This window comes from Mariniluteicoccus endophyticus (genome assembly GCF_054780035.1).
The window spans coordinates 1-56,628 of record NZ_BAAGXC010000035.1 but is presented as its reverse complement, the minus strand read 5'-3'; the positions used below and the strand labels follow the sequence as shown (position 1 = coordinate 56,628).

Genomic DNA, 56,628 nt, shown 5'->3' with positions numbered 1-56,628 from the left:
GGGACGCCTTCTGGTCGGGCGGCATCTCGAACCCGCTGGAGGTCATCGAACAAATCACCTACCTGCTGTTCCTGCGCCGGCTCGACGCGCAGCAGACGGCCGCAGAGCGCCAGGCCAACATCACGCGGACCCCGATCCAGAACCCCCGGTTCCTGCCGGGTCAGGAGCACCTCCGGTGGAGTGATTTCAAGGATCTGCCGGCGAAGGAGATGCTGGAGCGCGTACGCGACGAGGTCTTCCCGTGGCTGCGCGCGCTCGGGCAGTCGCCCTCCGGTGACGACTCGACCTACTCCGAGCACATGCGGGACGCCCGGTTCACAATCCAGAAGCAAGAGCTGCTCAGCAAGGTCGTCGACATGGTCAACGACCTTCCGATGGACGACCGCGACACCAACGGCGACCTGTACGAGTACCTGCTGTCGAAGATCGCCTCGTCCGGTGTGAACGGCCAGTTCCGTACGCCACGCCACATCATCGAGCTAATGGTCTCCCTCATGAATCCGGGCCCCGAGGACCGAATCTGCGATCCCGCCTGTGGCACCGCGGGCTTCCTCGTGGCGGCGTCGGAGTCCATCCGCGAGCGGTTCCCGCTGGAACGCATGTCGCCCACCCAGCGCCAGCACTTCCACGGCTCGATGTTCCATGGCTACGACTTCGACTCAACGATGCTGCGGATCGGCAGCATGAACATGCTGCTCCACGGCATCGAGCGGCCCGACATCCGCTACCGCGACTCCCTGTCGGACGGTGCGGTGGGTGACTCCGCGTCGTACTCGCTCATTCTCGCGAACCCGCCGTTCGCTGGTTCGCTGGACTTTGAGACCACGTCGCAGGACCTGCTGCGCGTCGTGAAGACGAAGAAGACCGAGTTGCTGTTCCTGGCGCTGTTCATCCGGTTGTTGCAGATGGGTGGTCGCGCCGCGGTGATCGTCCCCGACGGCGTCCTCTTCGGGTCCACCAAGGCCCACAAGGAGCTGCGGAAGTCGCTCGTCGAGGACCACAAGCTCGACGCGATCGTGAAGCTGCCGTCCGGCGTGTTCAAGCCGTACGCCGGGGTGTCCACCGCCATTCTGTTCTTCACCAAGACCGGCGTCGGCGGGACGGATCACGTGTGGTTCTACGATGTACGCGCCGATGGTTTCTCCCTCGACGACAAGCGGAATCCCATCGAGGCCAACGATCTGCCGGACGTCCTCGAGCGCTGGAAGGAGCGGAACGGCACCGAGCGCCAGCGCGCCCGCACCGACCAGTCGTTCTGCGTGCCGAAGTCCGAGATCGTCGATCAGAACTATGACCTGTCCATCAACCGGTATCAGGAGATCCAGTACGCCGAGGAGGAGCATCGCCCGCCGCTGGAGATCATCACCGAGATCGAGGCGATGGAGGCCGAGATCCAGCAGGGCCTCGCGGAACTCAAGGGGCTTCTTTCGTGAGCCAAGTTCCACTGCACCAAGTATTGAGCTTTGCCGGGACGCCAGAGAAATTCACGCGACCAGACAACGAAACTCTGGTGACGCTTCGCCTCCGGTGCGGCGGCGCAGTTCGCCGACAGATCAAGGAAGGCAAGGCCCCGGCTCCCTTCACCGGATACCGCATCCGTCAAGGCCAGTTCATCTACTCCCGGATCGACGCGCGCAACGGAGCATTTGCCCTTGTCCCTGAAGAACTCGATGGCGCAGTCGTCTCCAAGGACTTCCCGGTCTTCGATGTCAGTAAAGATCTGGAGCCCGCCTACCTCCTGCACTTCCTGAAGTCGGGCCGACTCCAACAGGCCATTCGAATTAAGAGCCTCGGGGCAACCAATCGCCAGCGAATCAGCGAGGAGTCACTGCTGGGTTTCCGCATTCCCCTCCCCTGCGACATCGGCGAACAGCGCCGCATCGCCGCGATCCTCGACAAGGTGGATGCCTTGCAATCCACCCGTAGCGCCGTTCTGGATAACTGGGCGAGTCTGCGGGAGAGCGAGTTTGATCACCAGTTCAACGACTCCGGCCGTTACGGCCAGATCGCGCTGGGGGAGGTGGCCACACTCGCCTCGGGTAAGAGTCTGGCGGCGGACCACGCTGTTGCGGATTCCCCATATCGAGTGATCAAGATCAGCGCTGTCACCACGGGAGTGTTCAAGCCTGACGAATCCAAACCGCTTCCGCCGGACTACGTTCCTCCAGCCAGCCATCTCATCAAGGACGGCGACCTGCTGATGAGCCGTGCCAACACGGCCTCACTCGTGGGCGCGTCAGCGCTCGTGAGCAAACCTCCCGCGAACCTGGCGCTGCCGGACAAGGTCTGGCGATTCGTATGGCGGTCCCCGGACAGCGTGCCGGTTTTCTACCACGCGCTTTTGGGATCAGCGCCGGTTCGCCGAGCTCTCACCCGCATGGCTGGCGGCACCGGAGGTTCCATGAAGAACATCAGTCAGGAGAACCTGCTAGGCCTCATGATCCCTGACGTTCCCTACAGCGAACAACGCGAGTTTGCGGCCAAAGCGGAAGCGATCGACCGCCAAAGGGAAACAGCAGAGCTGAATGCGCGAGCACTCGCCGACCTCACAGGCAGTCTTCGGGCACGGGCCTTCAGTGACGGGCTGCGCTCATGACCGACAACCGAGGCGCCCAGCGGCCGACGGCCAACGTATACATCGACGGATTCAACCTCTACCGCCGGCTCCTCGAAGACCACCCGGAAGCCAAGTGGCTGGATCTTGAAGTCCTGTCCGAACGCCTGCTCCCCGAGTATCGGATCAATCGCGTTCGTTACTTCACGGCCCATATCAAGGCTCTTCCGGGCGCAGATGCCCAGTCCCCGCAGCGCCAGCAGGCCTATCTTCGTGCGCTCGCGACGTTGCCGCGGACGACCATCCATCTGGGGAACTTTCGCATCGACCGCCGGTTGATGCAGTGCCATCCGACCGAGTGGCTGCCGGATGGCACCCCGAAGACGGTCAAGGTGAAGAAGATCGAAGAGAAGGGTTCTGATGTCGCTCTCGCCAGCTACCTCCTGCTGGACGCCCACCGAGACGACGCGCATCTTTACGCGGTCCTTACCAATGACTCCGATCTGGTGACACCGCTGCACATGGTGCGCCATGACTTGAACCGGGACACCGCCCTCATCTCCCCCATGGAACCCAAGAGAGCCAGCAACCAGCTCAAGCAGACCCAGCCGACCATCCGGCGACAGGTCACCCTCGCGGACACAGTCGCTTGCCAGCTGCCCGACGAGGTTCAGGACGCCAAAGGCACGATCCGCAGGCCCTTAGCCTGGAAAAATTCCGAGGGCCCCGCCGATGACGAGGCCCTCTAACCGGCAGCCGAGGCCAACCGGGGGTGTGTCTACACAATACACAGCGGCACGATGACAACGCACATCAGCCCTGGGTGATCCGTGGCTGACTTTCCACAGATTTCACGCCCTCGCACTTCTACGGCCCCGCCATCCCTAGAGTGACCTGCAGAGCCCGCAACCCCAGGAGCGACTGCCATGTCGAACTTCGCCTTCCTCGCCCCCACTGGATGGACGGACATCCAGGATGCCTGCATGAGCGCGGAAGCACTGATGCATACGGATCCGCGCAGTGCCTGCATGAACAGCCGCGTGGCGGTGGAACTCCTGGTCAATCATCTCTACGACGTACGCAACCTCCGACGACGCGGAACCAGACTCGCCGACCTCGAGTCCGGCTCCCAGTTCCGCCAGCTGGTCGGCGCCGCTCTCCGCCCCAAGTTCAAGCTCGTCCGGCTCAACGGGAACAAGGCCGCCCACGGCGACGCGGTCACGCCCGCGATGGCCGAGTCGTCCCTCCGGGAGCTTCACCACATCATGGTCTGGGCGGCCCGTCACCAGTCCACGGTGCCGGACGAGATCCCCACCCAGGTAACCTTCGACCCCCAGCGCGTGGGACAGGTCGCCCTGCTCAACCGCGCCCAGGTCCAGGCGCTGCTGGACCGCCAACACGCCGCGTACCAGGAACACCTCGACCAGACCTCCGCCGAACGTGACCGCGAGCTGGAAGAGCTCCGCGCCCAGATCGAGGCGGCACAGGCGGCTGCGACCCAGCCGGACACCCACGACTACGACGAGGCGCGCACGCGTACCGACCTCATCGACGCACTCCTGGCCGAGTCCGGCTGGCAGCTCGACCAGCCGCGCGACCGCGAGTTCGAGGTCAGCGGAATGCCGAACCAGCAGGGAGTCGGCTACGTCGACTACGTCCTGTGGGGTGACGACGGACGTCCGCTCGCGGTGGTCGAGGCCAAACGCACCAGCCGCAGCGCCCACGAGGGCCAGCAGCAGGCCAAGCTGTACGCCGACTGCCTCGAGGACCAGTTCCAGCAACGGCCGGTGATCTTCTACACCAACGGGTACGAGACCTGGATCTGGGACGACGCGCTGGGCTACCCGCCGCGCGAGGTGATGGGCTTCCCCACCCGCGACGAGCTCAGCACATGGGTACGCCGACGCCAGAACCGCCGGCAGCTGGAAACCCAGACCATCAGCAACAGGATCGTCAACCGGGGCTACCAGCAGGAGGCCATCAAGCGGATCGGCGAGGCGTTCGAGAACCACCGGCGCGGCGCCCTGCTCGTCATGGCGACCGGCACCGGCAAGACCCGCACCGCCATCGCGCTCGTCGACCTGCTCATGAAGGCGGGTTGGGTGACGCGTACCCTCTTTCTCGCCGACCGCACCGCGCTCGCCAAGCAGGCCTTCCGGAGCTTCCAGACGTTCCTCAACGAGCCGGTGGTCAACCTCCTCGAGGACCGCACGGCCACCGGTCGCGTCTACGTGTCGACCTACCAGACGATGATGAACCTCATCGAGGAACCCGCGGACGGCCGGCGCTTCAGCCCGGGCCACTTCGACCTCGTCATCATCGACGAGGCCCACCGTTCCGTGTACGCCAAGTACGGCGCGATCTTCCGCTACTTCGACTCCCTGCTGGTCGGCCAGACCGCCACCCCAAAGAACGAAGTCGACCGCAACACCTACCGCCTCTTCGGGCTCGAGGACGGCATGCCGACCGATGCGTACGACCTCGAGGAGGCCGTACGCGAAGGCCACCTCGTGCCGCCGCGGGGCGTTGCGACCGGGACGCTGTTCCTGCGGGACGGCATCCGCTACGAGGACCTGCCCGAGGAGGAGCGCGACGCCTGGGACGAGATCGAATGGGGTGAGGACGGGCCGCCCGACGCCATCTCGTCGGAGGAGATCAACCGCTCGCTGTTCAACACCGACACCGTCGACAAGGTCCTCGGCACCCTCATGGAGGAGGGCTACAAGGTCGCCGGCGGTGACCGCATCGGCAAGACCATCATCTTCGCCAAGAACATGCGGCACGCCGAGTTCATCGAACAGCGGTTCAACGCCAACTGGCCCGAGTACGGCGGCACGTTCGCCCGACGGATCGTCCACGGCGAGTCGTACGCGGCGTCCCTCATCGACGAGTTCAGCCAGCCGGATCACGAGCCGCACATCGCGATCAGCGTGGACATGCTCGACACGGGCATCGACATTCCCGAGGTCGTCAACCTCGTCTTCTTCAAGCTGGTGCGCTCGAAGTCGAAATTCTGGCAGATGATCGGTCGCGGCACGCGCCTGTGCCCTGACCTGTTCGGCCCGGGAGAGCACAAGCAGGACTTCCTCGTGTTCGACTTCTGCGGGAACCTCGACTACTTCAGCCAGAACCTGCCCGGGTCGACCGGCTCGGTGCAGCGGTCGCTGGGCCAGCGCCTGTTCGAGACCCGCGTGGAACTCGTACGCCAGCTCGACCGCGCCGAAGACTTCGCTGGGCGCGACGAGCTCCGCCGGGACACCGCGGAGACCCTGCGTACCTTCGTCACCGGCATGAATCCCGACAACATCCTGGTACGCCCCCACCGAGCCGCGACCGAAACGTTCTCCGACCCGTCGGCCTGGGAGGACCTCACCGATGAGCGGGTCGAAGAGGCCTTGGCTCTGGCCGGGCTGCCCTCCCAGGAGCAGGACGTCGACGAGGGGGCCAAGCGCTTCGACCTGCTGATGCTCGGGCGCATCCTCGCCCAGGTGACCGGCGACGTCGACACCGCCGAACGGATCCGCGTCACCGTGCAGCGAACGGTCGAGAAGCTGCTGTCCCTGATGACCATCCCCGCGGTCCAGGACCAGGCGGAGCTCATCGGGGCCGTCGCGGGCGACGAGTGGTGGGTGGACGTGATGGTGCCGATGGTGGAGGCTGCTCGACGAAAGCTGCGGGGACTGATCGGGTTCATCGAACGGTCGAGCAGCAACCCCGTCTACACCGACTTCGAGGACACGTTGATCCGGTCGCGAGACGTCGACCTGCCCGGGGTCACCTCAGGAATCGACCTCGAACGGTTCCGCGCGCGAGCCACAGAGCACCTTCGTGCTCACGACGACAACATGGCCCTGCAGCGCCTGCGACGCAACAAGCCGCTGACCGACGAGGACCTGGAGACACTCGAGCAGCTCCTCATCGCGTCGGGCGGACAGCGCGCCGACATCGTCTGGTGTGCCGAGAGGCAGGGCGGTCTGGGCGTGTTCGTCCGCTCGCTCGTGGGCCTCGACCATGCCGCGGTCACCGAGGCGTTCGCCGACTTTCTGGACGAGAACCGCTACACCGCGGATCAGATCCGCTTCGTTCGGACGATCATCGAGGAGCTCACCGCGAACGGTGTGATGGGTCCGGATCGCCTCTTCGACTCCCCGTACAACGACCGGCGCATCCCGTTCGAGGATGCCGAACTCATCACGCTCACCGGTCGCCTTCGCGAGTTCGAGGAGACCGCAGCAGGGACCAAGGACACCGCCTGACCCTCACGCGTGACTGCGATCGACCTGACTGGGCATATCGCGCCATCGTCGGACGATGGGAGTTGCCCTACAGCTCAGGATCCCAGGCGCCCGACGACGGGCATCTTCTCCAGGTAGGCCCGTGCGTGCCCCGACTTCACGAACTTCTCGGTCGCGTCCGTGCCTGCCTCCACGCCGTGGTGCCGTCCCCTGGCCCACTTCGGGAACACCGACATGTCGTAGACGACGCCGTCGACGGCCAGCCAGCACCTCTGCCCGTCCTCGCACCGTGCGGCGGCGAGCTCCGCGGGCGTCACGGAGACGGTGTCGATCTTCTGCCTCTCCTCTGCGGTGAAGGCCACCTCGAGCTTGCCACGGTTGCCGACCTCCGGGCTCGGCGGATTCAGTAGGGCGAACGCCGTGGCGCCCAGGACGAGCACCACCACGACTCCGAGCACGATCATCCACATCTTCTTCACGACTCCCTCTCACATGAGACACCATGTCTCACATCTGTGTGAAACACTATGTCTCATGACGTCGCGAGAGCAATCGGGGGAAACCCCGAACCCCACCGGAGGACGAACCCGTCCGGGCGACGCCGCCGCACGGATGCTCGACGTCGCCGTCGCCCAGATCGAGGCCGAGGGCATGAGCGTGGGGCTCGACGGCATCCGGATGGAACGCGTCATCGAGGCTGCGGGGGTGTCCCGCGCGACGGCGTACCGGCGCTGGCCGACCCGCGACGCCTTCCTCACCGACGTGCTCGTCGAGACCGTCCGACGTACGTCGCTCATCCCCGAGGCCGGGGACGACCTGGCCCGCCTCGTGGCCCTGGTCTCCGAGCACCACGACGCCCTCACCACCCCGCAGGGCCGACGCGACCTCGTCGTCGAGGGACTGCGCGTGAGCGTCGACATGGACGTGCACCGCATCATGGAGTCGCCGCGCTGGCGGACGTTCCTCTCGCTGTCGGCGACCTATCCCTCGCTGCCCCACGGCGAGGTCCGCGAGGCCGTCGGCCGCGCCCTGGCCGCCACCGAGGACGACTTCTCCCGCCGCCGTGCCGAGGTGTACGCGAACCTGGCCACGCTCATCGGCTACCGCCTCGTGCCGCCGCTGAAGGGCGAGGAGGGGTTCCGCGTGCTGGGTGGGGCCGCCGGCGCAGTCATGCGCGGCATCATCACCCGCGCCAACCCCGACCCAGGCTGGCTCGACCGACGGACCGGGGCGGCGCTGTTCGGCGCGAGCCGCGCGACCGCCTGGTCGGAACCGGAGCGGTACGCCGTCGCCATGCTCCTCGCCCACCTCGAACCCGACCCCGACCTGGTGTGGGACGCCGCGACGGTCGCCGCACTGCTGGAGCGCTTCGAGACGCAGATCGCCGAGATGTACGCCACCGCCGCCAGCGAGTGAGCCCGATCGTCCTCACGTGCGTGCGACACGCCCAACGTTGGGCGTGTCGTGGCCACTCGAGGACGATCGATGTCACGGGGGTCGTGTGAGAATGCGCCCCATGGACAACAGCGACGGCTGGATCCGCGTCCGCGGCGCACGGCTGCACAACCTGCGCGACGTCGACATCGACATCCCCCGCGACCGGCTGGTCGCCTTCACCGGCATCTCCGGGTCGGGCAAGTCGTCGCTGGCGTTCGGCACGATCCACGCCGAGGCCCAGCGTCGCTATTTCGAGTCGGTCGCGCCCTTCGCGCGGCGGCTGATCCACCAGGCGGCCGACCCCCGCGTACGCGAGGTCACGGGCCTGCCCCCCGCCGTCGCGCTGGAGCAGCGGCAGGCCGGCACCGGCGCGCGCTCCTCCCTGGGGACCGTCACCACGTGCGCCAACACGCTGCGCATGCTGTTCTCCCGCTGCGGCACCTATCCCGAGGGCCTGGGCCGGCTCGACTCCGACCACTTCTCCACCAACACCGCCGTGGGGGCGTGCTCGGCGTGCGGCGGGCTGGGCCGCGTGCACCGGCCGACCGAGGCGTCGATGGTGCCCGACCCGAGCCTGTCGATCGCCGAGCGTGCGATCGCGTCCTGGCCGGGTGCGTGGCTCGGCAAGAACTACCGGGACATCCTCGCCACGCTCGGCTACGACATCCACCGCCCGTGGCGCGAGCTCCCGGAGGCCGATCGCGACTGGATCCTGTTCACCGACGAGGAACCGGTCGTGACCGTCCACGCCGAGCGCGAGGCCGGGCGCATCCAGCGCCCCTACCAGGGCAAGTACGCCTCGGCCGCCCGCCACCTGATGAGGACGCTGGCCGAGTCGAAGTCCGAGACCCAGCGCCGGCGCGCGCTCAGGTTCGTCGAGACCACTGACTGCGAGCGCTGCGGTGGCCGACGCCTCAACCCGGACGCGCTGTCGGTGACGTGGCGCGGACGGGCGTTCGACGAGGCGGCCGCGCTCCCGCTCGCGGGGCTGCTGGAGCTACTCGTCCCGGCGGACGACGCGGGCGACGACGCGACCGCCCAGGCCGAGGAGTTGCTCGTCGGAGACCTGCGCGGACGGATCGAGGCGCTGGTAGAGCTCGGGCTCGGCCACCTGTCGCTCGACCGACCCGCGTCGACGCTGTCGACCGGCGAGCTGCAGCGCGCCCGGCTCGGCACCCAGCTCCGCTCAGGCCTGTTCGGCGTGGTCTACGTGCTGGACGAGCCGTCGGCGGGGCTCCACCCGAAGGACTCCGAGGCACTGATGCGACTGCTGCGCCGACTCGTCGCCTCGGGCAACTCGGTGCTGATCGTCGAGCACGACATGCACCTGGTGCAGCAGTGCGACCACGTCGTCGACGTCGGCCCGGGTGCCGGCACCGGCGGCGGGCGCGTCCTCCACTGCGGTCCCGTCGCCGGGCTCGCGGAGGCGGCCGGGTCGGTCACCGCGCGCTACCTCGACGACCCCGTCCACGCCGCCGAGATCCGGACGTCGGCGCCGCGTACGCCCACCGGCACGCTCACCGTCGAGGGCGTCACGCTGCACAACCTGCGCGACGTCGACCTGGAGGTCCCGCTCGGCCTGCTGAGCGTGCTCACCGGCGTGTCCGGGTCCGGGAAGTCGTCGGTGCTGACCGCGCTCGCCCAGGCGCTCGGTGCCGACCCCGACGACACCGACGACGGCGAGCCCGAGGACCTCGCCACACCGCGCGCGACCTGGCGTACCGTCAGCGCGCCGAAGGACCTGCGCCTGGTCGTGATCACCCAGAAGCCCATCGGGCGTACGCCGCGGTCGAACCTCGCCACCTACACGGGGCTGTTCGACCACGTGCGCAAGCTGTACGCGGCCACGCCCGCCGCGAAGGAGCGCGGCTTCGGCGTGGGCCGGTTCTCGTTCAATGTGGCCGAGGGGCGCTGCGCGACGTGCCAGGGCGAGGGCGCGGTCGCCGTGGAGCTGATGTTCATGCCGGGCACGTGGTCGACGTGCCCCGACTGCGACGGCGCTCGCTACGACGCCGAGACGCTCGAGGTGACGTGGCAGGGCCTCACGATCGCGGACGTGCTCGCGCTCACCGTCGACGAGGCGCTGCCGGTGTTCGCCGACGAGGCCCCCGTACACCGCGCCCTCGAGGCGCTCACCGCGCTGGGGCTGGGTTACCTGACGCTGGGCCAGCCTGCCACCGAGCTGTCCGGCGGCGAGGCGCAGCGCATCAAGCTCGCCTCGGAGCTGCAGCGCGCACGGCGCGGCCAGACGCTCTACCTCCTGGACGAACCAACGACCGGGCTCCACCCGGCCGACACCCACCGCCTGCTCAACCAGCTCCACGCGCTCGTCGACCAGGGCGCGACCGTACTGGTGGCCGAGCACGACGCGGCCGCGGCGGCGACCGCCGACCACGTCATCGAGATGGGACCCGGCGGCGGCGACGACGGCGGACGGGTCGTCGGTGCGGGGCCGGTGAGGTCCTGAGGTTCAGCGGCGCGGCTCGGTGGCCAGCGCCCACAGGTCGGCCTCGTTCTGGGCCTTCGAGGTCTGGCGCACCATCAAGGTCACGACGAGCCCGACGGTGGCACCGGCGATCAGCAGAACCCTGTTCATGGCGAACAGGCTACGTGAGTGCCCCGGAACCGTCTACGCTTCGCCCCATGGACGCAACACGTGGAACCGCCGCAATCCTCGCCCTCGCCGTGGGTGTGGCGCTGTCCGCGTGCGGCAAGGCCCCCGCGCCCACCCCCACCGGGACGCCGGCCCCCTCCAACGCAGCGCCCGCCCCCAGCGACGGCTCCGCCGTCGACCCGACCGACCCGCCCACCTCGCCGCCCGAGGGTGACGAGTTCACCTTCGACCAGGCCGCGCGCTACGACGACGGGGTCACCGTGGAGATCGGCACCATCAAGGGCAGCCAGGTCACCCCTACCCAGTCGGGCGCCGAGGGCACCGCAGGACACGTCGTCCTCGCCGAGATCGTGGTCATCAACAAGTCGGCCCAGCCGTTCGTGACCGACAAGATGGTCGTCCACGGCTACTACTCGGGCGTGGGCGCGCCGAAGATCGTCGACACGTCGGGCGCCGTGGGCGACTCGTTCAAGGGAACCGTCGCACCCGGGGCGTCGGCCAAGGCCACCATGGGCTTCGCGATGCCCGCCGACCAGCTCGACCACGTCACGATCATGGTCGACGGCGGAGACGACTCCCACGGACCCCTTCAGTTCACCGGCCAGATCGCGAAGAACTGAGCTCGTCGTCGCGTACAGCCGCCATCAGGTAGGCCGCCATCCCATAGCTGGCGTTCGCCATGCGCGGCGTGAGCCGGTAGCCGGTGCGCGGCAGCAGCGGCACGGGGATCGTCGGACCCGACAGCTCCGGCAGCTCCAGTCCCCGCCTGCCCGGGCGCAGCGCGCCGGTGACGGCGTCCAGCGCGGCGCCGGCACGCTCGGCGTACGCGTCGTCGAGCACGCCCAGGCGTACGCCGTGGAACCAGCCCGCCGCGACCAGCGCGGTCACCGACAGCTCACGATAGGTGCGCGGCTCGGTGAGCAGCGTCGTCCACGTGCCGTCGTTGTGCTGCAGCGGCAGCAGGGCGCGGCTGGTGCGCTCGAGGATCCCGGCGATCGCGTCGGCGCGCGGGTGGTCGCCGATCGACTCGAGGATCATCGGCAGCGCGGCGACGACCCAGCCGTTCCCGCGCCCCCAGAACGTGCCCGCGGCGGGGTACGCCCGGCCCGTGCGCTTCCACCACGAGTGCGACCACAGGCCGGTCTGCGGGTCCTGCATGAGCTCCGCGTACGCCTCCGGCTGGCGCGCGGCGATCTCGACCATCTCGGCGTCGCCGGTGTCGTGGCCGTAGCGGCCGGTGAACACGCCGAACATCATCAGCGAGTCGACCCATACCGAGCGGGGATAGATGCGACCGACCAGCGACGGGCCGAGGTGGTTGGTGGCGTCGCCGACGAGGCGGGGCTCGTCGCGGATGTAGGTGACGACGAGGTCGGTGAGCCGGGCGTACCTCTCGTCGCCGGTCAGGCGCGCCATCTCGTGGGTGACCAGCCCGGGCGCAGCCATGTCGGACTGGTCGACGCGCGGCGGTTGCTCCACGTAGTGGTCGCACCACGCGCGCAGCCAGGGCTCGTGGGGCGGCGGCGTCTCGCCCAGCCGCTCGTCGAGCAGCGTCAGCGCGAAGCCGAACAGCGCGGGACCCCAGTGCCAGGGCCACACGAACCGTCGGTGGAGGTGGTCGGCGCAGACGTCGTCGGCGAGCGCGGTCGCGCGCTCGAGGTGGGTGCTCACGGCGACGAGCCTAGGGGCCCGTGAGGCAGGGGGCGTTTCGTAAACGTTTCCGTGCTCGTGAAGGGCCGACCTAGGGTCGAGCACGTAAACGTTTGCGTACGTCTCGACGAGGAGAAGGCCGTGACCACGATCCGCGAGGTGGCAGCCCTGGCCGGGGTCTCCCCGGCGACGGTGTCCCGCGTGGTCAACGGCCAGCCCGGTTATTCGTCGGAGACGCGTGACCGCGTCGAGGCGGCGATCCGCCGGCTCCACTACCAGCCCGACTCGCTGGCCCGTGGCCTCAAGACGCGGGAGACGTCGGTGATCGGGCTCCTCGCGCCACGGGTCTCTGACGCGCTGGCCTCCGAGGTCATGCAGGGCGTCGAGGCCGCGGCCCGCGAGCAGGGCCACGCCGTCATGCTGGGTCGCACCGGCTACGGCTCACGTTTCATCGACGAATACCTGCGTACGCTCCGCAACCACCGCGCCGCCGGTGTCATCCTCATCTCCGCGGTGATCACCCAGGAGATGCGACAGGCGCTCGGTCCCGGTCGCCCGGTCATCTCGGTGGCGATCAGCGACGGCTCCGGCACGCCGAGCGTCGCGATCAACGACGAGCGGGCGGCCTACGAGGGGACGCGACACCTGCTCACCCTCGGGCACCGCCGGATCGGCCTCCTCGCGGGCGATCCCACGTCGGTCCACGTCGGCGCCCCGCGTCGCCGCGGCTACGAGCGTGCGATGCGTGCGGCGGGCCGCGAGCCCGTCATCGCCGAGGGCACCTTCTTCTACGAGTCGGGTACGCCGGGTCTCGACGCGCTCCTCGCCCAGGACCCCGACCTGACCGCGATCTTCGCCGTCAGCGACGAGATGGCGGCCGCGGTGGTCAACGAGCTCCAGCGCCGGGGGCGCCGCGTACCCGACGACGTGTCGGTGCTGGGGTTCGACGACACCGCGACCGCCCGCCACGTCCACCCGGAGCTGTCCACGGTGGCCCAGCCGCTGCAGACCATGGGCCAGATCGCCGTCGGCAAGATCCTGCGCAGCCGCGACCTGACGCCCGTGGTCGTCCCCCACAGGATCGTCCGCCGCGGGTCCACGGGCCCGCCGCCCCAGAGCTCACCCCCCGCACGACCCGTCCACCAGCAGAACCCCGACACAACAGACCAGGAGCAACAACCATGAGGCAACGTCGCCTGACCTCCCTCGCCGGAACCCTCGCCGCGCTCGTCGTGCTGGCCCCCCTCACCGCCTGCGGCGGTGGCCAGCAGTCCGGCGGCCAGCCGGGGAACGCACCCGCCGCCAATGACTTCAGCGGCCGCGGCCCGATCAACTACGTCTCGTCGCGCGACGCCTCGGGCGCGGCCAAGGAGAGCATCGAGCGCTGGAACAAGGCCCACCCCGACGAGCAGGTCACGTGGATCGAGCTGCCCGACTCGGCCGACCAGCAGCGCCAGCAGATGGTCCAGAACGCACAGATCAAGTCCGAGACGTTCAGCGTGCTGAACCTCGACGTGGTGTGGACGACGGAGTTCGCGGCCAACCGCTGGATCATGCAGCTGCCGAAGGACGCGGTGCCGACCAACAAGATGCTCAAGGGCCCGGTCGACGCGGCGAGCTACCGCGGCAACCTCTTCGGCGCGCCCTACTACACCGATGGCGCGCTGCTGTTCCGTCGCACCGACCTCCTGCAGGCCGCCGGCGTCACCGAGGCGCCCAAGACCTGGGCCGACATGGAGACCGCCTGCCAGAAGGTGCTCGCCCTCCCCGAGGCCGCCGGCATGTCCTGCTACGCCGGACAGTTCGACAAGAACGAGGCTCTCACGGTGAACTTCACCGAGGCCGTCGCCTCGGCCGGCGGTCACGTCGTCAACAGCGAGGGCAAGCCCGACGTGAACACCCCCGAGGCCCTGGCCGGCCTCGCCCAGCTCCGTCAGGCCTTCGACAAGAAGCTGGTGCCCGGTGACGCCATCACCTATCTGGAGGAGCAGAGCCGCCGCTCGTTCCAGGACGGCAAGGTCGTGTTCATGCGCAACTGGCCGTTCGTGCACTCGTCGCTGTCCGCCTCGGATGGCTCCAGCAAGGTCAATGGCAAGTTCGACATGAGCGCCATCCCCGGCATCGGTGACCACCAGGGCGTGTCGACGCTCGGCGGCCGCAACCTCGCCGTCTCGCCATTCACGAAGAACAAGGCGACCGCGCTCGACTTCATCAAGTTCTTCACCAGCGAGGAGGAGTCGAAGCTGCGCGTGGAGAAGAGCTCGCGCGCACCGGTCTACCCGTCGGTCCTCAACGACCCGGCCGTGATCGCCAAGCGCCCGTTCTACCCGACCCTGCTGACCTCGCTCGAGAACGCGCAGCCGCGTCCGAAGGTCGTGCAGTACGGCGCCTCCACCCAGGTGATCCAGCAGGAGGCGTACGCCGCCCTGACCGGCGCCAAGGATCCGAAGAAGGCGCTCGAGGACATGCAGGCAGGGCTAGAGAAGAGCGTCGGCTGACCAACCCCGGCGGGCCGCCACCTCGGGTGGCGGCCCGCCACACCTCTCCCAAGGACCTCCCATGAGCACCCACGTCGCAGCACCGGACCGTCCCGGCCGCCGCCGTCGCCGTGCCGGCGAAGGCCGCATGGCGGCAATCCTCCTGTCCCCCACCTTCCTCGTGCTGGGCCTCGTCATCGCGTACCCGCTGCTGTCGGCGGTGCACCAGTCGATGTACCAGCAGCGCTCCGGCCTGGACGAGAGCGGCTTCGTGGTCGAGGGGGACCAGTTCGTCGGGCTGGCGAACTACGCCGCCCTCCTGCAGGGCGAGCAGGGCGCACGGTTCCTCAACGCCCTGTCGAACACGACGTTCTTCACCGTCGTCACCGTCGGCCTGGAGACGCTGCTGGGCCTGTGCCTGGCGCTGGCCATGAACCGCGCCTTCCGCGGCCGCGCCCTCCTGCGCGCCAGCATCCTCGTGCCGTGGGCCGTGCCTACCGCCGTCTCCGGCCTGCTGTGGCGATGGATCTTCCAGTCCGAGGGCATCGCCAACCACCTGCTCGGCACCCAGATCCTGTGGACGTCGGAAGGCATGGCCGCCCAGTGGGCCGTGATCATCGCCGAGGTCTGGAAGACCGCTCCGTTCATCGGCCTGCTCACGCTCGCCGGCATGCAGATCATCCCCGGTGAGGTCTACGAGGCCGCGAAGATCGACGGCGCGAGCCGCTGGCGCCAGCTCACCTCCATCACCCTGCCGCTGGTCAAGCCGGCGCTCCTGGTGGCCGTGCTGTTCCGCCTCCTCGACGCGCTGCGCATGTTCGACCTGCCCTACGTCCTGATCGGGCCCGGCAAGCGCTCGGTCGAGACGCTGTCGATGCTGGCCTGGGACGAGTCGAACCAGCTCCGCTACGGACCCGCGTCCGCGTTCTCGGTGATCCTGTTCTGCTACGTCGCGCTCGTGGCGTTCGTGTTCGTCCGGGTCCTCGGCGCCGACGTCACCGGCACCCGCGAGAAGCGCCAGCTCGAGAAGGCCGCCGCCCGCCGCCGCAAGGAGAACGCCCGATGAGCACCGCAGCCCCCACCACCGCAGACGCCACGCCCACCGAACCGGTGAAGGTGGAGCGCCCCAGCCGCCCGGCGACGTCGTGGACCGCGTACGTCGCCCTGGCGATCATCGCCCTGTATTGCCTGGCGCCGTTCTACTGGATGCTGGTCTCCAGCTTCCGCCGCACCGCCGACATCTTCGACAACAGCCTGATCCCCCAGCCGTTCTCGCTCGAGAACTACGCGAAGGTGTTCGACTCGTCCACGATGTTCGGTCGTGCGTTGGTCAACAGCCTGCTCGTCGCGGGCATCACCACCGCCCTCGCGCTGGTCCTGGGCGTCTTCGCCGCGTACGCGCTGTCGCGTCTGGACTTCCCCGGCAAGGGCGCCATCCTCGGCATCATCATCGCCACATCGATGTTCCCGGGCATCTCGGTCGTCGTACCGCTGCTGAAGCTGTTCACGCAGATCGGGTGGATCAACAGCTACCAGGCCATGATCGTGCCGAACCTGTCGTTCGCGATCCCACTGGCGGTGTGGAACCTCACCACGTTCATGCAGCAGCTGCCCTACGACCTCGAGGAGGCCGCCCTCATCGACGGCTGCTCCAAGTGGCAGGCGTTCCGCAAGGTCCTGCTGCCGCTGGCCGCACCGGGCGTGTTCACCACCGCCATCCTGACGTTCATCCACGCCTGGAACGAGTTCATCATCGCCCTGTCGATGATCAACGACCCGTTGATGCAGACCGCCACCGTCGCCATCTCGAAGTTCACCGGTGCCACGGAGTTCCAGGCGCCGTTCGGCGAGCAGATGGCCGCCGGCGTCATCGTCACCGTGCCGCTGGTCATCATGGTGCTGCTGTTCCAGCGCCGCATCGTCGAGGGCCTCACCTCGGGGGCCGGCAAGTGAGCAGTTGGTGGCGCGATGCCGTGATGTACGAGGTCTACCCGCGCTCCTACCGCGACTCGGACGGTGACGGGGTCGGCGACCTGCGCGGGCTGCTGTCCCGTCTCGACCACATCGCCGACCTCGGCGTGGACGGCGTCTGGATCACCCCGTTCCAGACGTCGCCGCAGGTCGACAACGGCTACGACGTCGCCGACTACACGGGCGTCGACCCGTTGTTCGGCACCCTCGCCGACCTCGACGCCGTGCTGGCGCGCGCCCACGGGCTCGGCCTGCGCGTCCTGGCCGACCTGGTGCCTAACCACTGCTCCGACCAGCACCCGGCCTTCCGGGCGGCGCTCGCCGCCGGTCCCGGGTCGGGCGAGCGCGCGATGTTCCACTTCCGGCAGGGCCCCGACCCGCAGACGCCGCCCAACAACTGGACGAGCGTCTTCGGCGGACCCGCCTGGTCGCGCGCGGACGCCGCCTCGGAGACCGACACCGACTGGTACCTCCACCTGTTCTCGCCGGCCCAGCCCGACTGGAACTGGGAGGACCCGCGCGTGGCGGCCCTGTTCGAGGACGTGCTGCGGTTCTGGTTCGACCGCGGGGTCGACGGCCTACGCGTCGACGTGGCCCACGCCCTGTTCAAGGCGCCGGGACTGCCCGACGCCCCGGACGTGGAGTCGGTGGTCGACGGGCTGCGGTTCAACCCGCTGGCCTGCGACCGCGAACCGGTCCACGACGTCTACCGCAGCTGGCGCGCGATCGCCGAGTCCTACGACCCGCCGCGCATCCTCGTCGGCGAGGTCAACCTCGCCCCGGAGCGGGCCGCCCGCTACGCCCGTCCCGACGAGCTGAACCAGGCGTTCGCCTTCGCGTTCGCCGCCCTCGGCTGGGACCCGCACGAATGGGTCCGCGTCGGCCGCGAGCTGGAGCTGGCCCGGCGTACGCACGGTGGGGCGCCGACGTGGGCCATCGAGAACCACGACATCGTGCGAACCGTGACGCGTTACGGCGGTGGCGAGGCAGGGGCCCGGCGGGCCCGCGCCGCACTGCTGGCGCTGCTCGCGCTGCCCGGGTGCGCGTACCTCTTCCAGGGGCAGGAGCTCGGGCTGCCCGGGGTGGACGTCCCCGTCGAGGCGCGCCGCGACCCCATGTGGACCCGTGGCGGCGTGTGCCGGGACGGTGCACGCGTACCCCTGCCGTGGACGGCAGACCCCGCGGCCGCGCACGGGTTCTCCACACCCGAGGCGCAGCCCTGGCTGCCGCAACCGGACGGCTGGGGTGCGTACGCGGTGGACGCCCAGACCGGACCGGGCTCGATGCTGGGCTTCACCCGTCGGGCGATCGCGCTGCGCCGGAGCCTGCTCGCCGACGGGGTGCTCACCGACCACGCGACGGAGTGGGAGGTCACCCCTACCGGCGGGGTGATCTGTCGCCGCGGCCGGCTCGCGGTCGTCGTGGCGATGTCCGGTCCAGAACGGGTGGCGGCGGGCGAGGTGCTGATCGCCTCGGCCGAGCCGTCGGCGGGGACACTGCCCGCCGACAGCGCGGCCTGGATCCTGGTCGACGACTGCTGATGAGACGGATCCGCCACCAGTTGCCCGTAGGAGCGCCGCGCCCGGCACCTGGTGGCGGATCTGTCTCGTTCGTCAGGTGGTACGCCGGAACCCGGCCCGCTCCAGGCGCAGCCGGTGACCGGCGTACGCGACCTCGATGACCTCCGGGAACCGCTCGATGTAAGCCCAGGGTGCGTCGAGGCGCGGATGGTCGACCACGACCTCGCGGCCATCGACGTGGGCGGCGCCGTCGCGCGGCAGGCCGACGACGCGGCGTCCGCCCGCGGCGGGCAGGTCGCCGAGGTGCCAGGTCGTGAGGTCGCGGCCGACGACCAGGCGTGTACGCCCGAGCGCCCGCGCGAGCTCGGCCGCCGAGCCCGACTCGCCGGTGTCGGAGCAGACGACGCCCCAGCCGGTGAGCCGACCGTGCTGGACGATCTCGCCGGGCTCGGTGCCGTCGGTGAGCCGGGCGGCGGCGACGACGCCGACGAGCGAGTCACCACGACGTCCCACCACCACGCGGTCGCCGCGGACCGTCTCGTCGAAACGGTCGGCGGGGAACCACAGGTGCGAGTACTGCTGGCGGTCGCGCTCCAGCACACCTCCCCGCACCGTGAGGTCGTGCGCCGCGACGAGCAGGTTGCCGTCGGCGACGACGTCGGGGTTGATGCCGTTGCCGACCCACTGCGCGGGCGAGAACCCGCGGGCGGTCTCGTCGAACATCGGTGCGCCCGGGTGAAGTGCGAACACCGTGATGTCGCCGGGCAGGGCGGCGGTCCACAGGTGCTGCTGGTCGCCGAACTCCCGCGGACGGTAGCGCTGCGCCGCCGACAGCTGCCAGTGCGGCGTACGCGTGGTCACGACGTCGGCGCGGTTGATCGTGACGCCCTGGGCGGCGGGGTTCAGCACGCGCACCAGCGGCGCGAGCAGCCCTGCACCGGCGACGAAGCGCGCCCAGCCCAGCGGCTTGAGGAAGGTGTTGCGGGCCATCCGCCAGTGCCGGATCGCCCGCGCGGTCGTCTCGATCGCATGCGGGCTGGTGAAGGCCTCCATCCCCCAGAAGTAAGCCCCGGTCACCTCCACGTCGTCGGCGGCACCGACGCGTCCGACGACCTCGAAGTCGTCGAGCCCGTGGCTCGAGCGGACGGTCGCAGGACCGGGTGCGGCGGCGATCTCGCGGATCACGTCGGGCACCCGGTAGCCCTCGCACGTCACGAACGCCATCGACGTGCGCTCGAGGTCGAATTCCTCCAGAGTGGCAGGCGGCCCGAACGCCCGGCGGATCACGTCGTTCACGTCGGCCCTCGCCGGGTCCTTCTTCTGCTCCTCGTACGCGCGCCCCGCGCTGGCCACCAGTCGCCCGTCGAACAGGTGGGAGGCGATGTCGAGCAGCAGCAGGTCGAGCGCCATGGCGGCGCCGTCGACGAGGAGGCCGTCGTCGCAGTGGTCGACGAGCAGCGCGAGCGGTGCGACGTCCTCCTCGTAGTAGGTGTTCGACAGCCACTCGCTGAACCCGTAGTCGAAGCGGTGCCCGAACCAGCGCAGGAGCCGCTCGGCCCCGCGGGCCATGCGCTGCTCACCGGTCCAGCCCCCGGTGAACACCTCGTGGGGGAACAGCTGACCGGCCAGGACCTCGCACGTGGCGTAGATGACCTGATGGTTCTCCGACCAGTGGCACATGCCGTCGTCGCCGGGCTCGTCCATCCAGTACTTGAACCCCAGGACGGTACGCCGCATCCGCTCGCGCGTCGGCTCGGAGACGAGGTCGGGCCACGCGTGGAGAACCTTGAGGATCGTCATCATGCGGAAGTCGGCGCAGTCGAGGCGCGCGTCGACGAAGTCGCAGAGCTCGAGGATCGGCTGCTCGTCGGTCGCCCGCCCGGCGGCGAGGTCGGCGATGCCCGCGAACGAGGCGGCGCCCATCTTCACGGCCATGCCCGGGTCGGGCGCCACCCCTTCGGCGCTGGTGTCGGTGGTCATGCGTCACTCTCCTCGCCGGGTACGGTAGCCGCCTCACGACCACGGAGCTCCTCCAGCCGCGGCTTCATCTCGCGTACGACGTCGATCGTCAGCGGGTAGCGGCGGGCCACGAGCCAGCCGACGCTCAGCAGCATGAACACGCCGCAGAACATGATGAGCCGCATGCCGAGCACGGCGGAGTCGGGCTGCTCGCCGACGCCACGCAGCGTGGGCTGGTAGCCGGTGACCTTCAGAACCAGGCCGATGGCCTGCAGCGTGAGCGCGGTGCCGAGGCCACGGGTGAACGTCATCAGGCCGCCGAACGAGCCGGCGTCACGGCGTCCGGTCTCGAGCTCGGCGGCGTCGAGCACGTCGGGAAACATCACCCACGGCAGCAGTTGAGCCCCGGCCATGCCGACGGCGAGGCAGAACCCGGCGACGTACACGCCCACCGGCGGCCACGAGCGCGGGTAGAACGCGACGACGGTGATCGCGACAAGGGCCAGCGGCAGCAGTGTGGCGTACAGCCGGTGCTTCGACACCCGCACCACGAGGAACCGGATCACGGGGAACGCGATGATGTTCACCGCGATGAACATGGCCAGCAGGTTGAACGACTTCACGCCCACCACGACGTTCGACGCGTAGTAGATGACCATCGCCGACACGATGTCCCAGGCGATGGCCTGACACAGGTACATGCCCATCAGGTAGCGCATGGGCCTGATCTGCAGCGGCTTGAGGAAGCCGCCGAAGAAGTTCAGCTCGCCGCGCTCGGGCGGCAGGGGTACGCGTTCGCGGCAGAACAGCGCCACCCCCATCATCGGCAGGGCGAACACCAGACCGAAGCCGAGCACGATGCGCACGTAGAGGCCCGTCTCGTCGATCTCGCGGCGTGCGTACGCCTCCAGCAGCTGCGTCGCGACGAGCGTCACGGTCGCCGACGAGACCGTCGAGAACAACAGGCGCAGCGTGTTCACCTTGTCGCGCTGGACGGGGTCGGTGGCGATCTCGGTGGAGAACGACGCGTACGGCACGGCCATGGTCGTCTGGATGGTGTTGTAGACGATGTAGGAGCCCATCGCCCAGAACATCTTCGCCAGCTGCGAGTCGACCGGTGGGGCGGGGTTCCACAGCAGCGCCATGCCGCCGACCAGCAGCAGCGAGCCGCAGAAGATCCACGGTCGGCGGCGCCCCCACCGCGTACGCGTCCGGTCGGACAGCGCTCCGGTGAGCGGGTCGTTGATGGAATCCCAGATCTTGGCGACGAGCACGGCCGTGCCGGCGAGGGCGGGGTCCAGCCCGACGACGTCGGTGAGGAAGATCAGGTAGACGACGGCGATCAGTGAGCTGGCGCCTCCGGCGAACACGTCGCCGAGGGCGAATTGCACGCGCTCGCGGGCGGTGATCTCGCCGGGTACGCGGGCCATGCGCCGAGTCTTGCAGATTCCACGGCGATGACCACTAGGATCTGGAAGTCCCAGCACCCCGGGACGAATCCTCGCCACCAGGAGGCAGTCCCCGTGCACCAGATCGGCTTCGACCGCGACAAGTACGTCTCGCTGCAGACCGAGCACATCGACGCGCGCAGGGCCCAGTTCGGCGGCAAGCTCTATCTCGAGTTCGGCGGCAAGCTGTTCGACGACTTCCACGCCTCCCGGGTGCTGCCGGGATTCGCGCCCGACAACAAGATCGAGATGCTGCGGTCGCTGGCCGACGAGGTCGAGATCGTGGTGTGCGTCAGCGCGATGGACCTGTCGGCGAAGAAGGTACGCGCCGACCTGGGCATCCCCTACGAGGATGACGTGCTGCGGCTGATCGACGCGTTCCGCAGCTATGGGTTGTTCGTCGGCTCGGTCGTGGTGACGCACTGGAGCGAGGACCACCGCGAGGCGCTGGCCTTCAAGCGCAAGCTCGAGCGGCTGGGGCTGAAGGTCTACCGCCACTACCCGATCGCCGGCTACCCGCACGACGTCCCGCGGATCGTGTCGGCCGAGGGCTACGGCCACAACGAGTACGTCGAGACCGAGCGCGACCTCGTCGTGGTCACCGCGCCCGGCCCGGGCTCCGGCAAGATGGCCACCTGCCTGTCGCAGCTCTACCACGACCACCAGCGCGGCATCGCGTCCGGCTACGCGAAGTTCGAGACCTTCCCGATCTGGAACCTGCCGCTGGACCACCCGGTGAACGTGGCGTACGAGGCGGCGACGGTCGACCTCGACGACGTCAACATGATCGACCCCTACCACCTGGTAGGCATACGGCGAGCAGTGCGTCAACTACAACCGCGACGTCGAGATCTTCCCCGTGCTGAAGCGGCTGTTCGAGACGATCCTCGGCTCGTCGCCCTACCAGTCGCCGACCGACATGGGCGTCAACATGGCCGGCAAGGCCATCAGCGATGACGAGGTCTGCCAGGAGGCGTCGCGCCAAGAGGTCATCCGGCGCTGGTTCAAGGCGCTCGTCGCCGAGCGCCGCGACGAGTCCGAGCCCACCCAGTCCGAACGTATCGCCGTCCTGATGAGCCAGCTCGGCATCGGACCGGCCGACCGTCCGGTCGTGAACCCGGCCCGAGAGCTGGCGGAGGCGACCGACGCCCCCGCGGCGGCGCTCGAGCTGCCCGACGGCCGGATCGTCACCGGCAAGACCACCGAGCTGCTGGGCGCCTCGTCGGCGCTGCTGCTCAACGCGCTGAAGCTGCTGGCCGGCATCGACGACTGGATCAAGCTCCTCGCCCCCGCGACGATCGAGCCCATCCAGGTGCTCAAGACCAAGCACCTCGGCAGCCACAACCCGCGGCTGCACACCGACGAGGTGCTGCTCGCGCTGGCGGTGTCGGCGACCACGAACCCGACGGCGGCGGCCGCGCTCGACCAGCTGGCGCGGCTGCGCGGTTGCGACGTGCACACCACGACCATCCTGGGCCCGGTCGACGAGGGCATCTTCCGCCAGCTGGGCGTCCACGTCACCAGCGAGCCCGTCTACGCGCAGAAGTCGCTGTACCGCAAGCGCTGAGCCCCGCTCAGCGCCAGCGCGTCCGGTCGACGTTCTGGTCGAACCACGGCGCGCCCGGGTCGGCCCACGGCGCGTTGGGGTCGAACCAGGGCGGGGGCGTGCCCGTGACCGGCCCCTTCGCCTCCACCAGGATCGGGAACACCTGGAACTCCTCGCCCGGACGCTGCTCGCCGCCCTCGCGGCCGCGTACGCCCATCAGCAGGCCGGCGACGCACACGCCGAACAGCAGCGATCCGCCGATCATCTCATCGCCGATGTTCTCGAGCAGGCCGAGGTCGAGAGTGCCGGAGCCCGCCGCGCACGCGTAGATCGCGATGGCGGTGGCGACGAGGGTCAGGTTGGCCACGGCCAGCAGGACGCGGGACGAGGCGGGGAAGCCGGGCGAGCTGCGGCGGGCGAAGCCGTACTCGGTGAGCTGGCGCCACGCCAGGCCGAGGATCAGGCCGCCGGTGGTGCCCGCGACCGACGCGAGGAGCGTCAGCGGTTCGTCGAGGAAGTCGCGCAGCGGGTAGGCGCCGACGATCAGGAGCACCGACCCGATCGCCAGCCCCCGGTCGGCGCTGAGGGTGCGCGTGACCAGCGTGTACGCCAGCACCGCCATGGCCGCGAGGCTGATGGCGACGAGGGCGTCCTCGGTGGTCAGCGGCAGCCCGGCCAGGTTCGCCGCGGTGACGTACGCGGAGTGGATGCCCATCGCGGCGACGAGCAGCGCCGCGGCGGGGCGGTCGCGCCGGGCGAGCCAGATCGACGCGGCGAGCGTCGTCGGGAACAGCACGATGTCGGACAGGGAGCCGAGCGACGTGGGCACCGAGATCCCCCACCAGGCGAGGACCTGCGCGGCGGGGAACGGGCCGAACACCGCGAACGTGTACGCGATGGCCAGCCACAGCGACACCGGTGACCACCCGGTGACCAGATCGTCGGGGTCGACCTGGATTCCGGCCCGGTCGCCCTTCGGCACGAAGCGTAGGACGGCCAGGCCGATCGCGCCGGTGACGGCCAGCAGCAGCAGCGACGACCCGACGCCGCGCCACGAGTTGTTGGGGTTCTGCAGCGTCCGGTGGATGCCGAACAGCGCCAGGCCGACGAGAGCGACGACGAGCAGGGCGCCGATCTCGCGGCGGCGGCGGTGGGTCATCGCGGCCTCCCAGACGCCGCGGGCCCCCCACGACGCCATCGAGATGGCCAGCTCAGCCTTCGCGGCACCGGCCATGAAAATCGCCGGGATCGCCCACATCAGCATCGCCGACTGGAGCGCGAACAGGTCGACGACACCGGCGGCGGCCTCGAAGCTGCCCAGCGACCCGGCGGAGGTGCCGGACATGCGGACGGTGAGGCCGTGGCCGATCACGACGAGCGGCACCAGCACCTCGAACGGCGAGTAGGGCCGCCGCCAGCGCCAGGCCGCAAACGCCACCAGCACGACGATCTCGACGACGAGCACGGCCGTCTTGAGCGGCCCGTCGACGAGCAACGGGTTCTTGGTGGCCAGGCCGATCACCAGGACCAGTCCGGGCACGCGCACCCACGGGTTGACATGGAGCAGCGACGCGTACGCCAGGGCCAGCGCGTAGGTGAGGGCCATGATGAATACGCCGACGGCGACCCAGGGCAGCGAGAACATCTGCCACTGGGTGAGGTCGAAGGTCGACCGCAGCCAGGGGGCTGCGATGGCGGTGAGCGTCATGAGCGAGTACATGATCAGGCCGAGCACGACGACGGGCACCAGGTGGCGGGGCCACTCGTCGCTGCGGCGCAGCGAGCCGCGGCGGATGGGGTCGACGAGCGCGTGCCCGACGACGAAGCGCACGACGGCCCAGACCTGCTGGAGGGGTCCGAGGCGTGTGGCGCGGTCCGGCGCGGGCGCGCCGGTCGTGGTCGTCGTGGTCGGGGTCATCGTGGTCGGGGTCATCGCACCCACAGCGCGAACCCTCCTCCGTGCTCGGGCCACACGGCCACCATGACGCCGTTGACGGTGGTGGAGATGCGGCTCCCCTTCGCGGTGACGCCGAGCGATGCGCGGCCGCGTACCTGGCCGTTGGGCAGCAGCGACAGCACCTCCGTCTTCGTCACCGCGACCCAGCCGTCGGCCGTGGGGGCGATCGTCTGGACGTCGTCGACGTGCTCGCCGGCGGTGAGCGACGTGGGGTCGATGAAGGACGCGGAGTCGCCGCCGGTCGCGACGACGTAGCCGTGGGCGGCGACCAGCTCCGAGTGGGCCCGCCCCACCGTCGTGGGCTGGGTGTCGAGTATCTCGCCCTCGGGCGAGAGCCGCCAGGCCTGCCCGCCGCGGTGGAGCACGACGGCTCCCCCATCCGGCGTGGGGGCGACGGCCCCGCCGACGTCGTCCTGGTCCCACACCTGCTTTCCGGTGGCCGCGTCGAGGGCGAACACGCCCTCCTGGTCAATGGTCACGTACACGCACCCGCCGGCGACCTTCGGCGGCTCGGTGGTGTAGCCGTCGAGGTCGGTCTCCCACAGCTTGTCGCCGGTGGTCGTGTCGACGGCGGTCACCGTACCGGTCATGCTCACCGTGACCAACGCGTCCTTGGCGAGCGGGGTGACGCCCCCGGCGGCGACGTCAGGCAGGTTCCGGCGCCACAGGCGGCGCCCGTCGGAGCTGTAGGCGATGAGCCGCGAGTCGCTCGTCGCGGCGACGACGACCGAGCCGATCGCGTCGTAGGCGACGATGGTGCCGCGGCCGGGCTGCGCCCACCAGGCCGTGCCCCAGGCCGGTGAGCCGTCGCCGAGCTTCATGGGCTTCATGCCGGACAGCGACTGTGTGGCGATGTTGTCCTGCACGAGCGTGCCGTCGACGGTGACGACGCCCGCCCGGGGAATCGTGATCGCGTCGTCCGCGGGTCTGTAGCCCAGGCCGGGCAGGCCCGACTGCATGGCGGGACGCACGAGTTGCGGGGCCGCCGCGACACGGGCCGCGGGGGCGGGCTCCCAGCTCGCGTCTGGCCACGCGCCGGTCAGGGGCGCGCGGCGCTCGCCGAGCAGTGGCGTGCCCTCCACCACGCCGCGGCCGGGGCACCACGTCGCCACGTCGGTACGCGGCGTCTCGCCCTGGCGCACGTCATAGGTGACATCGAGACAGCCCTGGTCGGCGTACGCGGTCTGGCGCGCCTTCTCGGCGCGGGCCTTGAGGGTGACCTCGGTGGAGCCGCGGCCGTCGGAGAGCCGGGCGCGGCTCTCCCAGGTGCGGCCGGCGGCGATGTCGGTCGGCAGCTCGAGCAGGCCCTTCTCCAGCGCCGAGGCCTGCGCGCCGACGGAGAGGACGAGGTGGACGCCGGAGGGGGTGACCAGGCGCAGGCGGTACTCGGAGGCGCCGGGGGCGCTGCCACGTGCTTCCTCACGCCAGAACAGCGCCCGGGACACGTCGGCGTCGGCGGGTGGCTTTGCGAGGTCGATCGCCGGGCCGGGGATCGTCGTCATGCCGCCCAGGCCGAGGGTGCGCGTGGACTCGAGGCTGGCCGGTACGCCGCCGGGCCCGAGCGCGATGCGGGAGTTGGACGCGGTCTCGGGCAGCCAGCGGGCGACGGGGAAGTCGGGCGCACGGTCGGCGATCGGGACGGGGTTGGCGAGCCCGGTGCCGAGGGCACCGATCCACAGCAGCACCAGCAGCGACGCGCCGGCCGCGATCCATCCCCGCATGGGCCGAACCTTACGTGGTCGGCGTGTCCGTCCGCGGTGCCCGACCGTCTCGGAATAGTCGGTGGTCCTGCACGGTTGGGTAGGGTCGAGGGCGTTCTTCGACGCACCCGGCACAGCCGGGACCACCCGGTACATCCAGGAGAGACAGTGAGCGACATCCGCGACATCATCATCGTCGGCAGCGGACCGGCCGGTTGGACCGCGGCGGTGTACGCGGCGCGCGCCGACCTGAAGCCGCTGGTGATCGAGGGCTCGATCACCGCCGGTGGTGCGCTGATGAACACCACCGAGGTCGAGAACTTCCCCGGCTTCCCCGAGGGCATCATGGGCCCCGACCTGATGGCGAAAATGCGCGCGCAGGCCGAGCGCTTCGGCGCCGAGATCATCACCGACGACGTCGTGGAGATGTCGCTGACCGGTGACGTCAAGACGGTCAAGGACTCGATGGGCGAGGAATACTCGGCGCGCGCAGTGATCCTCGCGACGGGCTCGGGCTACCGCAAGCTCGGCCTGCCCGACGAGGACCGCCTGTCGGGCCGGGGCGTGTCCTGGTGTGCGACGTGCGACGGCTTCTTCTTCCGCGACAAGGAGATCGCGGTCGTCGGCGGCGGTGACTCGGCCGTCGAGGAGGCCACGTTCCTGACGAAGTTCGCCTCCAAGGTCCACCTGATCCACCGCCGCGACGAGCTGCGCGCGTCGAAGATCATGGCCGAGCGCGCCCACAAGGACCCGAAGATCGAGTTCCAGTGGAACTCGGAGGTGACCGCCATCAAGGGCGAGAACGCGCTCGAGGCCGTCACCCTGACCGACACCGTCACCGGCGAGACGCGCGAGCTGCCCGTCCAGGGCCTGTTCATCGCGATCGGCCACGACCCTCGCTCGGAGCTGCTGGCCGGCCAGGTCGAGCTCGACGCCGCGGGCTACGTCGTCTGCCAGGAGCGCTCGACGCGTACGAACCTCCGCGGCGTCTTCGCGTGCGGCGACCTCGTTGACCACACCTACCGTCAGGCGATCACGGCCGCCGGCTCCGGCTGCTCGGCCGCCCTCGACGCGGAGCGCTTCCTCGCCGACCTGAAGGACGAGGCGCCCCACACCCCGGCCGTCGAGGCCTGACCTCCCCACCACCCAGCCCACCCGAAACCCAAAATCCTGACAAACCGCCACCAGCTGGTGTCCGAAACCAGCGGGCTCGGGACCAACCTGTGCACACGCGACAGGGCGTAGGCAACGCGAGAAGTTGCACGGGCCACGGACCCCTGAGGCACACTGGTCCGGTCACGGAAAAATCACGAAGCACGACACCGACGAAGGAAGCGGGGAAACCCATGGCCGTCCATGACATCACCGATGCGGAGTTCAGCGAGAAGGTGCTGAAGTCGTCCAAGCCGGTGCTAGTCGACTACTGGGCCGACTGGTGCTCGCCGTGCAAGCAGCTCTCGCCGATCATCGAGGAGCTCTCGAACACCTACGGCGACCGCATGGAGTTCATGAAGATGGACACCAACGCCAACCCGACGACCCCGGTCCAGCAGATGGTCCAGGGCCTGCCGACGATCCAGATCTTCGTCGACGGCCAGGTCGTCAAGCAGTTCATGGGCGCCAAGACCAAGCGCGTGCTGACCGACGCCATCGAGGAGCACATCTGACGATGGAACCCAGCGGATCGACCCCGTACCGGCCCGAAGGGGCCGACGGGGACAACGAGGAGCTCGCGGAGGTCATCGTCCACGAGGACGAGCTGCCGCCCCTGCCGTCGAACGTGCCGGTATGGGTGATGGCGGTGGCCATCGGCGTGCTCATCGCCACCCTGGGCGTCATCGCGTTCCTGGTCAACCGCGCCGGCGAACAGCCGCAACAGGCCCCCACTGCCGACCCGACGGGCATGCCGGTCCTGCCGGTGACCGTCGGAGACCAGGCCCGTGAGCCGGGCGAGAAGCCGCCGTCGAACGACTTCGGCATCGACCGCTCCGTCCAGACCACGTCGGCCACGTTCAAGAAGAACGGCCAGAACGCCTACCTGGTCATCGCCGCCCGGCCGGTCAGCGACGTCACCGACCTCCTGAAGAACCAGATCAAGGCCGAGGCCATCCGGCAGGTCGGCGACGGCGTCTGCGGGCGCGACCGCACCGACCTCGACGTGTGCGCCGTGCGCCGCAACCAGACCGTCGTCCTCGTCGCCGGCCTTCGCCAGCAGGAGCCGACGGAACAGGTCAACTTCGCCCGCGACGTCGTCGCCGAGACGAAATAGCCACGACCACGGCGAACGCCCCCGCTCCCCGACCGGGGGCGTCGTTGTTCCGCGGGGCGGGTGCCCCACGGACCCGCGTACGCATCTGGCACGATCGGCGCCATGACCACGCCTGCGCACAACCCCGATACCTACCGTTCGGTGACCGTAACCCGCGAGTCGGAGCGGCGCTACCGGGTGACGACGAAGTCCGGAGCCACGCTCGAGTTCGGGCAGGGTGAGGGCCTCGTCACGCCCGTCGAACTGCTTCTGGCCGCCATCGCCGGCTGCTCCTCGGTCGACGTCGACAACGTCACCACCCGTCGCGCCGAGCCCGAGAAGTTCGAGGTCGTCGCGTCCGGTGACAAGCTCTTCGACGACGAACTCGGCGCCCACATGGCCAACCTGAGGCTCGCGTTCGACCTCGAGTTCCCCGACACCGACGAGGGCCGCCAGGCGGCGTCGCTGGTCGAGCGGTGCGTACGCCTTTCCCAGGAGAAGAACTGCACCGTCAGCCGCACCGTCGAGCTGGGTACGCCGGTCGAGATGGTGGTCGAGTAGACGCCTCGGATCCGCCGGCACCGCGGTGATCGGACTCAATGCCCTGAGGGGACCGTCGCCGCCTGGGCGCTGGGGGGAGCGCTCGCCGGCCGGATAAGACCGTCCTGAGGCCCACGCAGCGCCTTAGCGATCCCCCGCGGGTGACCCCGCCGGTCGGCACTCTTTCCGTGGTGACCCCGCCAATCCCTAGAATTAGCTTTCGCAAACCACCCTACCCGAGGGAGCGACCGTGGCCCCACGCCAGCGCATCGACCAGGCCGACCTGGCCCGTGCGACCCAGATGATCGCCCAGATCCGGGAGGCCTTCGGCACGAAGGTCGTCGGTCAGGTCGAGTTGACCCGCAGCCTTCTGGTGACGCTGATCTCCGGTGGTCATATCCTGCTGGAGTCGGTGCCCGGGCTGGCCAAGACCCTCGCTGCGTCGACGCTCGCGTCGACGGTCCACGCGAGTTTCGCGCGCATCCAGTGCACGCCCGACCTCCTGCCGAGCGACATCATCGGTACGCAGGTGTTCGACAACACCACGGGCCGGTTCGTGACCCAGCTCGGCCCGGTCCACCACAACTTCGTCCTCCTCGACGAGATCAACCGCTCGAGCGCCAAGACCCAGAGCGCCATGCTCGAGGCGATGCAGGAGCGCCAGACCACCATCGGCGGTGAGACCCACCGTCTGCCGGAGCCGTTCATGGTGCTGGCCACCCAGAACCCCATCGAGGAGGAGGGCACCTACGTGCTCCCCCAGGCCCAGATGGACCGGTTCCTGCTGAAGGAGATCGTCGATTACCCGAGCCCACGCGAGGAGCTCGAGGTGCTCAACCGCATCGAGTCGGGTGCGCTCGACGAGCGGACGACCGACGCGGTCCTCGGCGCCGAGCACGTGTCCTTCATGCGCGACTTGGTCGGGCGGGTCTACGTCGACGGCGCGGTGAAGCGCTACATCATCGACATCGTCAACGCCACCCGTCATCCCGTCCAGGCGCTGGGCCCCGAGAAGGGCTCCTACGTCGAGTTCGGCGCGTCGCCGCGCGGCGCGATCGCGATGCTCCACGTGGCGCGCGCCAACGCGATCCTCAACGGCCGCGACCACGTCGTGCCCGATGACGTGCGCGTGATGCGCCACCAGATCCTGCGCCACCGGCTCGTGCTGACGTTCGAGGCGGTCGCCGACCGCGTACGCCCCGAGATGGTGATCGACGCGATCTTCGCGACCGTCCCGACCCCCTGAGCCCATGGCCCTGTTGACCAAGGTCAAGACGCGCATGGCGATCCACGCGCACCGCAAGGTGCGCGGCCTGCTCGACGGGGAGTACGCGTCGATGCACTCGGGCCGGTCCATGGACTTCCACGACCTCCGCGAGTACGTCGTCGGCGACGACGTGAAGGACATCGACTGGCGGGCGACCGCGCGCCACGGCGAGGTGCTGATCCGCCGCTACGTCGCCGACCGCAAGCACACGATCCTGCTGGTCGTGTCCACGGGCCGCTCGATGGCGGGCCTGTGCGACCCGCAGACGACCAAGCGCGAGGTCGCCATCCTGGTGTCGGGCATCATCGGCTGGCTCGCGATCCGCCACGGCGACCACGTCGGCCTCATCACCGGCGACGCGTCGGGCCACCACCAGGTGCGGCCCGGCGACACCGAGGTCGCGCTGGAGCGCATGTTGGCCCGCATCCAGGACGCCACCCGGCCCGACGGCCCGGTCGCCGACCTCGACGGCCTCCTCGCGTACGCCGTCCGCAGCGTACGCCGCCGCACGATCATGCTGGTCGTCACCGACGACGTCGAACTGAGCGAGGACGACGAGCGCCAGCTGCGGCGCCTGCGCGCCCAGCACGAGGTGCTGCTCGTGACGCTCGGCGACCTCGACCCGACCGATCCGGCGCTCGGCGACCAATCCGTCGTCGACCTGGACAGCCGGGCGGCGGTGCCCGACTTCGTCCGCGGCGACCGCGCGCTCCACGAGGAGCTCGTCGCCCAGGCCGCCGAGCGCATGGCGCGCCGCCGCAAGCAGCTCGACCGTCTCGGCATCGCCCACGAGCACGTCACCGACTCCGCCCAGGTCGTGCAGGCCGTGTTCCGACTCCTGGAGAGGCACCGCCATGCCTCGCGCTGACCTGCGGGCGCCCGTTCCGCTGGAGATCGGCGGTCCCGTGGCGTACGCCCCGCACTGGCTGTGGCTCGGCATCGCCCTGGCGGTCCTGACCGTCGTCCTGCCCGTCGCCTGGTGGTGGCTGACCCGCCCCCGCGCCGAGAAGCAGGCCGTCGAGGCGCCGCGTACGCCGGCCTCGGCGCTCGAGGAGGCGCGGGCCGCCATCGCCGCGGTGACCGACGGGCACGCCAGCGGCACGATGCCCGACCGCGCGGCCCATCAGGAGCTGTCCCGCGTCGTACGCCGCTTCGTCGCCCAGGTCTCCGGCTGGCCGGTCGACCACATGGGTCTGTCGGACCTGCGCGAGGCGATGGGCCGCGACCCGCGGCTGGAGGGCCTCACCCACTACGTGGCGCTGCTCAGCCCGCCGAGCTTCGGCCCCGACGGCACCGGTGACGTCCCGGGCGCGGCCCGCGAGGCGGACGCGCTGGTCACCCGCTGGGCCCAGGCGCTCACCTCCACGGAGGCCACCCGATGACCTTCGTCTTCTGGCCGTTGATGGTCCTGATCGCCGCCGCGGTGGCGTACGGTGTGTGGCGCTGGCGCCGGCAAGACCCGGCCCGTGGCCCCATCCCGACGGGCCTGTACGCCGCGAACACCGACCGGCTGCGCGCGTCGGCACGCTACCGACAGCTGGCGTCTCGGGCACTGCGCTGGTCGCTGGTGACGCTGGTGTCGACGCTGCTGGTCGCGGTGGGCTCGTTCCTGCTGGTGGGGCGTCTGGCCGACGCGACCACGACGAAGGAGGCCCAGCACAACCGCGACATCATGCTGTGCCTCGACGTGTCCGGCTCGATGCAGGAGGTCGACTCCGACATGCTGCGCGCCTTCCAGGAGATCATCGGCCACATGCGCGGCGAGCGCATCGGCCTGACGATGTGGAACAACTCGTCGGTTCTGGTCTTCCCCCTCACCGACGACTACACCTACGTCACCGAGCAGATCGACGCGACGACCAAGGCGCTCGACGAGTCCGACTACAAGTTCTTCGAGGGCACCTCCGTCGGGGACGGGGCCTCGCTGATCGGGGACGGCCTGGCCTCGTGCATCCAGCGCTTCGACCGCCTCCAGGAGCCGCGGTCGCGCTCGATCATCCTCGCCACTGACAACCAGCTCAACGGGGAGCCTGTCTACCGACTGCCCCAGGCGATCGACCTCGCGCTCAGGCACCGGATCACCGTCCACGGCGTAGCTGACCTGGAGTCGCAGTCGATCCGCGAGATGCGCGACGAGCTGGCGCGTACCCAGGGCCAGATGTACCTCCTCGACAAGCCCGGCGACGGTGCCGCGATCGTCAACGCCATCGAGGCGACGGAGGCGCGGCGCCTCGAGGGCGCGGTGTCGCCCAGGGTCAGCGACATCCCGTGGCCTGGCGTCCTGCTGTGCTCGTCGGGCCTGCTCGGCCTGGCGCTCGCCGAGCCGTTGCGCGCTCTGGCGACGCGGACGAGGAGGCGGCCGTGAGCTTCGCACCCATGGTGGCGTACGCGGTCGCGGCGCTCGTCGCGCTGGTCGCGTTCGCGCTCGTCGTCCGGCGCAGGCGTACGCGGGCGACCCTGCGCCGGCTCGCGATGGCCGTGCTCCTGCTGCTGATCGCCGTCCGCCCCGTTGTCGGCTCACAGTCCGGCACGGCGATGGCCGCTGACCTGGACGTGCTGCTGGTCATCGACCGGTCGACGTCGATGGCGGCGGAGGACTACAACGGCGACCAGCCGCGTACGCGTGGGGTCGCGGCCGACGTGCGGGCCGTCACCGAGCGGTACGCCGGCGCCCGCTTCGCCATGGTCACGTTCACCCGGGAGGGGTTCGTCGAGATGCCGTTCGCGACCGACGCGACGGCGGTCGTGACGCTGGGCGACTCGATCAGCCCCCAGCTGTACCTCTACTCAGCGGGGTCGACGATCTCCGGCGGCGTCGAGTCGGCGAAGGCCCTGCTGGAGCGGGCCGAACGCGACCGGCCGGGCCGGAAGCGGATCCTCGTCTACATGGGCGACGGCGAGCAGACGTCGGCCGACCCGCCCGGCTCGTTCGCCGGTCTGAAGCCACTCGTCGACGGCGCGGTCGTGATGGGTTACGGCACCGACGCCGGTGGACGGATGGCCAACGGCATCTCCAACGACCACGTCCGCGACCGCAGCACCGGTGACCCGGCCATCTCCCGCATCGACGAGGGCAACCTGCGTCGCATCGCGCAGGAGCTCGACGGCACCTACCTCCACCGCGCCCGTCCCGACCGTCCTGACCTCCCGGGCGTACGCACCGGTTTCAGTGCCGCGCTGACGGGAGCGAAGGTCACGAGCGGTGCCGAGACGTACTGGGTGTTCGCGCTCGGGCTGCTGGGCCTGGCGCTGTGGGAGCTGTGGGAGAGGGCCACGCAGCACCGGCGGCTGCGGGCCGAGCTCGGCGTACGCACCGAGACGACGAGGAGGACCTCGTGAGCAGGTTCTGGAACCCGCGCCGCCGTCGCTCGGCGTACGTCGTGGCGCCGGTGTGGCTGGTGCTGGTCCTCGTCGCGGTGCTGCTGCTGACGAAGCTCGCCGACAACGCCGCCGGGCGCGAGTCGTACGTGGGCCACGACCCCGCCGGGGCGCGCCAGCGCTTCGAGCGCACCCAGCGCATCAACGTCGTCGAGCCGTGGATCGCCCACTTCAACCACGGCACGGCCGCCTACCAGCTGCGCCGGTACGCAGAGGCGCGCACCGACTTCAGCACCGCGCTGGCGTCGGTGCCCAAGACGCACGACTGCATGGTCCGGCTGAACCTCGTCGAGACCATCGAGCGCATGGGCGACGAGCTCGCCGCCGCACGCAGCTTCGACGCGGCACGGGTGCAGTACGAGGAGGCGCTGCGGGTGCTGCGCGCCGGGAGCTGCGGCGACCGTACGCCGGATCCCAGCGCGAGCCCGAGCGCCGAGCCATCGGCCTCGCCGTCGCGCAGCGGTACGCCGTCCCGTTCGGCGTCGTCGGCCCCCGGTTCCTCCGAGTCGGCCACGCCGGGACGCTCGGGGGCCCCGTCGCCCGGCCACTCGGGTGAGCCGACGAGCGGGCCCTCCGGGGTGCCATCGAGCAGGTCCTCGGGCCAGCCCACGAACGGTCCGTCGGGTCAGCCCACGAGCGGTCCGTCGGGCCAGCCCACGCAGGGCGAGCAGAAGTCCGACGAGGAGCGCCGCCAGGAGGAGAAGCGGCGCGCCGAGGAGGCGGAGAAGCGGCTGGAAAAGAAGCAGAAGGACGCGAGCGGTCAGGGTCAAAAGGGCGCCACACAGTCACCCTCGCCGACCAGCCAGCCGTCCCCGGCCGAGCAGGACGAGCAGGGCGAGGCCCAGCGGCAGCAGAAACTCGAGAAGCAGAACAAGGACGCGCGCAAGGAGAACCAGGAGGGGCGCGACCGCAAGGACCGCACCGGCCCGCGGGTAGACCGACCCTGGTGAGGCCGGGGCTCGGGCCCCGAGTCAGGTCAGCGGGAGCGGAGCCAGACGACGCCGCTGCTGATGAGCATCAGCGCGCCGGCGACGCCCAGGCCGGCGGCGGCGTACCTCTTGGCCGGGGTCGATGCGGGCTCGACCTTCTGGGTCGTGGTGGTCGGGGCCTGGCCGTTCGCGTACTCCGGCTTGCCCTTCACCTCGCCCTCAACGTCGATCGTGAGGGCGTACGTGAGGGTCGTCGGCTTGCCGAACGGTGCCTCGGGCACGCCGACGGCGATGATGTGCTTGCCGGCGAGCCAGGACCCGCGCCCGCCCTTGGTGTAGGAGCGCCACACGACGGGGTCGGTGATGAGGGTTCGCGTCTGCAGGGCGGAGCGGCCGAGCGAGTGGCTGCCCCGCTCGACGTCGTTGAGCGCGGGACCGATGACGTTGGCCTGCAGCTCGGCATCCTGCGCGTCGGCGAACTGGGTCGCCGCGGCCACATCGGTCTGGACCATGAGCGTCTGGCCCCAGTCGACGTCGACGACGAAGTACTGGGGCTTGTTGGTCGTGATCGTCAGCTTGTAGGTGTGGTCGGACTTCACCGGGGCGGGCTCGGCGATCGATTCGCTGGGCGTCACGCTGCCCACGGTGCCGAGCCCGAGCTGGCGGCGCCCCTGCTTGGGCAGCTCCGACGGCAGTTCGGCCAGGTTGACGACTTTCGGTACGCGGACCACGCGCATCAGCAGCGGGGCCTCGTCCTTGGCGCTGGTGAGGTGATCGAGGTTGTAGCGGCGCAGCTCGACGGAGAGGTCCTTGTCGGTGCCGCAGCCCTCGAAGGCGTTGCCGCCGTTGTTGATGACGGCACGCCCGGGCTTGATGGCCGAGCCGCCGAACGACGCCGAGCACAGGTTCTTGCCGGCCTTCGTCACGCCGCCGATGCCGTCGGTGCCCATGTTCGGCACGCTCATGGCGAACCCGAGGAGAACGGTCTGGTCGGTGTCGGTTCGCTTGACGTGGTAGTTGCGCGTGGTGTCGTCGCGGCTGCCCTTCGAGCCCGGCATCGTGTCGACGGCGTCGCCGTCGGGCAGCTCGGGCGCGCCCTCGGCCTCTTCGCTGCCGGTCACGGTGGGCGGTGCGGCCGCCGCGTCGGGCGCGTACGCGACCCCGCCGGCGAGCCAGAGGGCTCCTGCGGCGGCGAGGGCAGCGGTACGCGTGGTTGGAGTCACCCAGTCATTGTGGTCCACGAAGGGGTGAACTGTCGCCCGTGACATCGCGGGGCCGCGCGTACGGCTCGCGGTTGAGGCATCCGGCCCCCGTCATGGCATCCTTTGCCCATGGATGGAGGTATCACGCGTGGGTGAGGTCTTCGGCGGCCGCTACGAGCTGGTGGACAACATCGGCGCCGGCGGCGCGGGCACCGTCTGGCGCGTCTGGGACTCCCGCGAGCACCGTTATCGCGCGGCCAAGCTCACGAAGCAGTCGGACGCCGCGTCGCTGCTGCGTTTCATCCGCGAGACGGGTTACCGCATCGAGCACCCCCACATCGTCGCCCCGCAGTCGTGGGTGGGCGAGGACGACCGCATCCTGCTGACGATGGACCTGGCGACCGGGGGCTCGGTCGCCACGATGATCAAGGACTACGGCTCGATGCCGGACTGGTGGGCGCTGATCGTGACCGACCAGCTGCTCCAGGCCCTCGAGGCGATCCACGAGCGCGGCCTGATCCACCGCGACATCAAGCCCAGCAACCTCCTGCTCCAGGCGACGGGCACGGCGCTGCCGGACGTACGCCTGGCCGACTTCGGCATCGCCGCCCACATGACCGATCCGCGGCTGACCCACACCACCGAGGTCGTGGGTACGCCGGGCTACATGTCCCAGCTGGCGCGCATGGGCACCGACCCCCAGCCGGCGCAGGACCTCTACGCGACAGCCTGCGTCATGGGCGAGATGCTCACCGGCCTGCGTCCCCGCGAGGCCGACCCGCCGATCGACCTGTCGTCGGTGAGCCCGGACATCCGGGCGTTCGTCGAGCGCATGTGGGCGAACTCGGGCAACGGCTTCGAGTCGGCCGCCCAGGCGCGCGCGGCCCTGCGTACGCTGCGCGCGACGACGACTCCCCAGACCGCGCCGATCGAGGTCTTCGACCAGGTGGGCCCGCTCCCGGAGGGGTTCGGGCGGGAAGGGCCCGTCCACGGGTTCGGGCAGGCAGGCATGCCGCTCGCCCAGGCCACCCCCGGCTGGCCGCAGTCGGCCCCCACGTTCGCCGGGCCGCAGATGCCGATGTCCCAGGGGAGCGCCCCCCACCCGGGCACGCCCGCGACGGGCAACCACCTGGTGAATCCGGTGACGGGTTCGTCCGCGGTCGGACAGGGCCGATCCAGGTTGTCGATAGCCGTGCCGATCCTGGCCGGGCTCGGTGTGATCTGCCTCATCGCAGCCGTGGTTCTGGCCACCGTCTGACCCCGCCGCGTTGGTACCGTCCCCGCGAGATTCCCCCCATTCCTGCCCGTAGTGAGGAACCCCGATGCATCAGAAAAGTGACGCCGACGTCACAGCCACGCGCAAGCGCCAGGCCGAGGTGTACGGCGACTCCCTCAACATCCTCTTGGGCCGGTGCTCCAACGCCCTCCAGCTCACCCAGGCCCGCATGGCCGAGCTCCTCGGCGTGTCCGCCCCCATGCTGTCCCAGCTGATCAACGGCAAGCGCATCAAGATCGGCAACCCCGCCGCGGCCCAGCGCCTGCTGTGGATGATCGACATCGCCGGTCAGGTCGAGCGCGGCCAGCTGTCGCACGGCGACGCGATGGCCCAGCTCCAGCGCAACTCCGTCGTCCAGGACGTCGTCACCGGCTCCACGACCTCGCGTCGCGCGACCCGCCTGGGATCGGAGATCCAGCAGGTCTTCCGCCAGGCCGCCAGCGCGGCCGAGTGGATCGAGGCTGCGGCGATCCTGAAGGACTCCCATCCGGAGGTCTCGGAGCTCATCACGATGTTCGGCGTGGAGCGCCTCGATCGCGCCAACGCGTACGCGGAGCGCCTCGTCGACGGCGAGTGATTTCTCATCACGTTTTCATCACAGATCCCTTGTGATCTGCCTCACGTCCGTGGTTAGGCTGGGTGAAGCAACGAGTCGACGACGCCGATGACGGCGCGACTTCCCAGCCGAGGAGGCAGCAGCATGACCAGCAACGAGCAGCACGGCAGCCGCGAGGCGATCCGCGACCTCATGAGCTCCGTCGTGGTCGACCGCGACGGCGAGAAGGTTGGCTCGGTGGGCCAGCTTTTCTTGGACGACGAGACCGGCAAGCCCAGCTGGGTGACCGTGAACACCGGGCTGTTCGGCAGCAAGGAGACCTTCATCCCGCTGAACGGCGCCCAGAAGTCCGGTGACGAGATCCGTGTGCCCTTCGACAAGGCTCTGATCAAGGACGCCCCCTCGCGTGAGGTCGGTGACCACCTGACCCCCGACGAGGAGGACACGCTCTACAGCCACTACGGCCTCCCCACCAGCTCCGGCACCTCAGGTCATGACCACGACCGTCGTGAGGGCGGGATGATGGGAGACCGCGACCACGACGGCAAGCCCAACGCCCTCGACCGCAACGACCACGACGGCCGTCAGGGCGGCATGGGCACCGCGGCTGGGCTGGGTGCGGCCGGCGCGCAAGCCGGCATGGCAGGCCGCCGCAACCGTCTGCGCCCCCAAGACGACATGGGCCAGCAGGGCATGTCCGACTTCGAGCGCGGCTTCCAGGCAGCTCAGCAGCACGGTCCGGCCGGGGGCGGCCAGCAGGGCATGTCCGACTTCGAGCGCGGCTTCCAGGCAGCTCAGCAGCAGGGCGTCGGCCAGCCGGAGGTGCATCAGCAGGGCATGCGCGGTCAGCAACCCGGGATGGGCATGGGACAGCAGGGCAGGGGCCAACAGGACGGCATGGGCCAGCAGGACGGCGTGGGCCAGCAGGGAATGGCGGGCCGGCAGACCATGGGTCAGGGCTCGCAGCAGTTCGTCCAGCAGGGCCAGCAGGGCGACATGGGCCAAGAGGGCCACAAGCTCCGCGACCGCGACGGCGACCTGCGTGACGCCATGGGCGATCTCCGCGGGGGCACGGACATCCACTGACATTGTCTGAGCGATTCCTCATCAGGGGCCGGGGATCTCCCGTACCCCTCTTCCGACCCTAGTCAGATGCGATTTAGGGGGCTGGCCGCGGCGCACCTGAGGGAAATTGAATGACATTTCAGGCGGAGGGGCTTGGGGTCGAGACCGTTTCGTGACTATTGTCGAGGACATCGAGAAGTCGACTTAACTCCGAAGCTAAGGAGGCTCTCGCCAGCGGTGATCTGAAGCCTGGACCACCACGACGAAGGTCGGTGAAAGATCGACCGCGAACCGTACGACTCAAACGAACGGAGCAGCACAGCATGAACTCGAACCAGAACATCGACGCCCTGATCAACTCCACCGTGTACGACAACGATGGCGACAAGGTCGGATCGGTCGGCCAGCTGTACCTGGACGATTCCACTGGCAAGCCGAGCTGGGTCACCGTTGCCACGGGCCTCTTCGGTTCGAAGGAGACGTTCGTCCCCCTCGATCAGGCCACCGTCTCGGGCGACGAGATCCGCGTTCCGTTCGACAAGGACACCATCAAGAACGCCCCGAAGGTCGACGTCGACCAGCACCTCTCCCCCGCCGAGGAGGAGGAGCTCTACCGTTACTACAAGCTGGAGGGCACCGGCACGCGTACCGACCGTGACCACGACCGCAGCGCTGCCGCTGGCACCGCCGGGGTCGCTGGCACCGCCGGGGTCGCCGGCACCGCCGGGGTCGCTGACTCCGCGACCGATAACGCCCACGACGCCCGCCGTGCTGCCGACACCGACCGCGACCGTGACCACAACCGTGACACCGGTGAGGCCATCACCGCCCACGAGGAGCGCCTCAACGTCGGCACAGAGCGCCGCGAGGCCGGCAAGGCCCGCCTGCGCAAGCACGTCGTCACCGAGACCGAGCGCGTCGAGGTCCCCGTCCAGCGCGAGGAGCTGCACGTCGAGCGCGAGTCTCTGTCCGGCGAGCGCGCCACCGGCCACAAGATCGGTGAGGACACTCACGACGAGACGATCACCCTCCACGAGGAGCGCCCCGTGGTCGACAAGGAGACCGTCGCCACCGAGCGCGTCCACGTCGGCAAGGAGACCCACACCGACACCGAGACGGTGCAGGCCAAGCTCAAGCACGAGGAGATCGAGGTCGATCAGGCCGGCCGCAGCACCGAGGCCCCCGGCACCACCGGCACCACCGGCACCACCGGCACCACCGGTCGCACCGGCGACCGTGACGGCGACGGCGACGTCGACCTGAAGGACAAGGCCGGCAACGCGTTGGATCGCGACAACGACGGCAAGATCGGTCGCTGACCCAGCCAGCGCCACCACCACGAGGGGCCCCGCCGACGGCGGGGCCCTTCGTCGTCCCCGCCCGGTTCCACGTCGATCCGGCTACCCGCCTCTGGTCAGGGGTCATGCACCCCGCCCGTTGCTATTGTTTGCCGACCAGATGGGGGGGGGAGCCCATGAGCCAGTTCAGCGGCAAGGCCGCAATTCCCGTGCTCGTCGTCGGGGCCGCACTGGTCGCCGGCCCGGCGATCTACGACTCGTTCGACCGCAACCGGATTTACTGCACCGACATCAACAACGTCGTGGTGCCCGACGACCGCTGCGACAACACGAGCTCGACTCACGGCTACGGTCGCGGCTACTACGTCCACCGCGGCCGCTACCCGTCGAACGTCCGCGTCGGCTCCACCCTTCCGCCCACCAGCGGCTCGAAGAAGGCCGATGCCAGCCGCAGCTCGTCGCGCAGCAAGGCCGGCATCAGCTCCAACGGCAAGGTGACCAACGGCAAGTCCGGCGGCTTCGGCTCCAAGGGGGGCAGCTCCGTCGGGAGCGGCAAGAGCGGGGGCAGCTAGTGCGTCGCCACGCGGACGTCCCGGTCCGCGCCCACTGGCAGCAGCGCATCCTCGCCAACGGACTGATCTATTCCCCGACCCAGACGCCCGACGGCAACGTCATCCAGTACTGGCGCGAGGGCGCCGCGTACTCATTCACGATGGCTGACATCGACGCCCTCGCCGAGGCCGCGTCGACGATCTTCGAGATGTGCGTCGAGGCCGGCGACGCGATGGCTGCCGACCGCCGCATCCTCCGCCGCATGGGCATCCCCCTGTGGGCCCACGACACCGTCCTGCGCTCGTGGGACGACACGATCGACGGCCAGGAGTTCGGGAGCGTCTACGGACGCTTCGACTTCCGCTTCGGCGGCCTCGACCACCCCGACCCGGCGCTGCGCACGCCCCAGCTCTACGAGTTCAACGCCGACACCCCGACCTGCCTGCTCGAGTCGGCGTGGATCCAGTGGCAGTGGCTGCAGGACTCGGCGTACGGCCCCGACCAGTGGAACCTGCTGTGGGAGCGGCTGGTCGAGGCGTGGAAGCGCAACCTGGCGCTCGTCGAGCGCCGCATCGGGCGCCGCCCGAAGGTGTGGTTCGCGTTCACCGAGGACGAGCAGTCCGGCGAGGACGCGATGAACACGCTCTACCTCCAGGACACGTGCCACGCCGCCGGCTACAAGACCGACAGCCTGTGGATCGAGGAGATCGTGCTCGGCGACGACGGCATGTTCTACAACGCCGACGGCTCCGAGCACCTCGACGTGGTCTTCAAGCTCTACCCGTGGGAGTGGATGGTCGCCGAGGAGTTCGGCCACCCCTGCCTGGCCGACCTCTACCGTCAGCCGAAGACCGACGCCCAGGGCCGGATGTCCCACGGCACGGTCTGGATCGAGCCCCCCTACAAGATGTTGTGGAGCAACAAGGGCGTCCTGCCGGTGCTGTGGGATCTGTTCGCCGACGACCCGCGCTCGAAGTACCTCATTCCGTCGTGGTTCGAGGGCTTCCAACCCGCCGACCTGGGCGACCACGTGCGCAAGCCGCTGCTGGGCCGCGAGGGCGCCAACGTCACGATCGTGCGCGACGGCGAGCGCATCGAGGACCACGGCGGCGAGTACGGCGAGGAGGGCTTCGTCATCCAGGCGTACGCCCCGCTGCCGGCGTTCACCGTGCCCGACTCCGACCTGCCGGTCCACCCGATGATCGGCGTTTGGATGGTCGACGGCGAGCCGTCGGGCCTCGGCGTACGCGAGTCGACGACGCTCGTCACCGACAACCAGTCCCACTTCGTCCCGCACGTCATCTCGGACGCGCCGGACCGCAAGGCCCCGGTCGAGCCCGAGGGCATCCTGACCCAGGCCACCCTCCCGGACCAGTTCCGGGGCTGGCCGACCCTTCCCGACCGCCGACCCTCTTCGGAGCCCACGCCATGATCCTCGACTACCTGCGCGGCGCGCCCGATGCGCTGCTCGTCATCGTGACCGCCGCGGTGTGGCTGCTGGCCTCCTGGAAGGTCCTCGACGCGCTCACCCCGTTCGACGACGACGCCGCGCTGCGGGGCGGCGACCTGCCGTACGCGATCGAGCGCGGTGCCCTGGCGCTGGCCCAGGCCATCGGCCTGATGACCGCCTCGCGTGTGTACGACGCCGACGAGCGATGGTCCAGCTATCTGGCGTTCAACGCGGGCGCGTTGTGGATCACCGTTGCGATGATCGTGGCCCGGCCGGTCCTCGACCGCGCTCTCCTGCCCCAGTTCAACGACCAGCAGGCGGTGCGGAAGGGCAACTGGGCCGTGGCGATGCTCCACGGCGGTGCCTACCTCGGTCTGGGCTGCATGGCCGGTGCGTCGATGATCGGCAGCGCCGGCGGCCGCTGGCACACGGTCTTCGCGACGATCGCGTTCTACGTGCTCGGCCTGATCTTCGTCACGATCGTGATGACGCTCCACGAGGTGCTCACGCCCTACAACCTGCGCGGCCGCATCAAGGAGGGCCAGGTCTCGGCGGGCATCGAGGCCGGTTCGCTGCTGCTGGCGACGTCGATCGTCACCGCGGTGGGCGTCGCCGGTGACGTCGACCAGTGGCTGAGCTCGGTGCTCGCCTTCGTCCTGACCGCCGCGCTGTCGTGCTTGGTCCTGCTGCCCCTGTGGTACGCCCTCCTGCGCCTCGGCCCGGGCCACCGCCTGGGCGGTACGCACGAGGCGGCGAGCCCTGCCGCGGCCGTCACCGCCGGGGCGCTGCTCATCGCCGCCGCGGGTGTGGTGGCGATGGTCGTCGCCGGTTCCTGAGCCCCCACCACCCGGCGGCCCCCAGGAGGCCGGGGAGCGCGGCCGCCGCGAACCATCCGCCCCATGCCGGGGCGAGGTCCTGCCACGAGGCGGTCGTGACCCCCTCCGGCTGGCTGCGGGCCCACGCCACGAACGCGTCGCCGACGGGCATCTGCCCCAGGGCGAACGCGCGGCGGCGTACGCCCCACGGCAGCCCGAACGCCTCCGCCTCGGCGTCGAGAGACCGGACGACCGACTCGTCGCCCACCCGCCGCGCACCGGCGAGGCTCACCGCCGACGTCGACAGGGAGACCCCGAGGACGAGCGGGCCGGAGTCGACGTCCCCACCCCCGCGTATGCCCGCCGGGTGCTCTCGCACCCCGACCAGGCCGACCTCGCGCGTGACGAAGTGGTGGCGGAAGGCCGTCCACAGGTGTTCGGCCTCGGCGGTGTCGATGTCGGGCCAGAAGGCGGTGATGATCGCCATGCTGGTGCCCCGGGGGCCTTGCAGCGGGGTCCCGTGGGCGGTCACCTGGTGCGGGAGCAGACCCGCGTACGCCGGGTCGCCCAACCGGGTCACCTTCTCCTCCCACGCCTCGCGGCGCTCGTCCCACCCGGGGACGGGCGCGATCCGGGCGACGCGGGCCACGGCGGACATGGCCACGACGGAGTCGCACGGCCAGTACTGGTCCCGATAGCTCTCGACCAACCCCGTCGGGGAGGCCGTCAGCGCATCGAGGACGGCGTCGGCCTCCGCGAGCGCCAGGTCACGGGATTCGGGGTCGACGGACAGGGCGGCTCGGTCGGCGAGAAGCTGCAGGCGCCACCCACGCCAGAAGATCCCGCGCTCGAACGTCATGCCGGTGAACAGTCGCGTGACCGACGGCGAGTCGACGACCGCCAGCGCCCGGTCGACCTCGGCGAGCGCCCAGGTCCGGCGCGCGGGGTCGCGGCGACCGACCTGCGCGGCCGCCAGCCCGGTGAGCGTCGCGGTGAACAGTTCGCCCTCCGGGAACAGCGCCTGCATGTCAGCGCCGGCGCCGCGGTCGATCGCCGTACGCAGGAACTCGACCTGGGCGACGACGCGCTCGTCGTCGGAGGGCGGTTTCGTCAGGTGCCACCCGAGGTGGGCGGTGGCGGCGACCGAGCCGACGACCAGCAGCGCACAGATGACGCGGAGGAACCTGTTCATTCCTCCACGGTGGCGGACGCCCGCGTCACGGGGACTCGGCCCGTGGTCGTCAATCGCGCTGGAGGATGTCGAACCCGGGTGTCGAGACGAGCTTGTCGAGCAGCCCCACGAGGGTCTCACGCTCGGTGGCGGTGAGCGCGGCCGACCACTGCTGCTCGCGCGCGTTCTGCTCGGCGTACACCTCTTCGATCTCGGCGTGCCCGTGGGCGGTGAGCGACAGGAGGACGGCGCGACCGTCGGCGGGGTCGGAGCGCTTTTGGAGCACGCCGGCGCTGACGAGGGGTCCGGTCAGGTTGGAGGTGGCGGCGCGACTCTGCCCGGTGAGGCGGGCGACCTCCTTCGACTCGAGCTCCCCGGAGAGCCAGAGCACGAACATGAGGCGGTACGCCGGCCAGCTGCGCCCGCGCGGGCGGTGGACCGTCGCCTCGAGGTCGTAGGTGACGGCCCCGGACGCCCGGTTGAGCGCCAGCAGAAGTCGCGTGGCCTCGGGATCGGTGCCGGTGACGGCCTTCAGGCGTTCCTGGGCACGGGCCACGAAGGACCAGTACGCGGGTTCGCTCATGGGTGCTCCTCGACTCGCTGCGCTCGCTCGGAGAGCGGGCTGGGTCCTTGCCGGAGATGTGATGTAGCACATACTCTCATACAGACCTTTATGACATCGCCGTCCGTTGGGAGACAAGATGGCCTACTACCGCGCAGTCGGCAACGTTCCGCCCAAGCGCCACACCCAGCACCGAAGCCCCGAGGGCGACCTCTACTACGAGGAGCTCATGGGCGAGGAGGGCTTCTCCTCGGACTCGTCGCTTCTCTACCACCGCCACCTGCCGTCGGCCATCGTGGCCAGCGAGGTCTGGGAGGTCCCCGACCAGCGCACCACGCCGAACCACCCGCTCATGCCCCGCCACCTGAAACTCCACGAGCTATTCCCCGAGGAGTCCTGGGCCGAGACCGACGTCGTGCTGGGCCGCCGCCTGATCCTCGGCAACGCCGACGTACGCCTGTCCTATGTCGTGGCGAAGAAGGAATCCCCGCTCTACCGTTCGTCGATCGGCGACGAGATGGTCTACGTCGAGTCGGGTTCGGCGCGCGTCGAGACGGTCTTCGGCGTGCTCGAGGTCGGCCGCGGCGACTACGTGAACATCCCGCGGGCGACGACCCACCGCTGGATCCCCACCGGTGACGAGCCGCTGCGCGCTTACTGCATCGAGGCCTCGTCCCACATCGTCCCGCCGAAGCGGTACCTGTCGCGCTACGGCCAGCTGCTGGAGCACGCGCCGTTCTGCGAGCGCGACCTGCACGGCCCCACCGAGACTCACGAGGCCGAGGGTACCGACGTGCCGGTCTATGTGAAGCACGCTGGCTCGACGGGCATCGTCGGCACGAAGATGGTCTATCCCGACCACCCGTTCGACGTGGTCGGGTGGGACGGCTGCCTCTACCCGTGGAAGTTCAACATCGACGACTACGAGCCGATCACCGGCCGCGTCCACCAGCCGCCGCCCTCCCACCAGGCGTTCGAGGGCCACAACTTCGTGATCTGCAATTTCGTGCCGCGCAAGGTCGACTACCACCCGCTGGCGATCCCGGTGCCCTACTACCACTCCAACGTCGACTCCGACGAGATCATGTTCTACTGCGGCGGCGACTACGAGGCGCGCAAGGGCTCCGGCATCGGCCAGGGCTCGATCTCGATCCACCCGGGCGGCCACGCCCACGGCCCGCAGCCGGGGGCGTACGAGCGCTCCATCGGCGTCGAGTTCTTCGACGAGCTGGCCGTCATGGTCGACACCTTCCGCCCGCTCGAGCTGGGCGAGGGCGCGCTGGCGTGCGAGGACACGAACTACCCGTGGACGTGGGCCGGTCGCGGCCCGGAGTCGGTCACGCAGGCCGCATCCCGGCTCGTCGACGGCTCCGACGCGGGGACGTCCGACGGCGGCGTCGAGGAGTTCTGATGCAGGTCCCCACCTTGTACGCGGCGTTCTGCGACGACGCCGCGATCTTCCCACCGGGGCTGAAGCCGCTCGCCGATGCCGTGCCCGACCACCTGGGCCACCGGCGCTCGGACCACCGCGCGCTGGTCGGCCCGCTGGTGGTCTCGGCGGCGGTCCTCGACGAGCTGGCGGACCTCACACGCCACGGGTACGCCGACGGCTCCGTGCCGTTGTCGGTGACGGTGCCGTCGCCCGACCAGGTGAATGCGGTCGCCGAGCGCGTGCTCGACATCCCGCCCGCGGCGCTCACCGCCCTCGAGGTCGTGGTCGTCGGCGCCGATGTCGACGCGACGATGGCCGCGCTGCCCGGCCAGCTCGACGGCATGTCGGTCGTCCACGTCTACCTCGAGGTGCCACGCGACGAGTCGCGTCCCGCCTGGATCGGGGCGCTGCGCGGTACGCCGTACCGGGCCAAGTTCCGCACCGGTGGCGTACGCGCCGACCTGTACCCCGTCGAGGACGAGCTCGCCGACTGCATCGAGGCGGTCGTCGCGGCCGGCGTGCCGTTCAAGGCCACCGCCGGCCTCCACCACGCGCTGCGCAACACCGACGACCGCGGCTTCGAGCAGCACGGCTTCTGCAACCTGCTGTGGGCCACCGAGCGCGCGCTGGCCGGCGACGGCCCAGGTGTACGCCGGGCCCTGGCCGAGCGGGACGCCGGGACGGTGGCGGCGGCGCTGCAGGCGTTCGACGTCGAGACCGCGCGCCGCGTACGCGAGGCCTTCGTCTCGTTCGGCACGTGCAGCATCGACGAACCGCGCGACGAGCTCGTCGCCCTCGGCCTGGTCGAGGACTGAGACACGATGCGATCACCCCTCACGGAACATCCGCGAGGGGCGGTGGCATCTGACCAGTATCCGATCCCCCTATGAAGGAGAACGACATGATGAAGAGGCTCGCCGTCCTGGCCGCCACCGCGGTCGCCGCCACCTCGATGAGCGCCTGCAGCTTCAACGCCAGCTTCGGCACGGACGTCAAGGGCTCCACTGTCGAGAAGAAGATCCTGCCCGAGCTGAAGAAGCAGACGGGCGACGACTCCGCCTCGGTCTCCTGCCCCGGCGAGCTCAAGTCGAAGGAGGGCTCGAGGCTCACCTGCACCGGCACCGTGAAGGGTCAGACCTACCCCATCGACGTCGAGTCGACGGGCGGCGGCAAGTTCAGCTGGAAGCTCGACTCGACCGTCCCGTCCTCGGACCCCTCCGAGGAGGAGTCGCCCGAGCCGACCGCCGCCCCCACGACCAAGACGTCCTCCAAGCCCTCGCCGAAGCCCTCATCCTCGCCGAAGCCGACCTCGTCGGCGAACCCGTCGTCCGGTTCACTGCGCGTGGCGGCGATCAAGGTCGAGAACGAGATCAGCGACATGCTGAAGGCCCAGACGGGCAAGAACGGCGTGGCCGAGTGCCCCGACGACCTGGAGGGCCGTGTCGGTGCGACGCTGACGTGCACCCTGACGGTTGTCGAGGGCGAGGATGTCAACCGTCCAGTTCTGGTCACGGTGACCGCCGTCGAGGGCTCCGACGTGCGCTTCTCGATGAAGGTGCAGTGACCGCCCGGAAAATAATCTTCACGATAGGGAACCAGAGTTAATCTCCGGTCCGTCGTAGGGGTGTCGGTCAGCCAGGCCGGCACCCGGACGACTACCGCAAGGAGCATTCATGGTCCCCCAGGCCGCCCGCCGCCCGCTCATCGCCCTCGCCGTCGCGACCGCCGCCGGTTTCAGCCTGTCGGGCTGCGCCGGGATTCCCGGCGTGACAATCACCTCCAAGGGCGAGGTCACGCCGCCGCCCGCCCCGGTCACCTCGAGCGAGCCGTCCAGCGAGCCCAGCAACGAGCCCAGCGCCCGCCCGACCCGCACGTCCTACTCGCCGCGTCCGACCACCACGCGCCCGTCGTCGCCCACGTCGACGCGCCCCGGCTCGACCCGCCCGGCCGCCACGCCCACCGATGACGAGGACGAGGTCGGCGCCGGGTACGTGCGCAAGGGCTCGGTGGAGGCACAGATCAGCTCCCTCGTCCGCGAGAAGACCGGACAGGTCGCGGGCGTCCAGTGCCCCGACAACCTCCCCGCAGGCACGGGCGCGACCATGACGTGCAAGATCGTGCGCCTGGCCGGCAAGGAGATCCAGCCCCAAGACGTGCAGGTCAAGGTGACGGGCATCGAGGGCCGCAAGGTGCGCTTCACGATGCAGGTCACAAGCTCGTAACTACACGGGTGTGAGTTGTCCCCTACCTGTGGACAGGGTTGTGGATCACTCGCACCCTGCGCTTGGTCTACGCTCCTGTCCACAACGAGCGAAGGAGCTGCCATGACCACCATCGAGATCCCCGCCGGCTCGGAGTTCGGGCTCGCGAACCTGCCATACGGCGTCTTCTCCTGGGGTGACGAACAGCCGCGCGTCGGGGTACGCGTCGGCGACCACGTGGTCGACCTCCACGCGCTGTTCGGCGACCCGGACTTCGCGCAACCCTCTCTGAACGCCTTCATGGCCGGCGGCTACGAGCGTTGGGTCGAGGTGCGCCGCCAGATCAGCGAGCGCGTACGCGGCGACCTGCCCGACGACGCCGTCCACCCGGTCGCCGACGTACGCATCCACATGCCGATCGAGGTGGCCGACTACGTCGACTACTACGCCTCGGAGAACCACGCCTCCAACCTCGGCCGCTTGTTCCGCCCCGACTCCGAGCCGCTGATGCCGAATTGGAAGCACCTGCCGGTGGGCTACCACGGCCGCTCCGGCACGGTCATCGTCTCCGGCGTCGACATCATGCGGCCCTGCGGCCAGCGCAAGGCCCCGACCGACGCGACGCCGACCTACGGCGCCTCGCAGCGCCTCGACATCGAGGCCGAGATGGGTTTCGTCGTCGGCACGGGGTCAAACATGGGCGAGCAGATCGGCACCGGTTCGTTCGCCCGCCACGTCTTCGGCGCCGTCATCGTCAACGACTGGTCGGCCCGCGACATCCAGGCCTGGGAGTACGTGCCGCTCGGCCCCTACCTCGGCAAGTCGTTCGCCACCTCGATCTCTCCGTGGGTCGTGCCGCTGCTCGCGCTGGAGGCCGCCCGCATACCGACCCCGGAGCAGAGCCCGGAGCCCCTGCCGTACCTGCAGGAGCATGAGCCGTGGGGCCTCGACATCGATCTCGAGGTCGAGTGGAACGGCGAGGTCGTCTCGCGGCCCCCGTACCGCACGATGTACTGGTCGCCGGCGCAGATGCTCGCCCACATGACCGTCAACGGCGCCTCGGCCCGCACCGGCGACCTGTTCGCATCGGGCACGATCTCCGGCCCCGAGAAGGACCAGCGCGGAGCGTTCATCGAGCTCACGTGGGGCGGCCAGGAGCCGATCCAGGTCGCCGGCGAGGAGCGCACGTTCCTGCAGGACGGCGACGAGATCGTGATGCGCGCGTCCGCGCCGGGTCCCGGCGGCGAACGCATCGGCTTCGGCGAGGTGCGTACGCGGATCCTGCCCGCCGACCAGTGAGATGGCGCGGCTCTCATCGTTCACAGCGCGTTTCGCGCGAATTTGAGAGCGGCACCTGAGAATAGGTTGTGAATTAGCTATGGGTGGCCCTAGAGTACCGACGGGACGGGGCGCAGGGCTCCGAGGCCCGATCATCAGGAGAACGCATGAACATCGCACGCAAGGCCCTCGCCGCGGCTGCCATTGCAGGACTCGGCATGGCGGGTTTCGCGGCCCAGGCCGAGGCTGCCCCCCCGAAGAAGCTCGCCGAGGGTGACTGGGCGGTCGTCCCCGCCGGTTCCGACATCACGCCCAAGCGCGTCCAGATCGCCACCGGTGCGACCTACAAGATCACCGGCAAGGTCGCGCTCTACGGCAACAAGAACACCCAGAACAGCTTCAACCTGACCTTCAACGCCGCCCCGGGCAACGGCAACGTGAGCTGCTCGGCAACGGGCTCCCACGGCGCGAACGCCACCACCGGCAAGATCTCCTGGACCAACGTCGCCGGTGCCACCGACCTGGCCACCCCGGTGATGGTCGACTACACGATCACCTGCACCTACAAGAACGCGTACTCGGGTGTCATCACCGAGCGCTACTACCTCAACGGCCCGGACCAGCGTGTCATCGTGTCCCCGACAGACCTCGGTTCGCGCGTGGAGGCAGGCGTCTACACGGTGGGGGGCACCCTGCCGACCTCGTCGGCGACGCCGAAGCCCTCGGCCACCCCGAAGCCGACCACCAAGCAGAACAACGGCGGCCTCGCCAAGACCGGTCTCTGACCGATTCAGCACCAACGACGAAGGCCGGCGGATCTTCCGCCGGCCTTCGTCGTCCCCGGGAAGATTCGCCGGCCCACCGTGTTCAGGGATTCATCTTTACCCAATCGTGATCATCCTCGTTTGGAATTGCTGAGAACGACATGAAAGTGTCGACACATCGGCACTCGTGTGTGCCCCGTGAGCGGCGTGACAGGGGGTTTCGTCGCCCGGAGACCAGTACGGAGAACTGATGAACCTCGTTTCCAGGACCATCGCGGCCTTGGCCGCCCTGGGTCTCGGAGTCGCCTCGTTCGCCACCCAGGCGTACGCCGCCCCGACGCCCACGCCGACCGCCTCGGCCAGCGCCAAGCCCGCCGCGAAGGCCGCGGCCGCCACGCCCATGGCCTCCGACACGGCGGCCCCGAAGGCGTCCACCTCGACCACGCCGAAGGCGACCGCCACGCCGTCCGCCCCTAAGCCGGCCGCCAAACCGCGCGCGTGGCAGCTGAACCCGGGCGGCACCACCATCACCCCGTCGCTGATCGACTGGGTCCCCGGCTCGACCTACACGATCAACGGTGTCCTCAGCGGCTCCACCGATGCCGTGCTCGATGCGAGCATCAGGTTCAACACCGCCCCGGCGACGGGCGTCTCATGCGGGGCCAGCGACGTGTCCGACGGCGGCACCGTCAACGGCGGCACCATCAACTGGAACGACCTACCCGTCGGCACGGTGAACCTGACCTACAAGGTCACCTGCACGCTCAACACCCCGCCCGCAGGCGACATCTACGACCAGTTCCAGCTGACGGTCGACGGCGCCCCGCAGGGCACGGCCTACCAGTACACGGTCGGCGGCACGCTCCAGACGCCGACGCCCACCCCGACGCCGACGCCCACCCCGACGCCCACCCCGACGCCGACGCCCACCCCGACGCCGACGCCCACAGAGGACTCGCAGTGGCAGGTCGGCGACTGGTTCGTCGGCTTCGGCCCGGGCGACATCCAGCCCCGCTGGATCAGCATGCGCGCCGGCGACAAGTACGTGGTAAGCGGCAAGCTGGACGTCACCGCCCGCGAGGCCGACACGGCCTTTTCGCTCGACTACAACCCGGCCCCCGGCAACGGCAATATCTCGTGCACGGCCACCGGCTCCCACGGCACGGTCGCCACGCGGGGCAAGCTCGCCTGGAACCTCCACGTCGCCGATCGTCTGTCGGTCGACTACACGATCACCTGCACCTACCTGCGTGACTACGCAGGCCTGATCGATGAGCCCATCACTCTGCGCGCCCCGGGCCACGTGCTGGACCAGGACCTGCCGCTGAAGGACAGCGACATCAGCGGCTACACCATCGGCGCCGATGCCCCCGCCACCGGGCCGAAGCCGAACAAGGACAGCAAGGGTGGTCTGGCCAAGACCGGCCTCTGATCACCACCTGAACACCCGACGAGGGCCGCGGAGCGAATCTCCGCCGGCCCTCGTCGCGTCGGGGTACGGCCAACGGGGACCATCGATCCCGTCCGTTCGGACCGCTCTCGAACCGCGGTGCGGGGGGAGGCTGGACGCATGCTCCCCCTTGCGATCATCCTCATCACGGCCGCGCTCGCGGCGTACTCCTTCGGCGTGTGGGCCGAGCACCGGCACGGGACGCTCCGGCCGCTCCACGTCGCCGCCTTCGCCGTCGGGCTCGCCTGCGACGCGTCCGGCACCTGGCTGATGTCGCTCATCGCCGACCAGCAGACCGGGCCACGCGGCATCCTCACGCAGATCATGACGGTCACCGGCGCGCTGGCGCTCCTCCTCATGCTCGCCCACCTCGTCTGGGCGCTGGTCGTGTTGGTCCGCGACCGACCCAGCGAGCGCGCCCGCTTCCACCGGCTCTCGGTCGGCGTGTGGGCGTTCTGGCTGATCCCCTATCTGACCGGCATGGCCGGATCCATGTTCAGCTGAGGTTCTCGATCTCCAGCGCGTCGATCTCATCGGTCGGCTCGAAGCCGAACAGGCGGCCCAGGAACGCCTGGGTCGCCTCGAGGCTCCGGCGTACGCTCGCCGCGTCACGGAAGCCGTGGGCCTCGCCTTCGAACATGATCAGCGCCACCGGCAGACCCTTCGCGCGGACCGCCGCCGCCATCTCCTCCGCCTGGTTCGGGGGCACCACCCGGTCTTCGGTGCCCTGCAGGATCAGCATCGGCGTGGCGAGGCGGTCGAGGTGGCGGATGGGTGAGCGCTCGGCGTACTCGGGGCGGCCGTCCGGCCCAGCGACGAGCGGGTCGAGATATCGCGACTCGAACTTGTGGGTGTCGCGGGCCAGCGCCTCGAGGTCACCCACCCCGTAGTAGGAGACCCCGGCGGCGAAGAAGTCCGTCGACGTCAGCGCCCGCAGCGTGGTGTAACCGCCCGCTGAGCCACCCTCGATCATGATCCGGGCGGGATCGACCAGCCCGCGGTCCACGAGGTGCTGGGCGGCGGCCACGCAGTCCCGGACGTCCGCGATCCCCCACCGGCCCTTCAAACGCTCCCGGTAGGCGCGGCCGTAGCCCGCCGATCCCGAGTAGTTCACGTCGACCACGGCGTAGCCGCGCGAGGTCCAGTACTGGACCTGCAGCCGGAACGCCGGCGGCGAGAAGGCCGTGGGTCCGCCGTGGGAGAGCACGCGCAGCGGCGGCAGTTCCCCTTCGGGCGCGACATGGTCGGCGCTCGTGGGCGGGTAGAACCACGCATACGACTCGGGGTTCCCGAACGTGATGGCCTCCGCCCGGGAGACGTACGCCGGGTCGAGCGGCTCGGCCGAACGACGGACCACCTCCACGTCGGTGCCGTCCAGCGCCCAGGTGACGAGGGCGGGCGGGGCGTCGGCGTACCCCAGGACGGCGGCGATCCGGTCGCCGTCGCAGGTCAGACCGTGCACGGTGCAGGCGTCCGTCGGCACCGGGGTCGTGCGCCCACCCGCCAGGATGCCGAGCCGGTCGACGCCCCCGTCGATCCAGCGGACCAGCACGCGCTCGTCGTCGAGGACCGCGTACCCGCCACCGCCGAGGGTCCAGGCCGGGTCGGCGTGGTCGAAGGGGGAGTCGTGCAGCGGGTTCGCCGTGGTGCCGTCCCACGACCAGAGGTTCCAGAAGCCGGACGCGTCGCTCATGTACGCCAGCCGCCCGTCCGGGAACCAGGCCGGCCGACCCGCGGCCACGTCGGGCTCGGCACAGACGGTTTCGACGTCGACCACGCGCGGGCCGGGGCCTTCGACGACGAGCCTTCCGGCCAGCACGCGCGCGGTGTCCCAGGGCATGTTCGGGTGGTCCCACTCGCACCAGGCGAGTCGGCCGTCGGGGCCGACGGCCAGCGCGTCGTAGAAGTCGGCGCCCTCGACCAGCACGGTCTCCGTCGACCCGTCGAGCGCGAGCGCGACGACCGTCGCCACCGGTTCGCCGTCCACCGTGTGGTCCTCGCGGACCGCGAGCACCAGACCGAGGTCCGCCACGATGCGGAAGCAGGCGTACCGCCGCCCAACGCCGGCGGCGACCATGATCGACTCCTCGTCGTGCCGTGACGTCCGCACGGCGCCCGAGGGGAACTCGCTCCAGACCAGACGCCCGCCGGAGACCGCGTACGCCCCGCCGCCGTACTCGTGGACGGTGGAGCGGACGTAGGAGCCAGGCGTCATCTCCCTGACCTCGCCGTCGGGCGTGCGCCGCCAGACCGACGTGCGCCCGCCCGCGGACGCCCGCGACTCCAGCCAGTACAGCGAGCCCTCGTCCAGGACGGGCGACGAGAGGCCGACGGAACCCGCGGTCAGCAGGTCGACGGTGACGGGGGAGCGCCAGGCTCCGTACGGGGTCGTGGTGCGCATGCCCCCACGCTATCGATCACGCCCGCGGACGGTGGCTCAGCCCTCGGCGCGGACGACGATGCCGTCGCCGTCGGCGTACAGCATCTCCCCGGGGACGAAGTCGATGCCGCCGAAGCTGACGACGACGTCGCGCTCCCCGGCTCCCGTCTTTCCGGATTTGCGGGGGTTGGTGCCCAGTGCCTTGAGGCCGAACTGCATCTGCCCGATCACCGCGGAGTCGCGGATCGCGCCGTTGATGACCGCCCCGGCCCAGCCGTTCGACCGCGCCGACTCGGCGATGAGGTCGCCCATCAGCGCCGTGTGGAGCGAGCCGCCGCCGTCGATCACGAGCACTCGGCCCTCGCCCGGGGTCGCGCAGACCTCCTTGACCAGGGCGTTGTCCTGGTGGCAGCGGATCGTCACGATCCGTCCGGCGAACGCCGTGCGCCCGCCCAAGTCGCGCAGCTGCAGGTCACAGCTGCGTACGCCGTCGCCGATCTCGTCGACGAGATCGGCGGTCGCGGGGATCTCGGTCTCGTCAGTCACGTTCGTGCCGGTCATCGTCTTCCCCTCGGGTCGTGAGCTGGTCGGTCTGGTGCTGGGCCGCCTCGAACGACGCGCTGTCGACGGGCGCGCCGAGCGCTGCAAGCGGATGGGTCTCCTCGGCCTGGCGGGCCTGTGCGGCGGCCTCGGCCGCGTCGGCCAGGTAGGCGTCCTCCACGGCGAGTTGCACGCAGGGCGCGGCGCCGGTGTGGGCGTACAGGTCGATCACGTGCGTGGGCGTACGCCACGCCGCGGCTGGCGCGCCAGTGTCCCCCCACTGGTCCTCAGGCTCGCCGCACAGTGTGGTGAACGCTGCGGACAGCTCGCGGAAACGGTCGATGATCCCGATGGGGTCGAGCGTAGGCCACAGGAAGAGATGGACACCGGTGAACGCGCCCTCGTGGAACGCCAGACCGCCGGCCGCCTCGCCCCAGTCGTTCAGCGCCGTGACGCCGTCGTTCTCGCGGTCGATTCCGTCGAGATGGTGCCAGTGCACGAACCCGTCGACGTCGTCGGCGGTACGCGGCCAAGGGCGCGCCAGCATCTCCTGGACGGCCTCGGCCACCTGCTTCACGGTCGGTTCCACGTGAAACACCATAGCGGACAGACGACGAGGACCCCGGCGCGGCGAGATGCTGCGGCCGGGGCCCTCGGTCAAATGCAGGGCTACGCCTCGTACACGCCCTTCGTCGTGTGGGCGAGGTCGCGACCCTTCGTCTCGCGCGAGGTCATGAGCGCGATGATCGTGATCGCCATGGTGATCACGAGGTACGCGATGACCGAGGCGTTGCCGAATCTGGTCTGCAGCCACAGGGCGATCAGCGGCGCCGGGGCACCGGCAATGATCGACGAGCCACCGAAGACCAGCGACGAGCCGCCGTAGCGGTAGCGGGCGGGGAACAGCTCGGTGATCCAGGCGGCCTCGGGGCCGGCCAGCACGCCGTGGAAGAACGCACCGACGATGACCGCGATGCCCAGCATGGTCACCGACTTCATGCCGACGAGCGAGAAGAAGACCGGCGCCCAGATGATGAGGACGACCGACGGGACGAGCATCGAGATCTTGCGTCCGACCTTGTCAGACCACCAGCCGCCAAAGATCATGCCGACGAACTGACCCAGCGAGGCGAGCGTGACGACTGGGCTGACCCCGTTTCGTAGGTCCGGTCGTTATGCGAGTCGTCCTGTTGCCCGCGGTGGCGG

General features: G+C 69.9%; 52 protein-coding genes and 1 pseudogene (1 of these 53 only partly in view). 39 read left to right on the top strand and 14 right to left on the bottom strand.

All coding sequences use genetic code 11. The annotated features are described in order from the left end of the window. The 4 genes from ACYVGD_RS15395 to ACYVGD_RS15380 all read left to right on the top strand — a co-directional run. A protein-coding gene (locus ACYVGD_RS15395; RefSeq protein ID WP_460744665.1) for a type I restriction-modification system subunit M crosses the window boundary here: on the top strand, window positions 1–1,433 show its 3' portion. 40 nt of this gene lie to the left of the window's left edge; 1,433 of the gene's 1,473 nt are visible here — the last part of the coding sequence; its start codon lies off the left edge, out of view; it ends in the stop codon at window positions 1,431–1,433. Continuing rightward, a complete protein-coding gene (locus ACYVGD_RS15390) occupies window positions 1,430–2,596 on the top strand; it encodes a restriction endonuclease subunit S (RefSeq protein ID WP_460744664.1) in 1,167 nt (388 codons plus the stop codon). Before ACYVGD_RS15395 ends, ACYVGD_RS15390 begins: the two co-directional genes overlap by 4 nt. Next, on the top strand, window positions 2,593–3,303 hold the full coding sequence (locus tag ACYVGD_RS15385) for an NYN domain-containing protein (RefSeq protein ID WP_460744663.1): 711 nt from the start codon (window positions 2,593–2,595) through the stop codon (window positions 3,301–3,303). Before ACYVGD_RS15390 ends, ACYVGD_RS15385 begins: the two co-directional genes overlap by 4 nt. Window positions 3,304–3,537: 234 nt before the next feature. Continuing rightward, window positions 3,538–6,810 (top strand): DEAD/DEAH box helicase family protein, encoded by a 3,273-nt coding sequence (locus tag ACYVGD_RS15380; protein ID WP_460744662.1) that lies wholly within the window; start codon window positions 3,538–3,540, stop codon window positions 6,808–6,810. Window positions 6,811–6,884: 74 nt separating this feature from the next. On the opposite strand, the gene ACYVGD_RS15375 is transcribed toward ACYVGD_RS15380, so the two are convergent. Continuing rightward, window positions 6,885–7,259, bottom strand: coding sequence for a cytochrome b5 domain-containing protein (locus ACYVGD_RS15375; protein ID WP_460744693.1), 375 nt, complete (start codon window positions 7,257–7,259; stop codon window positions 6,885–6,887). 64 nt (window positions 7,260–7,323) lie between these two features. Here ACYVGD_RS15375 and ACYVGD_RS15370 point away from each other — a divergent pair, with 64 nt between their 5' ends. Continuing rightward, window positions 7,324–8,205, top strand: coding sequence for a TetR/AcrR family transcriptional regulator (locus tag ACYVGD_RS15370; protein WP_460744661.1), 882 nt, complete (start codon window positions 7,324–7,326; stop codon window positions 8,203–8,205). Between the two features lie 100 nt (window positions 8,206–8,305). Beyond that, the gene (locus ACYVGD_RS15365; protein WP_460744660.1) at window positions 8,306–10,693 is read left to right on the top strand and encodes an excinuclease ABC subunit UvrA; all 2,388 of its coding nucleotides are present in this window, start codon (window positions 8,306–8,308) and stop codon (window positions 10,691–10,693) included. A gap of 3 nt (window positions 10,694–10,696) precedes the next feature. On the opposite strand, the gene ACYVGD_RS15360 is transcribed toward ACYVGD_RS15365, so the two are convergent. Then, window positions 10,697–10,822, bottom strand: a complete 126-nt coding sequence (locus ACYVGD_RS15360; protein ID WP_460744659.1) for a hypothetical protein — start codon at window positions 10,820–10,822, stop codon at window positions 10,697–10,699. A 47-nt stretch (window positions 10,823–10,869) separates the two neighbouring features. Between ACYVGD_RS15360 and ACYVGD_RS15355 the strand changes: the two genes are divergently transcribed. Continuing rightward, window positions 10,870–11,460, top strand: coding sequence for a hypothetical protein (locus tag ACYVGD_RS15355; protein ID WP_460744658.1), 591 nt, complete (start codon window positions 10,870–10,872; stop codon window positions 11,458–11,460). Here the strand turns inward: ACYVGD_RS15355 and ACYVGD_RS15350 are convergent. Beyond that, the gene (locus tag ACYVGD_RS15350) at window positions 11,435–12,511 is read right to left on the bottom strand and encodes a glycoside hydrolase family 88 protein (RefSeq protein ID WP_460744657.1); all 1,077 of its coding nucleotides are present in this window, start codon (window positions 12,509–12,511) and stop codon (window positions 11,435–11,437) included. The genes ACYVGD_RS15355 and ACYVGD_RS15350 overlap by 26 nt on opposite strands. Window positions 12,512–12,631: 120 nt before the next feature. On the opposite strand from ACYVGD_RS15350, the gene ACYVGD_RS15345 reads away from it, so the two are divergent. The 5 genes from ACYVGD_RS15345 (at window position 12,632) to ACYVGD_RS15325 (ending at window position 18,479) form a co-directional block, all read left to right on the top strand. After that, window positions 12,632–13,675, top strand: coding sequence for a LacI family DNA-binding transcriptional regulator (locus ACYVGD_RS15345; RefSeq protein ID WP_460744656.1), 1,044 nt, complete (start codon window positions 12,632–12,634; stop codon window positions 13,673–13,675). Then, window positions 13,672–14,988, top strand: coding sequence for an ABC transporter substrate-binding protein (locus tag ACYVGD_RS15340; RefSeq protein WP_460744655.1), 1,317 nt, complete (start codon window positions 13,672–13,674; stop codon window positions 14,986–14,988). Before ACYVGD_RS15345 ends, ACYVGD_RS15340 begins: the two co-directional genes overlap by 4 nt. 61 nt (window positions 14,989–15,049) lie before the next feature. Beyond that, window positions 15,050–16,033 carry a carbohydrate ABC transporter permease gene (locus ACYVGD_RS15335; RefSeq protein WP_460744654.1) on the top strand — a complete coding sequence of 328 codons (984 nt, stop codon included), beginning with the start codon at window positions 15,050–15,052 and terminating at the stop codon, window positions 16,031–16,033. A 140-nt stretch (window positions 16,034–16,173) separates the two neighbouring features. Then, window positions 16,174–16,920 (top strand): carbohydrate ABC transporter permease, encoded by a 747-nt coding sequence (locus ACYVGD_RS15330; RefSeq protein WP_460744692.1) that lies wholly within the window; start codon window positions 16,174–16,176, stop codon window positions 16,918–16,920. Beyond that, window positions 16,917–18,479, top strand: coding sequence for an alpha-amylase family glycosyl hydrolase (locus ACYVGD_RS15325; protein WP_460744653.1), 1,563 nt, complete (start codon window positions 16,917–16,919; stop codon window positions 18,477–18,479). Before ACYVGD_RS15330 ends, ACYVGD_RS15325 begins: the two co-directional genes overlap by 4 nt. Window positions 18,480–18,551: 72 nt before the next feature. On the opposite strand, the gene ACYVGD_RS15320 is transcribed toward ACYVGD_RS15325, so the two are convergent. Both ACYVGD_RS15320 and ACYVGD_RS15315 read right to left on the bottom strand, forming a co-directional pair. After that, complete coding sequence (locus ACYVGD_RS15320; RefSeq protein ID WP_460744652.1) at window positions 18,552–20,438, bottom strand: hypothetical protein; 1,887 nt, start codon at window positions 20,436–20,438, stop codon at window positions 18,552–18,554. After that, complete coding sequence (locus ACYVGD_RS15315; RefSeq protein WP_460744651.1) at window positions 20,435–21,847, bottom strand: MFS transporter; 1,413 nt, start codon at window positions 21,845–21,847, stop codon at window positions 20,435–20,437. The genes ACYVGD_RS15320 and ACYVGD_RS15315 overlap by 4 nt, the downstream gene beginning before the upstream one ends. A gap of 27 nt (window positions 21,848–21,874) precedes the next feature. Between ACYVGD_RS15315 and ACYVGD_RS15310 the strand changes: the two genes are divergently transcribed. Together ACYVGD_RS15310 and ACYVGD_RS15305 are read left to right on the top strand one after the other, a co-directional pair. Then, window positions 21,875–22,822 carry a DUF1846 domain-containing protein gene (locus ACYVGD_RS15310; protein ID WP_460744650.1) on the top strand — a complete coding sequence of 316 codons (948 nt, stop codon included), beginning with the start codon at window positions 21,875–21,877 and terminating at the stop codon, window positions 22,820–22,822. Then, window positions 22,725–23,432, top strand: coding sequence for a DUF1846 domain-containing protein (locus tag ACYVGD_RS15305; RefSeq protein WP_460744649.1), 708 nt, complete (start codon window positions 22,725–22,727; stop codon window positions 23,430–23,432). The genes ACYVGD_RS15310 and ACYVGD_RS15305 overlap by 98 nt, the downstream gene beginning before the upstream one ends. Before the next feature lie 7 nt (window positions 23,433–23,439). Here ACYVGD_RS15305 and ACYVGD_RS15300 read toward each other — a convergent pair whose 3' ends face one another. Beyond that, window positions 23,440–25,353: a hypothetical protein gene (locus ACYVGD_RS15300; protein ID WP_460744648.1), complete on the bottom strand. Its 1,914-nt coding sequence runs from the start codon at window positions 25,351–25,353 to the stop codon at window positions 23,440–23,442. After that, on the bottom strand, window positions 25,341–27,089 hold the full coding sequence (locus tag ACYVGD_RS15295; protein ID WP_460744647.1) for an outer membrane protein assembly factor BamB family protein: 1,749 nt from the start codon (window positions 27,087–27,089) through the stop codon (window positions 25,341–25,343). Before ACYVGD_RS15295 ends, ACYVGD_RS15300 begins: the two co-directional genes overlap by 13 nt. A 147-nt stretch (window positions 27,090–27,236) precedes the next feature. Here ACYVGD_RS15295 and trxB point away from each other — a divergent pair, with 147 nt between their 5' ends. From trxB to ACYVGD_RS15245, 10 genes are all read left to right on the top strand, one after another. Next, window positions 27,237–28,202: a thioredoxin-disulfide reductase gene (gene trxB / locus ACYVGD_RS15290; RefSeq protein ID WP_460744646.1), complete on the top strand. Its 966-nt coding sequence runs from the start codon at window positions 27,237–27,239 to the stop codon at window positions 28,200–28,202. Window positions 28,203–28,414: 212 nt separating this feature from the next. Continuing rightward, complete coding sequence (gene trxA, locus ACYVGD_RS15285; protein WP_460744645.1) at window positions 28,415–28,735, top strand: thioredoxin; 321 nt, start codon at window positions 28,415–28,417, stop codon at window positions 28,733–28,735. Between the two features lie 2 nt (window positions 28,736–28,737). Continuing rightward, entirely contained in the window at window positions 28,738–29,337 is a 600-nt protein-coding gene (locus ACYVGD_RS15280; RefSeq protein ID WP_460744644.1) for a hypothetical protein, read from the top strand. 102 nt (window positions 29,338–29,439) lie between these two features. After that, window positions 29,440–29,877: an OsmC family protein gene (locus ACYVGD_RS15275; RefSeq protein WP_460744643.1), complete on the top strand. Its 438-nt coding sequence runs from the start codon at window positions 29,440–29,442 to the stop codon at window positions 29,875–29,877. A gap of 280 nt (window positions 29,878–30,157) precedes the next feature. Next, entirely contained in the window at window positions 30,158–31,102 is a 945-nt protein-coding gene (locus ACYVGD_RS15270; RefSeq protein ID WP_460744691.1) for an AAA family ATPase, read from the top strand. 4 nt (window positions 31,103–31,106) lie between these two features. Then, a complete protein-coding gene (locus tag ACYVGD_RS15265; RefSeq protein WP_460744642.1) occupies window positions 31,107–31,991 on the top strand; it encodes a DUF58 domain-containing protein in 885 nt (294 codons plus the stop codon). Beyond that, the gene (locus ACYVGD_RS15260; protein ID WP_460744641.1) at window positions 31,978–32,505 is read left to right on the top strand and encodes a hypothetical protein; all 528 of its coding nucleotides are present in this window, start codon (window positions 31,978–31,980) and stop codon (window positions 32,503–32,505) included. The genes ACYVGD_RS15265 and ACYVGD_RS15260 overlap by 14 nt, the downstream gene beginning before the upstream one ends. Next, window positions 32,502–33,488, top strand: a complete 987-nt coding sequence (locus ACYVGD_RS15255) for a VWA domain-containing protein (protein ID WP_460744640.1) — start codon at window positions 32,502–32,504, stop codon at window positions 33,486–33,488. The genes ACYVGD_RS15260 and ACYVGD_RS15255 overlap by 4 nt, the downstream gene beginning before the upstream one ends. Continuing rightward, window positions 33,485–34,462, top strand: a complete 978-nt coding sequence (locus ACYVGD_RS15250; RefSeq protein WP_460744639.1) for a vWA domain-containing protein — start codon at window positions 33,485–33,487, stop codon at window positions 34,460–34,462. Before ACYVGD_RS15255 ends, ACYVGD_RS15250 begins: the two co-directional genes overlap by 4 nt. Next, window positions 34,459–35,451: a tetratricopeptide repeat protein gene (locus tag ACYVGD_RS15245; RefSeq protein WP_460744638.1), complete on the top strand. Its 993-nt coding sequence runs from the start codon at window positions 34,459–34,461 to the stop codon at window positions 35,449–35,451. Before ACYVGD_RS15250 ends, ACYVGD_RS15245 begins: the two co-directional genes overlap by 4 nt. A 26-nt stretch (window positions 35,452–35,477) precedes the next feature. On the opposite strand, the gene ACYVGD_RS15240 is transcribed toward ACYVGD_RS15245, so the two are convergent. After that, the gene (locus ACYVGD_RS15240; RefSeq protein ID WP_460744637.1) at window positions 35,478–36,653 is read right to left on the bottom strand and encodes a hypothetical protein; all 1,176 of its coding nucleotides are present in this window, start codon (window positions 36,651–36,653) and stop codon (window positions 35,478–35,480) included. 127 nt (window positions 36,654–36,780) lie between these two features. Between ACYVGD_RS15240 and ACYVGD_RS15235 the strand changes: the two genes are divergently transcribed. From ACYVGD_RS15235 to ACYVGD_RS15205, 7 genes are all read left to right on the top strand, one after another. Beyond that, a complete protein-coding gene (locus ACYVGD_RS15235) occupies window positions 36,781–37,890 on the top strand; it encodes a serine/threonine-protein kinase (RefSeq protein ID WP_460744636.1) in 1,110 nt (369 codons plus the stop codon). Between the two features lie 64 nt (window positions 37,891–37,954). Continuing rightward, window positions 37,955–38,485 (top strand): DNA-binding protein, encoded by a 531-nt coding sequence (locus ACYVGD_RS15230; RefSeq protein ID WP_460744635.1) that lies wholly within the window; start codon window positions 37,955–37,957, stop codon window positions 38,483–38,485. Between the two features lie 123 nt (window positions 38,486–38,608). Then, window positions 38,609–39,550: a PRC-barrel domain-containing protein gene (locus ACYVGD_RS15225; RefSeq protein ID WP_460744634.1), complete on the top strand. Its 942-nt coding sequence runs from the start codon at window positions 38,609–38,611 to the stop codon at window positions 39,548–39,550. A gap of 302 nt (window positions 39,551–39,852) precedes the next feature. Further along, on the top strand, window positions 39,853–40,848 hold the full coding sequence (locus ACYVGD_RS15220) for a PRC and DUF2382 domain-containing protein (protein WP_460744633.1): 996 nt from the start codon (window positions 39,853–39,855) through the stop codon (window positions 40,846–40,848). Between the two features lie 155 nt (window positions 40,849–41,003). After that, window positions 41,004–41,399, top strand: coding sequence for a hypothetical protein (locus ACYVGD_RS15215; RefSeq protein ID WP_460744632.1), 396 nt, complete (start codon window positions 41,004–41,006; stop codon window positions 41,397–41,399). Beyond that, a complete protein-coding gene (locus ACYVGD_RS15210; protein WP_460744631.1) occupies window positions 41,399–42,811 on the top strand; it encodes a glutathionylspermidine synthase family protein in 1,413 nt (470 codons plus the stop codon). Before ACYVGD_RS15215 ends, ACYVGD_RS15210 begins: the two co-directional genes overlap by 1 nt. After that, the gene (locus tag ACYVGD_RS15205) at window positions 42,808–43,665 is read left to right on the top strand and encodes a DUF350 domain-containing protein (RefSeq protein WP_460744630.1); all 858 of its coding nucleotides are present in this window, start codon (window positions 42,808–42,810) and stop codon (window positions 43,663–43,665) included. Before ACYVGD_RS15210 ends, ACYVGD_RS15205 begins: the two co-directional genes overlap by 4 nt. Here ACYVGD_RS15205 and ACYVGD_RS15200 read toward each other — a convergent pair. Then, window positions 43,619–44,836, bottom strand: coding sequence for a hypothetical protein (locus ACYVGD_RS15200; protein ID WP_460744629.1), 1,218 nt, complete (start codon window positions 44,834–44,836; stop codon window positions 43,619–43,621). The two genes, ACYVGD_RS15205 and ACYVGD_RS15200, sit on opposite strands and share 47 nt — an antisense overlap. 49 nt (window positions 44,837–44,885) lie before the next feature. Further along, the gene (locus tag ACYVGD_RS15195; protein ID WP_460744628.1) at window positions 44,886–45,398 is read right to left on the bottom strand and encodes a MarR family winged helix-turn-helix transcriptional regulator; all 513 of its coding nucleotides are present in this window, start codon (window positions 45,396–45,398) and stop codon (window positions 44,886–44,888) included. 118 nt (window positions 45,399–45,516) lie between these two features. On the opposite strand from ACYVGD_RS15195, the gene ACYVGD_RS15190 reads away from it, so the two are divergent. From ACYVGD_RS15190 to ACYVGD_RS15155, 8 genes are all read left to right on the top strand, one after another. Beyond that, window positions 45,517–46,788, top strand: coding sequence for a cupin domain-containing protein (locus ACYVGD_RS15190; RefSeq protein ID WP_460744627.1), 1,272 nt, complete (start codon window positions 45,517–45,519; stop codon window positions 46,786–46,788). Further along, the gene (locus ACYVGD_RS15185; protein WP_460744626.1) at window positions 46,788–47,624 is read left to right on the top strand and encodes a hypothetical protein; all 837 of its coding nucleotides are present in this window, start codon (window positions 46,788–46,790) and stop codon (window positions 47,622–47,624) included. The genes ACYVGD_RS15190 and ACYVGD_RS15185 overlap by 1 nt, the downstream gene beginning before the upstream one ends. Window positions 47,625–47,695: 71 nt before the next feature. Next, window positions 47,696–48,373, top strand: a complete 678-nt coding sequence (locus ACYVGD_RS15180) for a DUF4333 domain-containing protein (protein WP_460744625.1) — start codon at window positions 47,696–47,698, stop codon at window positions 48,371–48,373. Window positions 48,374–48,482: 109 nt separating this feature from the next. Then, window positions 48,483–49,031: a DUF4333 domain-containing protein gene (locus ACYVGD_RS15175; protein ID WP_460744624.1), complete on the top strand. Its 549-nt coding sequence runs from the start codon at window positions 48,483–48,485 to the stop codon at window positions 49,029–49,031. A 102-nt stretch (window positions 49,032–49,133) separates the two neighbouring features. After that, complete coding sequence (gene fahA, locus ACYVGD_RS15170; protein WP_460744623.1) at window positions 49,134–50,309, top strand: fumarylacetoacetase; 1,176 nt, start codon at window positions 49,134–49,136, stop codon at window positions 50,307–50,309. Between the two features lie 146 nt (window positions 50,310–50,455). Continuing rightward, entirely contained in the window at window positions 50,456–51,073 is a 618-nt protein-coding gene (locus ACYVGD_RS15165; protein WP_460744622.1) for a hypothetical protein, read from the top strand. A 229-nt stretch (window positions 51,074–51,302) separates the two neighbouring features. After that, window positions 51,303–52,484, top strand: a complete 1,182-nt coding sequence (locus ACYVGD_RS15160) for a hypothetical protein (protein ID WP_460744621.1) — start codon at window positions 51,303–51,305, stop codon at window positions 52,482–52,484. A gap of 138 nt (window positions 52,485–52,622) precedes the next feature. Continuing rightward, a complete protein-coding gene (locus tag ACYVGD_RS15155) occupies window positions 52,623–53,006 on the top strand; it encodes an HsmA family protein (RefSeq protein ID WP_460744620.1) in 384 nt (127 codons plus the stop codon). Here ACYVGD_RS15155 and ACYVGD_RS15150 read toward each other — a convergent pair. The 4 genes and pseudogenes from ACYVGD_RS15150 to ACYVGD_RS15135 all read right to left on the bottom strand — a co-directional run. Then, window positions 52,999–54,903: a S9 family peptidase gene (locus ACYVGD_RS15150; protein WP_460744619.1), complete on the bottom strand. Its 1,905-nt coding sequence runs from the start codon at window positions 54,901–54,903 to the stop codon at window positions 52,999–53,001. The two genes, ACYVGD_RS15155 and ACYVGD_RS15150, sit on opposite strands and share 8 nt — an antisense overlap. A 36-nt stretch (window positions 54,904–54,939) precedes the next feature. Next, entirely contained in the window at window positions 54,940–55,443 is a 504-nt protein-coding gene (gene rraA / locus ACYVGD_RS15145) for a ribonuclease E activity regulator RraA (protein ID WP_460744618.1), read from the bottom strand. Beyond that, a complete protein-coding gene (locus tag ACYVGD_RS15140) occupies window positions 55,421–56,011 on the bottom strand; it encodes a hypothetical protein (protein ID WP_460744616.1) in 591 nt (196 codons plus the stop codon). The genes rraA and ACYVGD_RS15140 overlap by 23 nt, the downstream gene beginning before the upstream one ends. An 80-nt stretch (window positions 56,012–56,091) precedes the next feature. Beyond that, a pseudogene (locus ACYVGD_RS15135) lies at window positions 56,092–56,553 on the bottom strand (MFS transporter); the annotation flags it as partial. Between the last annotated feature and the right edge of the window lie 75 nt (window positions 56,554–56,628).

What these genes read in the sequence shown, in the direction of transcription:
- ACYVGD_RS15385 (WP_460744663.1), top strand. Translation starts at nt 2,593, where the DNA reads ATGACCGACAACCGAGGCGCCCAGCGGCCGACGGCCAACGTATACATC.
- ACYVGD_RS15380 (WP_460744662.1), top strand. Translation starts at nt 3,538, where the DNA reads ATGAGCGCGGAAGCACTGATGCATACGGATCCGCGCAGTGCCTGCATG.
- ACYVGD_RS15375 (WP_460744693.1), bottom strand. Translation starts at nt 7,259, where the DNA reads ATGTGGATGATCGTGCTCGGAGTCGTGGTGGTGCTCGTCCTGGGCGCC.
- ACYVGD_RS15370 (WP_460744661.1), top strand. Translation starts at nt 7,324, where the DNA reads ATGACGTCGCGAGAGCAATCGGGGGAAACCCCGAACCCCACCGGAGGA.
- ACYVGD_RS15365 (WP_460744660.1), top strand. Translation starts at nt 8,306, where the DNA reads ATGGACAACAGCGACGGCTGGATCCGCGTCCGCGGCGCACGGCTGCAC.
- ACYVGD_RS15360 (WP_460744659.1), bottom strand. Translation starts at nt 10,822, where the DNA reads ATGAACAGGGTTCTGCTGATCGCCGGTGCCACCGTCGGGCTCGTCGTG.
- ACYVGD_RS15355 (WP_460744658.1), top strand. Translation starts at nt 10,870, where the DNA reads ATGGACGCAACACGTGGAACCGCCGCAATCCTCGCCCTCGCCGTGGGT.
- ACYVGD_RS15340 (WP_460744655.1), top strand. Translation starts at nt 13,672, where the DNA reads ATGAGGCAACGTCGCCTGACCTCCCTCGCCGGAACCCTCGCCGCGCTC.
- ACYVGD_RS15335 (WP_460744654.1), top strand. Translation starts at nt 15,050, where the DNA reads ATGAGCACCCACGTCGCAGCACCGGACCGTCCCGGCCGCCGCCGTCGC.
- ACYVGD_RS15330 (WP_460744692.1), top strand. Translation starts at nt 16,174, where the DNA reads ATGCTGGTCTCCAGCTTCCGCCGCACCGCCGACATCTTCGACAACAGC.
- ACYVGD_RS15320 (WP_460744652.1), bottom strand. Translation starts at nt 20,438, where the DNA reads ATGACCACCGACACCAGCGCCGAAGGGGTGGCGCCCGACCCGGGCATG.
- ACYVGD_RS15315 (WP_460744651.1), bottom strand. Translation starts at nt 21,847, where the DNA reads ATGGCCCGCGTACCCGGCGAGATCACCGCCCGCGAGCGCGTGCAATTC.
- ACYVGD_RS15310 (WP_460744650.1), top strand. Translation starts at nt 21,875, where the DNA reads ATGACCACTAGGATCTGGAAGTCCCAGCACCCCGGGACGAATCCTCGC.
- ACYVGD_RS15295 (WP_460744647.1), bottom strand. Translation starts at nt 27,089, where the DNA reads ATGCGGGGATGGATCGCGGCCGGCGCGTCGCTGCTGGTGCTGCTGTGG.
- trxA (WP_460744645.1), top strand. Translation starts at nt 28,415, where the DNA reads ATGGCCGTCCATGACATCACCGATGCGGAGTTCAGCGAGAAGGTGCTG.
- ACYVGD_RS15280 (WP_460744644.1), top strand. Translation starts at nt 28,738, where the DNA reads ATGGAACCCAGCGGATCGACCCCGTACCGGCCCGAAGGGGCCGACGGG.
- ACYVGD_RS15275 (WP_460744643.1), top strand. Translation starts at nt 29,440, where the DNA reads ATGACCACGCCTGCGCACAACCCCGATACCTACCGTTCGGTGACCGTA.
- ACYVGD_RS15270 (WP_460744691.1), top strand. Translation starts at nt 30,158, where the DNA reads ATGATCGCCCAGATCCGGGAGGCCTTCGGCACGAAGGTCGTCGGTCAG.
- ACYVGD_RS15265 (WP_460744642.1), top strand. Translation starts at nt 31,107, where the DNA reads ATGGCCCTGTTGACCAAGGTCAAGACGCGCATGGCGATCCACGCGCAC.
- ACYVGD_RS15260 (WP_460744641.1), top strand. Translation starts at nt 31,978, where the DNA reads ATGCCTCGCGCTGACCTGCGGGCGCCCGTTCCGCTGGAGATCGGCGGT.
- ACYVGD_RS15255 (WP_460744640.1), top strand. Translation starts at nt 32,502, where the DNA reads ATGACCTTCGTCTTCTGGCCGTTGATGGTCCTGATCGCCGCCGCGGTG.
- ACYVGD_RS15230 (WP_460744635.1), top strand. Translation starts at nt 37,955, where the DNA reads ATGCATCAGAAAAGTGACGCCGACGTCACAGCCACGCGCAAGCGCCAG.
- ACYVGD_RS15225 (WP_460744634.1), top strand. Translation starts at nt 38,609, where the DNA reads ATGACCAGCAACGAGCAGCACGGCAGCCGCGAGGCGATCCGCGACCTC.
- ACYVGD_RS15220 (WP_460744633.1), top strand. Translation starts at nt 39,853, where the DNA reads ATGAACTCGAACCAGAACATCGACGCCCTGATCAACTCCACCGTGTAC.
- ACYVGD_RS15215 (WP_460744632.1), top strand. Translation starts at nt 41,004, where the DNA reads ATGAGCCAGTTCAGCGGCAAGGCCGCAATTCCCGTGCTCGTCGTCGGG.
- ACYVGD_RS15205 (WP_460744630.1), top strand. Translation starts at nt 42,808, where the DNA reads ATGATCCTCGACTACCTGCGCGGCGCGCCCGATGCGCTGCTCGTCATC.
- ACYVGD_RS15200 (WP_460744629.1), bottom strand. Translation starts at nt 44,836, where the DNA reads ATGAACAGGTTCCTCCGCGTCATCTGTGCGCTGCTGGTCGTCGGCTCG.
- ACYVGD_RS15195 (WP_460744628.1), bottom strand. Translation starts at nt 45,398, where the DNA reads ATGAGCGAACCCGCGTACTGGTCCTTCGTGGCCCGTGCCCAGGAACGC.
- ACYVGD_RS15190 (WP_460744627.1), top strand. Translation starts at nt 45,517, where the DNA reads ATGGCCTACTACCGCGCAGTCGGCAACGTTCCGCCCAAGCGCCACACC.
- ACYVGD_RS15185 (WP_460744626.1), top strand. Translation starts at nt 46,788, where the DNA reads ATGCAGGTCCCCACCTTGTACGCGGCGTTCTGCGACGACGCCGCGATC.
- ACYVGD_RS15180 (WP_460744625.1), top strand. Translation starts at nt 47,696, where the DNA reads ATGAAGGAGAACGACATGATGAAGAGGCTCGCCGTCCTGGCCGCCACC.
- ACYVGD_RS15175 (WP_460744624.1), top strand. Translation starts at nt 48,483, where the DNA reads ATGGTCCCCCAGGCCGCCCGCCGCCCGCTCATCGCCCTCGCCGTCGCG.
- fahA (WP_460744623.1), top strand. Translation starts at nt 49,134, where the DNA reads ATGACCACCATCGAGATCCCCGCCGGCTCGGAGTTCGGGCTCGCGAAC.
- ACYVGD_RS15165 (WP_460744622.1), top strand. Translation starts at nt 50,456, where the DNA reads ATGAACATCGCACGCAAGGCCCTCGCCGCGGCTGCCATTGCAGGACTC.
- ACYVGD_RS15160 (WP_460744621.1), top strand. Translation starts at nt 51,303, where the DNA reads ATGAACCTCGTTTCCAGGACCATCGCGGCCTTGGCCGCCCTGGGTCTC.
- ACYVGD_RS15155 (WP_460744620.1), top strand. Translation starts at nt 52,623, where the DNA reads ATGCTCCCCCTTGCGATCATCCTCATCACGGCCGCGCTCGCGGCGTAC.
- ACYVGD_RS15150 (WP_460744619.1), bottom strand. Translation starts at nt 54,903, where the DNA reads ATGCGCACCACGACCCCGTACGGAGCCTGGCGCTCCCCCGTCACCGTC.
- rraA (WP_460744618.1), bottom strand. Translation starts at nt 55,443, where the DNA reads ATGACCGGCACGAACGTGACTGACGAGACCGAGATCCCCGCGACCGCC.